General features: G+C 65.1%; 57 protein-coding genes and 2 rRNA genes (2 of these 59 running past the window's edge). 20 read left to right on the top strand and 39 right to left on the bottom strand.

Annotated elements, in window-relative coordinates; genetic code table 11:
• From epmB to F813_RS0107285, 3 genes are all read left to right on the top strand, one after another.
• Positions 1-728: the 3' portion of an EF-P beta-lysylation protein EpmB gene (gene epmB / locus F813_RS0107295; protein WP_017926057.1), read on the top strand. Its footprint begins 337 nt before the window's first position; 728 of the gene's 1,065 nt are visible here — the last part of the coding sequence; the start codon falls outside the window, past its left edge; the stop codon is at positions 726-728.
• 94 nt (positions 729-822) lie between these two features.
• Positions 823-2,661, top strand: coding sequence for a hypothetical protein (locus F813_RS0107290; protein WP_017926056.1), 1,839 nt, complete (start codon positions 823-825; stop codon positions 2,659-2,661).
• A 9-nt stretch (positions 2,662-2,670) separates the two neighbouring features.
• Entirely contained in the window at positions 2,671-4,743 is a 2,073-nt protein-coding gene (locus F813_RS0107285; RefSeq protein ID WP_017926055.1) for an EAL domain-containing protein, read from the top strand.
• A 7-nt stretch (positions 4,744-4,750) separates the two neighbouring features.
• Here the strand turns inward: F813_RS0107285 and dnaJ are convergent, their stop codons facing one another.
• The 4 genes from dnaJ to hrcA form a co-directional block, all read right to left on the bottom strand.
• The gene (gene dnaJ, locus F813_RS0107280; RefSeq protein WP_012981874.1) at positions 4,751-5,896 is read right to left on the bottom strand and encodes a molecular chaperone DnaJ; all 1,146 of its coding nucleotides are present in this window, start codon (positions 5,894-5,896) and stop codon (positions 4,751-4,753) included.
• 151 nt (positions 5,897-6,047) lie between these two features.
• Positions 6,048-7,979, bottom strand: a complete 1,932-nt coding sequence (gene dnaK / locus F813_RS0107275) for a molecular chaperone DnaK (protein WP_017926054.1) — start codon at positions 7,977-7,979, stop codon at positions 6,048-6,050.
• A gap of 140 nt (positions 7,980-8,119) precedes the next feature.
• Positions 8,120-8,701, bottom strand: a complete 582-nt coding sequence (gene grpE, locus F813_RS0107270; RefSeq protein ID WP_017926053.1) for a nucleotide exchange factor GrpE — start codon at positions 8,699-8,701, stop codon at positions 8,120-8,122.
• Between the two features lie 125 nt (positions 8,702-8,826).
• Positions 8,827-9,882: a heat-inducible transcriptional repressor HrcA gene (hrcA, locus tag F813_RS0107265; RefSeq protein ID WP_012981871.1), complete on the bottom strand. Its 1,056-nt coding sequence runs from the start codon at positions 9,880-9,882 to the stop codon at positions 8,827-8,829.
• Positions 9,883-9,994: 112 nt separating this feature from the next.
• Between hrcA and F813_RS0107260 the strand changes: the two genes are divergently transcribed.
• Together F813_RS0107260 and recN are read left to right on the top strand one after the other, a co-directional pair.
• Positions 9,995-10,873 (top strand): NAD(+) kinase, encoded by an 879-nt coding sequence (locus F813_RS0107260; RefSeq protein WP_012981870.1) that lies wholly within the window; start codon positions 9,995-9,997, stop codon positions 10,871-10,873.
• Positions 10,874-10,880: 7 nt separating this feature from the next.
• The gene (recN, locus tag F813_RS0107255; RefSeq protein WP_017926052.1) at positions 10,881-12,542 is read left to right on the top strand and encodes a DNA repair protein RecN; all 1,662 of its coding nucleotides are present in this window, start codon (positions 10,881-10,883) and stop codon (positions 12,540-12,542) included.
• 176 nt (positions 12,543-12,718) lie between these two features.
• On the opposite strand, the gene F813_RS0107250 is transcribed toward recN, so the two are convergent.
• From F813_RS0107250 to F813_RS0107240, 3 genes are read right to left on the bottom strand one after another with little or no spacing between them, the layout of a single operon-like run.
• Positions 12,719-13,201, bottom strand: coding sequence for a gamma-glutamylcyclotransferase (locus F813_RS0107250; RefSeq protein ID WP_017926051.1), 483 nt, complete (start codon positions 13,199-13,201; stop codon positions 12,719-12,721).
• A 2-nt stretch (positions 13,202-13,203) separates the two neighbouring features.
• The gene (locus tag F813_RS0107245; protein ID WP_012981866.1) at positions 13,204-13,716 is read right to left on the bottom strand and encodes a YcgN family cysteine cluster protein; all 513 of its coding nucleotides are present in this window, start codon (positions 13,714-13,716) and stop codon (positions 13,204-13,206) included.
• The gene (locus tag F813_RS0107240; RefSeq protein WP_012981865.1) at positions 13,709-14,401 is read right to left on the bottom strand and encodes a hypothetical protein; all 693 of its coding nucleotides are present in this window, start codon (positions 14,399-14,401) and stop codon (positions 13,709-13,711) included. Before F813_RS0107240 ends, F813_RS0107245 begins: the two co-directional genes overlap by 8 nt.
• 89 nt (positions 14,402-14,490) lie before the next feature.
• Between F813_RS0107240 and F813_RS0107235 the strand changes: the two genes are divergently transcribed.
• From F813_RS0107235 to F813_RS0107225, 3 genes are read left to right on the top strand one after another with little or no spacing between them, the layout of a single operon-like run.
• Positions 14,491-15,615 (top strand): hypothetical protein, encoded by a 1,125-nt coding sequence (locus F813_RS0107235; RefSeq protein WP_017926050.1) that lies wholly within the window; start codon positions 14,491-14,493, stop codon positions 15,613-15,615.
• 59 nt (positions 15,616-15,674) lie between these two features.
• Entirely contained in the window at positions 15,675-15,890 is a 216-nt protein-coding gene (locus F813_RS0107230) for a hypothetical protein (protein ID WP_012981863.1), read from the top strand.
• Between the two features lie 25 nt (positions 15,891-15,915).
• Positions 15,916-16,359: a hypothetical protein gene (locus F813_RS0107225; RefSeq protein WP_017926049.1), complete on the top strand. Its 444-nt coding sequence runs from the start codon at positions 15,916-15,918 to the stop codon at positions 16,357-16,359.
• 30 nt (positions 16,360-16,389) lie between these two features.
• Here F813_RS0107225 and F813_RS0107220 read toward each other — a convergent pair whose 3' ends face one another.
• Positions 16,390-17,061 carry a tetratricopeptide repeat protein gene (locus F813_RS0107220; protein WP_012981861.1) on the bottom strand — a complete coding sequence of 224 codons (672 nt, stop codon included), beginning with the start codon at positions 17,059-17,061 and terminating at the stop codon, positions 16,390-16,392.
• A 237-nt stretch (positions 17,062-17,298) separates the two neighbouring features.
• Here F813_RS0107220 and F813_RS0107215 point away from each other — a divergent pair, with 237 nt between their 5' ends.
• Positions 17,299-17,565, top strand: a complete 267-nt coding sequence (locus F813_RS0107215) for a hypothetical protein (RefSeq protein WP_012981860.1) — start codon at positions 17,299-17,301, stop codon at positions 17,563-17,565.
• 143 nt (positions 17,566-17,708) lie between these two features.
• On the opposite strand, the gene F813_RS0107210 is transcribed toward F813_RS0107215, so the two are convergent.
• The 21 genes from F813_RS0107210 to ffh form a co-directional block, all read right to left on the bottom strand.
• Positions 17,709-17,900, bottom strand: coding sequence for a hypothetical protein (locus F813_RS0107210; RefSeq protein WP_012981859.1), 192 nt, complete (start codon positions 17,898-17,900; stop codon positions 17,709-17,711).
• 319 nt (positions 17,901-18,219) lie between these two features.
• Positions 18,220-20,316: a TonB-dependent receptor domain-containing protein gene (locus F813_RS0107205; RefSeq protein ID WP_026148182.1), complete on the bottom strand. Its 2,097-nt coding sequence runs from the start codon at positions 20,314-20,316 to the stop codon at positions 18,220-18,222.
• 251 nt (positions 20,317-20,567) lie between these two features.
• Positions 20,568-20,774 carry a hemin uptake protein HemP gene (hemP, locus tag F813_RS0107200; RefSeq protein ID WP_026148181.1) on the bottom strand — a complete coding sequence of 69 codons (207 nt, stop codon included), beginning with the start codon at positions 20,772-20,774 and terminating at the stop codon, positions 20,568-20,570.
• Between the two features lie 48 nt (positions 20,775-20,822).
• A complete protein-coding gene (gene bfr / locus F813_RS0107195; protein WP_017926045.1) occupies positions 20,823-21,299 on the bottom strand; it encodes a bacterioferritin in 477 nt (158 codons plus the stop codon).
• A 232-nt stretch (positions 21,300-21,531) separates the two neighbouring features.
• A complete protein-coding gene (locus F813_RS0107190) occupies positions 21,532-21,966 on the bottom strand; it encodes a hypothetical protein (protein ID WP_012981855.1) in 435 nt (144 codons plus the stop codon).
• 89 nt (positions 21,967-22,055) lie between these two features.
• Positions 22,056-22,943, bottom strand: coding sequence for an energy transducer TonB (locus tag F813_RS0107185; protein ID WP_017926044.1), 888 nt, complete (start codon positions 22,941-22,943; stop codon positions 22,056-22,058).
• On the bottom strand, positions 22,943-23,365 hold the full coding sequence (locus tag F813_RS0107180) for a biopolymer transporter ExbD (RefSeq protein ID WP_012981853.1): 423 nt from the start codon (positions 23,363-23,365) through the stop codon (positions 22,943-22,945). The genes F813_RS0107185 and F813_RS0107180 overlap by 1 nt, the downstream gene beginning before the upstream one ends.
• Positions 23,362-23,760, bottom strand: a complete 399-nt coding sequence (locus tag F813_RS0107175; RefSeq protein ID WP_012981852.1) for a biopolymer transporter ExbD — start codon at positions 23,758-23,760, stop codon at positions 23,362-23,364. The genes F813_RS0107180 and F813_RS0107175 overlap by 4 nt, the downstream gene beginning before the upstream one ends.
• Entirely contained in the window at positions 23,747-24,496 is a 750-nt protein-coding gene (locus F813_RS0107170) for a MotA/TolQ/ExbB proton channel family protein (RefSeq protein ID WP_012981851.1), read from the bottom strand. Before F813_RS0107170 ends, F813_RS0107175 begins: the two co-directional genes overlap by 14 nt.
• A gap of 163 nt (positions 24,497-24,659) precedes the next feature.
• Positions 24,660-24,914: a bacterioferritin-associated ferredoxin gene (locus F813_RS14030; RefSeq protein WP_012981850.1), complete on the bottom strand. Its 255-nt coding sequence runs from the start codon at positions 24,912-24,914 to the stop codon at positions 24,660-24,662.
• A 225-nt stretch (positions 24,915-25,139) separates the two neighbouring features.
• Positions 25,140-25,622 (bottom strand): peptidylprolyl isomerase, encoded by a 483-nt coding sequence (locus F813_RS0107165; protein WP_012981849.1) that lies wholly within the window; start codon positions 25,620-25,622, stop codon positions 25,140-25,142.
• A gap of 118 nt (positions 25,623-25,740) precedes the next feature.
• Positions 25,741-27,663, bottom strand: coding sequence for a molecular chaperone HtpG (gene htpG, locus F813_RS0107160; RefSeq protein ID WP_017926043.1), 1,923 nt, complete (start codon positions 27,661-27,663; stop codon positions 25,741-25,743).
• Between the two features lie 209 nt (positions 27,664-27,872).
• Complete coding sequence (soxX, locus tag F813_RS0107155; protein WP_017926042.1) at positions 27,873-28,556, bottom strand: sulfur oxidation c-type cytochrome SoxX; 684 nt, start codon at positions 28,554-28,556, stop codon at positions 27,873-27,875.
• Positions 28,557-28,807: 251 nt separating this feature from the next.
• Positions 28,808-29,497, bottom strand: a complete 690-nt coding sequence (soxX, locus tag F813_RS0107150) for a sulfur oxidation c-type cytochrome SoxX (protein WP_017926041.1) — start codon at positions 29,495-29,497, stop codon at positions 28,808-28,810.
• A gap of 27 nt (positions 29,498-29,524) precedes the next feature.
• Positions 29,525-30,343: a sulfur oxidation c-type cytochrome SoxA gene (gene soxA, locus F813_RS0107145; RefSeq protein ID WP_017926040.1), complete on the bottom strand. Its 819-nt coding sequence runs from the start codon at positions 30,341-30,343 to the stop codon at positions 29,525-29,527.
• Positions 30,344-30,710: 367 nt separating this feature from the next.
• Positions 30,711-31,286, bottom strand: coding sequence for a methylated-DNA--[protein]-cysteine S-methyltransferase (locus tag F813_RS0107140; protein WP_017926039.1), 576 nt, complete (start codon positions 31,284-31,286; stop codon positions 30,711-30,713).
• Positions 31,286-31,651 carry a 50S ribosomal protein L19 gene (gene rplS, locus F813_RS0107135; protein ID WP_012981843.1) on the bottom strand — a complete coding sequence of 122 codons (366 nt, stop codon included), beginning with the start codon at positions 31,649-31,651 and terminating at the stop codon, positions 31,286-31,288. Before rplS ends, F813_RS0107140 begins: the two co-directional genes overlap by 1 nt.
• Positions 31,652-31,660: 9 nt before the next feature.
• Positions 31,661-32,428, bottom strand: a complete 768-nt coding sequence (gene trmD / locus F813_RS0107130; protein ID WP_017926038.1) for a tRNA (guanosine(37)-N1)-methyltransferase TrmD — start codon at positions 32,426-32,428, stop codon at positions 31,661-31,663.
• 8 nt (positions 32,429-32,436) lie between these two features.
• A complete protein-coding gene (gene rimM, locus F813_RS0107125) occupies positions 32,437-32,946 on the bottom strand; it encodes a ribosome maturation factor RimM (protein WP_017926037.1) in 510 nt (169 codons plus the stop codon).
• A 44-nt stretch (positions 32,947-32,990) separates the two neighbouring features.
• Positions 32,991-33,248 (bottom strand): 30S ribosomal protein S16, encoded by a 258-nt coding sequence (gene rpsP, locus F813_RS0107120; protein WP_012981840.1) that lies wholly within the window; start codon positions 33,246-33,248, stop codon positions 32,991-32,993.
• 103 nt (positions 33,249-33,351) lie between these two features.
• Positions 33,352-34,740 (bottom strand): signal recognition particle protein, encoded by a 1,389-nt coding sequence (ffh, locus tag F813_RS0107115; RefSeq protein WP_017926036.1) that lies wholly within the window; start codon positions 34,738-34,740, stop codon positions 33,352-33,354.
• A 156-nt stretch (positions 34,741-34,896) separates the two neighbouring features.
• On the opposite strand from ffh, the gene F813_RS0107110 reads away from it, so the two are divergent.
• From F813_RS0107110 to F813_RS0107095, 4 genes are all read left to right on the top strand, one after another.
• On the top strand, positions 34,897-35,697 hold the full coding sequence (locus F813_RS0107110; protein WP_012981838.1) for an inner membrane protein YpjD: 801 nt from the start codon (positions 34,897-34,899) through the stop codon (positions 35,695-35,697).
• Between the two features lie 105 nt (positions 35,698-35,802).
• A complete protein-coding gene (locus F813_RS0107105) occupies positions 35,803-37,089 on the top strand; it encodes an HlyC/CorC family transporter (RefSeq protein ID WP_017926035.1) in 1,287 nt (428 codons plus the stop codon).
• The gene (radA, locus tag F813_RS0107100; protein WP_012981836.1) at positions 37,089-38,435 is read left to right on the top strand and encodes a DNA repair protein RadA; all 1,347 of its coding nucleotides are present in this window, start codon (positions 37,089-37,091) and stop codon (positions 38,433-38,435) included. The genes F813_RS0107105 and radA overlap by 1 nt, the downstream gene beginning before the upstream one ends.
• A 635-nt stretch (positions 38,436-39,070) precedes the next feature.
• Entirely contained in the window at positions 39,071-40,063 is a 993-nt protein-coding gene (locus F813_RS0107095) for an IS110 family transposase (protein ID WP_017926034.1), read from the top strand.
• 484 nt (positions 40,064-40,547) lie between these two features.
• Here F813_RS0107095 and F813_RS0107090 read toward each other — a convergent pair whose 3' ends face one another.
• The 4 genes from F813_RS0107090 to F813_RS0107075 all read right to left on the bottom strand — a co-directional run bounded on the left by F813_RS0107090 (position 40,548) and on the right by F813_RS0107075 (position 43,490).
• Positions 40,548-41,153, bottom strand: coding sequence for a DUF3501 family protein (locus F813_RS0107090; RefSeq protein ID WP_012981834.1), 606 nt, complete (start codon positions 41,151-41,153; stop codon positions 40,548-40,550).
• A gap of 40 nt (positions 41,154-41,193) precedes the next feature.
• The gene (locus F813_RS0107085) at positions 41,194-41,496 is read right to left on the bottom strand and encodes an encapsulin-associated ferritin-like protein (RefSeq protein ID WP_017926033.1); all 303 of its coding nucleotides are present in this window, start codon (positions 41,494-41,496) and stop codon (positions 41,194-41,196) included.
• 65 nt (positions 41,497-41,561) lie between these two features.
• Complete coding sequence (locus tag F813_RS0107080) at positions 41,562-42,914, bottom strand: heterodisulfide reductase-related iron-sulfur binding cluster (RefSeq protein WP_012981832.1); 1,353 nt, start codon at positions 42,912-42,914, stop codon at positions 41,562-41,564.
• Positions 42,915-43,070: 156 nt separating this feature from the next.
• The gene (locus tag F813_RS0107075) at positions 43,071-43,490 is read right to left on the bottom strand and encodes a rubrerythrin family protein (RefSeq protein ID WP_012981831.1); all 420 of its coding nucleotides are present in this window, start codon (positions 43,488-43,490) and stop codon (positions 43,071-43,073) included.
• A 261-nt stretch (positions 43,491-43,751) separates the two neighbouring features.
• Between F813_RS0107075 and xseB the strand changes: the two genes are divergently transcribed.
• Genes xseB through queD form a run of 4 tightly spaced genes read left to right on the top strand, consistent with a single transcriptional unit; the run spans position 43,752 to position 47,266 of the window.
• Positions 43,752-44,024 (top strand): exodeoxyribonuclease VII small subunit, encoded by a 273-nt coding sequence (gene xseB, locus F813_RS0107070; RefSeq protein WP_012981830.1) that lies wholly within the window; start codon positions 43,752-43,754, stop codon positions 44,022-44,024.
• A 9-nt stretch (positions 44,025-44,033) separates the two neighbouring features.
• Entirely contained in the window at positions 44,034-44,927 is an 894-nt protein-coding gene (gene ispA, locus F813_RS0107065) for a (2E,6E)-farnesyl diphosphate synthase (protein WP_012981829.1), read from the top strand.
• A gap of 12 nt (positions 44,928-44,939) precedes the next feature.
• Positions 44,940-46,841: a 1-deoxy-D-xylulose-5-phosphate synthase gene (gene dxs / locus F813_RS0107060; protein WP_017926032.1), complete on the top strand. Its 1,902-nt coding sequence runs from the start codon at positions 44,940-44,942 to the stop codon at positions 46,839-46,841.
• A 41-nt stretch (positions 46,842-46,882) separates the two neighbouring features.
• The gene (gene queD, locus F813_RS0107055) at positions 46,883-47,266 is read left to right on the top strand and encodes a 6-carboxytetrahydropterin synthase QueD (RefSeq protein ID WP_012981827.1); all 384 of its coding nucleotides are present in this window, start codon (positions 46,883-46,885) and stop codon (positions 47,264-47,266) included.
• Positions 47,267-47,311: 45 nt separating this feature from the next.
• Here the strand turns inward: queD and F813_RS0107050 are convergent, their stop codons facing one another.
• From F813_RS0107050 to F813_RS0107040, 3 genes are all read right to left on the bottom strand, one after another.
• Complete coding sequence (locus tag F813_RS0107050) at positions 47,312-48,730, bottom strand: PhoH family protein (protein WP_012981826.1); 1,419 nt, start codon at positions 48,728-48,730, stop codon at positions 47,312-47,314.
• A gap of 82 nt (positions 48,731-48,812) precedes the next feature.
• Positions 48,813-49,289, bottom strand: a complete 477-nt coding sequence (locus tag F813_RS0107045; RefSeq protein ID WP_012981825.1) for a peroxiredoxin — start codon at positions 49,287-49,289, stop codon at positions 48,813-48,815.
• 47 nt (positions 49,290-49,336) lie between these two features.
• Positions 49,337-49,891 (bottom strand): glycine cleavage system protein R, encoded by a 555-nt coding sequence (locus F813_RS0107040; RefSeq protein WP_012981824.1) that lies wholly within the window; start codon positions 49,889-49,891, stop codon positions 49,337-49,339.
• A 229-nt stretch (positions 49,892-50,120) separates the two neighbouring features.
• On the opposite strand from F813_RS0107040, the gene dapA reads away from it, so the two are divergent.
• The 3 genes from dapA to F813_RS0107025 all read left to right on the top strand — a co-directional run bounded on the left by dapA (position 50,121) and on the right by F813_RS0107025 (position 53,033).
• Positions 50,121-50,999, top strand: a complete 879-nt coding sequence (gene dapA / locus F813_RS0107035; RefSeq protein WP_012981823.1) for a 4-hydroxy-tetrahydrodipicolinate synthase — start codon at positions 50,121-50,123, stop codon at positions 50,997-50,999.
• 8 nt (positions 51,000-51,007) lie between these two features.
• Complete coding sequence (bamC, locus tag F813_RS0107030; protein ID WP_017926031.1) at positions 51,008-52,174, top strand: outer membrane protein assembly factor BamC; 1,167 nt, start codon at positions 51,008-51,010, stop codon at positions 52,172-52,174.
• A 94-nt stretch (positions 52,175-52,268) separates the two neighbouring features.
• Positions 52,269-53,033, top strand: coding sequence for an MBL fold metallo-hydrolase (locus F813_RS0107025; protein WP_038060044.1), 765 nt, complete (start codon positions 52,269-52,271; stop codon positions 53,031-53,033).
• Positions 53,034-53,076: 43 nt separating this feature from the next.
• On the opposite strand, the gene F813_RS0107020 is transcribed toward F813_RS0107025, so the two are convergent.
• The 3 genes from F813_RS0107020 to F813_RS0107010 form a co-directional block, all read right to left on the bottom strand.
• Complete coding sequence (locus F813_RS0107020) at positions 53,077-53,289, bottom strand: hypothetical protein (RefSeq protein WP_026148179.1); 213 nt, start codon at positions 53,287-53,289, stop codon at positions 53,077-53,079.
• Between the two features lie 119 nt (positions 53,290-53,408).
• A 5S ribosomal RNA gene (rrf, locus tag F813_RS0107015) occupies positions 53,409-53,524 on the bottom strand.
• Positions 53,525-53,643: 119 nt separating this feature from the next.
• Positions 53,644-55,603: ribosomal RNA gene (locus F813_RS0107010) — 23S ribosomal RNA — on the bottom strand; it runs 920 nt beyond the window's last position.

The raw sequence follows: 55,603 nt of genomic DNA, 5'->3' as shown, positions 1-55,603 counted from the left end.
CCCTGGCCGCCCCGGGTCTCGTGCACAAATACCACGGTCGCGTGCTGCTGCTGACGACCGGGGCCTGTGCGGTGCACTGTCGCTACTGCTTCCGCCGCGAGTTCCCGTACGCCGAGCACAACGCATCCCAGGGCGACTGGGCGCCAGCACTTGCCTACATCCACGCCGACACCTCCATCCGCGAAGTCATCCTGAGTGGCGGTGATCCCCTGTCATTGTCGGACCGCCGCCTCGCCGACCTGGTCCGGCGCCTGGAGGCCATCCCCCACCTCGAGCGCCTGCGCATCCACACGCGGCTGCCGGTCGTCCTGCCGGAGCGCGTGGACGAACAACTCCTGAGCTGGCTGGGCAAAGGGCGCCTGCACCACACACTGGTCCTGCACGCCAACCACCCCAGGGAGTTTGCCGACCCGGCCGCCCCCGCCCTTGCGCGTTTGCACGCGCACGGCATCACACTGCTGAACCAGGCGGTACTGCTGGCCGGCATCAACGATGACCCGGACATCCTGTGCGAACTCCAGGAGGCCGGTTTTCGCCTCGGGGTCCTGCCCTACTACCTCCACCTGCTCGACCGCACGCGCGGCACCGCCCATTTCGAGGTCACGGAACACCGCGCGCTGGAGCTGCACCAGGCCCTGCATGCCCGGCTGCCCGGTTACCTGGTGCCCCGACTGGTCCGCGAGATCCCGGGCGAGCCCGGCAAGACACCCCGTTGGGCCGGCCTGTGAAGGCACACACAGAGGTCTTGATTAGCCCCCCTCTCGGGAGGTGCTACAGTGAACGGATGCCCGGCCACCAACGGTGCAACCTCCAGACCCGCTCATGACCGACACCCTGCCCAAACTGCCCACCCGCACCGCCGGCCCCGAGAGCTTCCCGCATCGCCAGCCGCGCAGCCTGCGCCAGTGGTGTCGAGCGCTCCCGTCAGCCGACCCGGAATCGTCCTTTTCCCATTTGCGTCAGGCCCTGAGAGAACTGAACAGCCTGGCTCTGGACACCGGGGTTCGTTACTCGCTGATCACCCTGCTGGAGGAGCCCCTGCTGCCCTTGCTGCAGCGGAACGGAAGGTCCCTTTCCCAGCGCACACTCCCCCTGGGGGCGCGCAGTCTGAGGCGCGCGCGGGAGCAGGCCGAGGCACTGGACAGCCTGCTCACCGCCTGGCTCCTGGTTGCCCGCGAGCACCACGGGCAGAGCGAACGCGGTGCGCGCGCGTTGCAGGCTGCCCTGGCCTTGAGCGCCGCCCAGGCCGTGCACCACTGGCGCCTGTATCAACCGCTCCCGGATAACTTCTGGCAGCGTACCTACGCCATCCTGTCATGGGCCCGCGCACAGAACCTCGCGCAGGCACAGCCGCGCGACGAGCCCCGCTACGGGCCCCTGTCCATGGCCCCGGTCGAGACCCTGGCGGCACGTCTGATGCTGCTGGGCGGCAGCGACCCCAATGCCCTGGAGGTGGGCGAGGTGGACCTGCTGGCTCGCTGGCTGGACCGTCTGCCGCTGTCCTGCGCCGAAGGGCTGTCCGCGACCCCACACCCCGACCTCCCGGTCCTCTGTGCGGCCCTCGACAGCGCCCACCCTCCGGGACTGACGCTGCGCGAGCACGCGCGGCTGCACAGCGACTGCTGTGTCGAACTCGGCCCGGTGCTCGAACAGCTGCGCGAGGCACCCCGCCGCCTGGAGCCGCACCGGCGCCCCGACGAACGCAGTCTGACCGAACGCCTGCTGCGGCTCTGGTCACAGCTGCCCACCCGCCAGCATTCGCGCGAAACCACTGAGGGCCAGCACCGCCTGTGCCTGCTGGGGATCAAACGCATCCAGCACTTCCTGTCCGAGGAACTGGAGGAGCGCAAGCGCGACACATCGCATACGCCCCTCCCCAGCGGGGTCACCCGGGACACGGATCGGGTGGGCGTTTACCACATGTCGACCGCCGCCGAGCGAGGTTCGGACTTCGCCCTGGTGGATGCCGCGAGTCCACACCAGCCACCGTCCGAGCTGCGCAAGCTCGCAGAGGGGCCGCCCGATACGGCCGCAGTCGCCTGGGAGAACGTCGGCCGCGGGCTGGAGAGTGCCCGTCCTCCGGGTGAACCCCGCACCCCGATCACCAAGCGGCACCCCCCCGAGCAATGGACCGTGGACGACATCGGCGCGGGCGGGCTACGCCTGCGGCTGGCTCAGCCCCGCCAGTCACTACTGATTGGCGACCTGGCCGCCCTGCGCCACCTCGACGACCACTACTGGACAATCGGGGTCCTGCGCTGGATCCGTTATGAAAGCGAGTTCGAGATCAGCATCGGGGTCGAATTTCTAGCCGAGCGCGGCCTTCCGGTGCAGTTGCAGGCCTTCCGCAATGGTCGCGCGGCCGGGTCGATGTACCCGGGGCTGTTTGCCTCACTGCGCAGGGATCGCGGCGGTGCGGCACTGTTCATGCCGGCCCAGGTATTCGACCACGAGAGCCGCCTCGTATGCTGGCTGGCCGGCCGCCCGCGTGTCCTGGCACTGGACAGCGAACGCACCGGTACGACACTGTTTACCGAAACCGGCTGCCGGATAACCGATCTGACGCTGGGAGAACCGCCTCCCGATGACATGGAAGCCAACGAAGCAGTGACCGAGCAGGTCCGATCCGGGCTGTCGCTCACACCGCGCGAACGCAAATAATGGACCCGCATGAGCGAAACCATCCGAATCCTCTTCGTCACGGCGAACCCGAATCTCGCCGAGCAAGTCATCAGCAGCATTCGTACGCGGGGTAGCGCGGTACGGCCGGAACAGGTCGAGACCCAGGATGACCTGATCAACGCGCTGGAGAACACTCGACACGATGTGGTGGTATTGATCGAGCCGGGTCTCGCGCTCTCGCGCGAGGTGGTCGATACCGCCCTGCGCGACAGTGGGCGCCGCATCCCGCTGGTCCTGCTGACCGAGCGTCCGGAACCCGAGCGTGTCCTGGACTACGAGGCCGGGAGCTTCGCCGTCGTGGACCACGAGCAAGTGGACCTGGCGAGTTTGATGGCCATCCGCGCGGCCGAACAACGGCGCCTGCGCCAACGCGTCCAACGTCTCGAGACCGCACTGCACGAGTCCGAGAGCCGCTGCCAGCTGTTGCTCGACAACTCGCGCGACGCGATCGCCTATGTTCACGAGGGCATGCACCTGTACGCCAACGCCTCCTGGCGCGAACGCTTCGGTATCGAGGATCCGGACGAGGTCGACGGGCTGCCACTGATGGACTTGGTCACGGCCGATAACCGCGGCGAGATGAAGGCGCTGCTGCGCCGCTTCCAGAATGGCGAGGAAGGCGATACGGCTCGCGCCCACTTCCACCTGCAGAGCATCGATGGCCTGCCATTCGAGGCCGACCTGCGCCTGTCCGCCGCAAGCGTGGAGGGCGAGGCCTGCACCCAGCTCCAGCTGGAAGCCAGCCAGGAAGACCCCGAGCTGGCAGAGCGGATCGACTTCCTCTCGCAGCGCGACCTGGTCACCGGCCTGTACAACCGCCAGCACTTTCTGTCCACGATCGAGAGCGCTCAGACGCGGGCCGAGGAGACGGAGAAACCCTTCGCCCTGCTGACCCTGGCGGTGGACCGCTTCGCGGAGATCCGCGCGAAGGTGGGGATGTCGGCCGCCGACCTGCTCCTGGCCGACATGGGCAAGCTGATCGAGGATCACTTCCCCGAACCCGCGATTGCCGCGCGCCTGGAGGGCGAGCACTTCGGCGTGCTGGCGCCAGAGACCCGTCGTCAGGAGGTCGAGGAGCGCATCCACGGCCTGATGCAGGCCGTCACCGGGCACGTCTTCGAGCTCAACCAGTCCTCAACCAACTGCACCCTGTCGGCCGGCGCGGTGATCGCCGACGAGAGCGCCCCCAGCACGGAGGATCTGCTCGACCAGGCCCACCGGGCGCTGGAGGAGGCCGTCGAGGCGGGCGGCGGCGTCCATCGGTTCTACCACCCGGCCGAGGGCGAATTGACCCAGGGTCAGGCCGACCAGCAGTGGAAGCTGCGTATCCAGGACGCCCTGGACCATGACCGCCTGGAGCTTCGCTTCCAGCCGATCGTGCATCTGCACGGCAACGACCGGCCGCGCTATTCGGTGTTCGTGCGCCTGCGCGACGCCGACGGCCACCTGCACGAACCACCCGCCTTCCTGCCTGCGGCCGAACGCACCGGCATGGCCCCGGCCGTGGATCGCTGGATCGTCAAGACCGCGCTGACCGAACTCGCCGGGTGCCTGAAGACCCAGCCCAAGACCCAGTTTTTCCTGAAGCTGGGCACCGGCTCAATGGGCGATCCGACCGTGGTCAGCTGGCTCAACGATGACCTGCACGCCCTGCGCATCCCGGCCGACAACGTCGTGGTCGAGCTCAAGGAGCCGACCGTGGTCACCAACCTGAAGCCGGCGATGAATGTATCGCGCGGCCTGGTCGAGATGCACAGCCACCTGTGCATCGACGACTTCGGCAATGGCCTGAACCCGTTCCAGCTGCTGCAGCACCTGGAGGCCGACCACATCAAGCTCGACCCGTCGTTCGTCGAGGGGCTGGCGGAGAACGAGGAAAACCAGGAGGCGATCCGCGAATATGTCGATGCGGCACACGCCAAGGGCAAGCAGGTAATCGTGCCGCACGTGGAGGATGCCAGCGTGCTGGCCGTGCTCTACGGGCTGAACGTCAACCTGGTGCAGGGGTACTTCATCCAGTCGCCCCTGTCCAAACCCACGTTCGACTTCGAGGCGACCTGACCGCCGCCTATTTCGACCAGAAGTTCAGATCCTCGAAAAAGCCCTTCACGCCATCCAGCCAGGAGTGCGCCTGCGGGCTGTGCTTGGTGCCACCTGCCTGGGTCGAGTCCTCGAACTGGCGCAGCAGCGCCTTTTGCTCCTTGGTCAGGTTGATCGGGGTCTCCACGGTCACGCGGCAGATCAGATCGCCGACACCCCCCCCGTGCACGGACTGCACACCCTTGCCACCGACGCGGAACTGCTTGCCGGTCTGGGTCTCGGCCGGCACCTTCAGCTTCACTCGGCCATCCAGGCAGGGAACCTCCAGCTCGCCGCCGAGTGCGGCGGTGGCAAACGAGATCGGGACCTCAATATGCAGGTCCGAGCCCTCGCGGCGAAACAGCTTGTGCGGCTTGACCCGCACCTGCACGTAGAGATCTCCGGGGGGCCCGCCGTTGACCCCGGCCTCGCCCTGGCCGGCCAGGCGGATGCGGTCACCGCTGTCGACCCCGGCGGGGATCTTCACATCCAGCGTGTTCTGCTCCTGCACCCGGCCGTTGCCGTTACAGGCCTTGCAGGGATTGGCGACGATCTTGCCCGAGCCCTCGCAGCGCGGGCAGGTCTGCTGCACCGAGAAGAAGCCCTGCTGGATGCGTACCTGCCCCACGCCGTTGCAGGTCGGGCAGGTCTCTGGCGAGGTCCCCGGTTCGGCACCCGAACCGTCACAGGCCTGGCAGGAGACGGTGGTCGGGATGCGGATCTTGACCTCGGTGCCGAACACGGCCTCCTCGAGGGTCAGGTCCAGGTTGTACTGCAGGTCGGAACCACGGAACGCACGCGAACCGCGCGCGCGACCACCGCCACCCCCGAAGATGTCGCCAAAGATATCCTCGAAGATATCCGAGAAATTGGAGGCCCCGGCACCACCACCAAAGCCCCCGGCCGCGCCATCGACACCGGCATGGCCGTAGCGGTCGTAGGCCGCACGCTTCTGGTCGTCACTGAGGACGTCATAGGCGGCGCGCGCCTCCTTGAACTTGGCCTCGGCCTCCTCATCCCCCGGATTGCGGTCGGGGTGGTACTTCATCGCCAGGCGGCGAAAGGCCTTCTTGATGTCGGCGGCCGAGGCGTCCTTGGAGACACCCAGCACCTCGTAGTAGTCGCGTTGTGACATGGTCAGGTCATTCCCAGCTAGCCCGAATGTTTGCGTGAACGCGGAGCGCCTTCACGCAAACGCCCGGAGAGTACCCCGGGCGCGGCGTTAAAACGACAGGGAAACGCAGGTCTCCCTGGCGGTGGGGCACCAGGCCCCACCGGATGTGGCATCAGCCCTGCTTCTTCTGGTCGTCGTCGACTTCCTCGAACTCGGCGTCCACGACGTCGTCTGCCTGCTGCTCGCCACTGGCCTGCTCGGCCCCGGCCTCGCCTGCGGCATCGGCACCCTGGGCGTAGGCCTTCTCGGCCAGCTTGCCGGAGGCCTCGGCCAGTTTCTGCGTGGCCTGCTCGATGGCTTCGGCGTCATCACCCTCCATGGCCTTCTTGACCTCGGCGACGGCCGATTCGATCGCGGAGCGTTCGTCGTCGGAGACCTGGTCACTCAGGTCCTTCAGCGATTTCTCGGCCGAGTGCACCAGGGCATCGGCCTGGTTGCGCGCGCCGACCAGCTGCTGGAACTTCTTGTCTTCCTCGGCGTGGGCCTCGGCGTCCTTGACCATCTGTTCGACTTCTTCGTCGGACAGGCCGGAGGAGGCCTTGATCACGATCTTGTTTTCCTTGCCGGTCGCCTTGTCCTTGGCCGACACATTCAGGATGCCGTTGGAGTCGATGTCAAAGGTGACCTCGATCTGCGGCACACCGCGCGGCGCGGCCGGGATGTCCTGAAGGTCGAAGCGACCCAGCGACTTGTTGGCGCTGGCCATCTCGCGCTCACCCTGCAGCACGTGCACGGTCACCGCGGTCTGGTTGTCCTCGGCGGTGGAGAACACCTGATTGGCCCGGGTCGGGATGGTGGTGTTCTTCTCGATCAGCTTGGTCATCACGCCGCCCATCGTCTCGATCCCGAGCGACAGCGGGGTCACGTCCAGCAGCAGCACGTCCTTGACGTCGCCACCCAGCACACCGGCCTGCACCGCGGCACCGACCGCGACGGCCTCATCCGGGTTCACGTCCTTGCGCGGCTCCTTGCCGAAGAACGCCTGCACCGCTTCCTGCACCTTGGGCATGCGGGTCTGGCCACCGACCAGGATCACGTCGTCCACCTCGGAGGCGGACAAGCCGGCATCCTTCAGCGCGACCTTGCACGGCTCGATGGAGCGCTTGACCAGATCGTCAACCAGGCTCTCCAGCTTGGCGCGGGTAATCTTCAGCGCCAGGTGCTTCGGCCCGGTGTTGTCGGCCGTGATGTACGGCAGGTTGACCTCGGTCTGCTGGCTGGAGGACAGCTCGATCTTGGCCTTCTCGGCGGCCTCCTTCACGCGCTGCATCGCCAGCGGGTCGCCCTTGATGTCGATGCCCTGATCCTTTTTGAACTCCTCGACCAGGTAGTCGATCAGGCGGTTGTCGAAGTCCTCGCCACCCAGGAAGGTATCGCCGTTGGTGGCCAGCACCTCGAACTGGTGCTCGCCGTCCACCTCGGCGATCTCGATGATCGAGACGTCGAAGGTACCGCCACCCAGGTCATACACGGCAATCTTGCGATCCCCGCGCTGCTTGTCCATGCCGTAGGCCAGCGCGGCTGCGGTCGGCTCGTTGATGATGCGCTTGACCTCGAGCCCGGCGATCTTGCCGGCGTCCTTGGTCGCCTGGCGCTGGGAGTCGTTGAAGTAGGCCGGGACGGTAATGACCGCCTCGGTCACGGGCTCGCCCAGGTAGTCCTCGGCGGTCTTCTTCATCTTCTGCAGCACGCGCGCCGAGATCTCCGGCGGGGCCATTTTCTTGCCCTGCACCTCGACCCAGGCATCGCCATTGTCGGCCTTCACGATCTTGTAGGAGACGAGCTTGATGTCCTTCTGCACCTCGTCTTCCTCGAACTTGCGCCCGATCAGGCGCTTGGCCGCAAAGATGGTGTTCTGCGGGTTGGTGACCGCCTGGCGCTTGGCGGACTGGCCGACCAGCACCTCGCCATCGTCACTGAACGCGACGATGGACGGGGTGGTGCGGGTGCCTTCCGCGTTTTCGATGACCTTGGCCTGGTCGCCTTCCATGACGGCGACGCAGGAGTTGGTGGTCCCGAGGTCGATACCGATGATCTTGCCCATGGCTGAATTCTCCTGATGCGAAAATTGTTGCTCGGCAGAGAAAGAGTCTCTGCCAACTTGTACGGGAATCTGGGGCCCCGGGCCGTGTTTTCAAGGGACGCCGTGTCACGCGCCCCGAAAACCCGCCCGAAGCGACCGAATCAGGCGCTCTCGTCGATATTCGGCGAGGCGGGCGCCTTGGAGACCACGACCATCGCCGGGCGCAGCACGCGGTCCTGCAGGAGGTAGCCCTTCTGCATGGTCGCCACCACGGTATTCGGCGGATTCTCCGGGTCTTCCTGCATGGACATCGCCTGATGGCGCTCCGGATCGAAACGCTCGCCGGTGGGGTCCTCGGCCTGGATACCGAACTTCTCGAAAACCCGATTCAGGTTCTTCAGGGTCAGCTCGGCGCCCTCGATGATGCGCTCGACATCCTTGGACTCGCGGGCGGCCTGCAGGCCCATCTCCAGGGAATCGCCCACCTCCAGCATCTCGGAGGCGAATTTTTCCATCGCGTACTTGTGCGCATTCTCCAGCTCGCGCTCGAAGCGCCGGCGCTGGTTTTCCAGCTCCGCCTGGGCACGCAGGGCCTGGTCGCGGCGTTCCTCGGCCAGGGCCTCGAGCTCCTGCAGGCGCGCGTCAGTATTATCGACGGCCTCGTCGCCCTCGGGCTGGGTGTGCTCCGAATCCGCGGCCTCGGATGCTTCCGCCGGTTCCTGGGGTTCACGCTGATCGGACATGTCTGCCTCGTAAGAATCGGTGAAAAGTAAAACGCATGCCGGACCCTGCGGGCGGCATACGCGAATCAATTCGGTTTAACTATCGGGACTCTGGGGGCACCCGGAGCGGTTTCAAGGGTGTCCGGCTATTTCGTGTCATGGACCGGGTCACCGAGCGCCGAGCCCAGCAAGCGCGCGGTCACGTCCACAATCGGGATCACGCGATCGTAGGACATGCGCGCGGGTCCGATCACCCCGAGCACGCCGACCACTTCCCCGTCGACACTGTAGGGGGCCGTGACCACCGAACAGTTTTCGAACCAGTCGAGCCCGGACTCGCGGCCGATGAAGATCTGTACCCGATCGCTGCGGATGCACTGATCCAGAATCCCGAGGATCTCGCGCTTCTCGTTGAAGGCCTCCAGCAACTGACGCAGGCGGTCGATGTCGGCTAGTTCCTCGTAGCTGAGCAGGTGGGTCTGCCCCGCCACCACGACGTCGTCCGGGTCTTCGCCGGCCACGGCCTTCTCGCCGAGATCAATGGCCGCCAGCATCATCGCGTCCAGGTTCTCGCGCACGTCGCGCATCTCGCGCAGCAGGGCATCGCGCACCGCGTGCAGGCTCTTGCCGGCCAGGTGCGCGTTCAGATAGTTGGCCATGCGCTGAAGCTGGTCCTGGTCGAAGTCGCGCTCCAGTTCCAGCACGCGGTTCTGCACCTCCTTGCCATCGATCACCAGGATCGCCAGGACCCGGCGTTCGCCCAGGCGCAGGAACTCGAGCTGACTGAGCGCCACGTTGCGGTGGCGCGGCAGGCGCACCATGCCGGCCATGCGCGTCACCTGCGACAACAGGTTGGAGGTCGCCCCCATCAGGTCCTGGGTGGTCGCGTTCGGGTCGAAACCCGACTGGATCGCGCGAATCTCCTCGACCGTCGGTTCGCGCACCTGCAGCAGACTGTCGACGAACAGGCGGTAGCCGCTCGCGGTCGGGATCCGCCCGGCGGAGGTATGCGGTGCCTGAATCAGACCCAGATCCTCGAGATCGGCCATCACATTGCGCACCGTGGCCGCGCTGACCTTGAGCCCGGAGGTGCGCGCGAGGGTACGCGAGCCGACCGGCTGACCGTCGCGGATATAGCTCTCGATCAGGGTCCGCAGCAGGGTACGGGCCCTGGCATCCAGATTGATCGCCGCATTTTCCATCGTTGATCAGCGCTCCATTGGGGCGAGTGACAGGCCCAAGTGTTTGCCCCAGACCAGGAGACGTCAAGAAACCGCGGATGCAGTCCCCCGCCCTTTTCCGGATAATGCCGCCATGATGCCGGAATTCAACACGATCGGGCTGGTGGGCAAGGCCAGCGACTCGCGCACGGGCCCACTGGTGGGCCGGCTGGTCGAACTGCTTCGCACGCGCGGCCGCCAGGTCCGAATGGAGGAGGACATCCCCGGCTTCGAGCGCCCGGACGATATCCCGCTGCTCCCCCTGGCTGAACTCGCCGAAGCGGCCGACCTGCTGGTTGTCATCGGCGGCGACGGTACGCTGCTGTCCACCGCACGCCGGATCGCGGATGCCGAGACGCCGGTACTCGGGATCAACCTGGGGCGTCTCGGTTTTCTGGTGGATGTCTCGCCGGAGACCGCCTGCGAGGAACTGGGCGAGGTGCTCGACGGGGCCTATGAGCTGGAACCGCGTGCGATGCTCGAGGCCGAGTTGATCCGTGACGGTGTCACCATCCACGAGGGCATCGCGCTCAACGACGTCGTGCTGCATGTGCTCAGCGTCGTGCGCATCATCGAGTTCGACACCGCGATCGACGGCATGGACATCGGCCGCCTGCGCGCCGATGGGCTGGTCGTGGCTACGCCCACCGGCTCCACCGCCTATGCCCTGTCCGCCGGCGGCCCGATTCTGACCCCGCAGCTGGATGCGATGGTCATGGTGCCGGTCTGCCCGCACAGCCTGAACCACCGCCCTCTGGTCGTCAGCGGCCGCTCCACGGTGGAGATTCGCCTGTCCAGCGGCAGCCGGTCGCCGGCTCAGATCGCACTGGATGGCCAGGAGAACATCGATTTCGCCCCCGGCGATCTGGTGCGCATTCGCCGCCGCGAGCGCAACCTGACCCTGATCCACCCGCGCGAGCACTACTTCCTGCGCGTCCTGCGCACCAAGCTGCGCTGGGGCGAGCAGCCCTGAGCCCGCCATGCTGCGACTGATCAGCATCCGCGACTTCGCGATCATCGACCAGCTGGAACTGGAGCTGGATGCGGGCCTGAGCGCCCTGACCGGCGAGACCGGCGCCGGCAAGTCCATCCTGATCGACGTGATCGGCCAGCTGCTGGGGGATCGCGCCGACGCCGGCATGGTGCGCGAGGGCGCCGAACAGGCCGACCTGTCCGCCGAGTTCGCCCTGCCCGAACAAGGCCCGGCCGCCGCCTGGCTGGCCGAACAGGAACTGGGCGGCGACGACGACGATCACGTGCTGCTGCGACGCGTACTCACCCGGCAGGGCAAGAGCCGGGCCTGGATCAACGGCCGCCCGGTCGCGGTCGGCCAGTTGCGCACGCTGGGCGAGTGGCTGGTGGACATCCACGGTCAGCACGCGCACCAGCAACTGCTGCAGCGCGACACCCAGCGCCACTGGCTGGACGGCTTTCTCGAGGGCGATCGGGTGTCCCGCGTGCGCGAGGCCCATGGCGCCTGGCGCAACGCCGCCCGCGCGCTGGAGAAGGCCCGCGAGAGCCAGGCCGACACCTCCGACCGCCTCGACCTGCTGCGCTTCCAGACCACCGAGCTGGCCGAACTGGCCCCGGTACAGGACGAATATCCGCAACTGCTGGTCGAGCAGAACCAGCTCGCTCACGGCACCGAGGTGCTCACCGCGCTGCAGACCGCCAGCCAGCAGATCGAGGACGACAGCGGGCTGGACGCGCAGCTCGGCCAAGCCCTGCACGCCCTGCAGGACGCCGCGCAGCACGACGACCGGGTCAGCCCTGCGCTCGAGCTGCTGGAATCCGCGCGCATCCAGATCATCGAGGCCGGCGACACCCTGCGCCGACTGGCCGACGGCATCGAACTGGACCCGGAGCGCCTGGCCGAACTGGACCAGCGCGTCGGCGAGTACCTGCGCCTGGCACGCAAGCACCGCGTCGACCCCGAGGCGCTCCCGGGCCTGCACGACGAACTGCAAACCGAGCGGGACGCCCTGGAGAACGGCGACCAGACCCTCGAGGCCCTGGAGGCGCGCGAGCAGGAAACCCGCGCGGCGTTCGACACCACCGCCGAGGCGCTCACTCAGGCCCGCCAGCAAGCAGCAGAACGCATCGGTCAGGCCGTCACCGACACCATGCAGGAGCTGGGCATGGCCGGCGGCCACTTCGAGATCGCGATCAAGCCCACCGACAAGCCACAGGCGCACGGTGTGGATCACATCGAATTCCGCGTCGCCGCGAACCCCGGCGCCGCCCCCCAGCCGATGGCAAAGGTCGCCTCTGGCGGCGAGCTCTCGCGTATCGGGCTCGCGCTACAGGTGCTGGCCAGCCAGCAGCAGACCGTGCCTACGCTGATCTTCGACGAGGTCGACAGTGGCATCAGCGGCGCGGTCGCCGAGGTCGTCGGGCGCAAGCTGCGCACCCTGGGCGAGCGCCATCAGGTCCTGTGCGTGACCCACCTGGCGCAGGTCGCCGCCCAGGCCCACCAGCAACTGGAGGTGCAGAAGTCGCACGGCAAGGACGGCACCCGCACCGCCATCCAGCCGCTGGACGACGAGCGCCGCGTAGAGGCCCTGGCCCGCCTGATCGGCGGCACCCAGCTCACCGAAACCACCCGCACCCACGCCCGCGAACTCCTCGCCGCTGCTGGCTAGTCCTGCACGAAGACCACAAGGCAAAACGCAGGATGCGATGAGCGCATCGCATCGCTTCAAGCGTGGAACCTATCTCAGCCCCAATGTGATGCGATTCGCTGCGCCCATCAGCATCCTACACCCCGCGCGGATCGTGGAGCGGACGCTACAGGACCACCACAGCTGAGCCAGGCGGTTCAGGGCCGTGCCGGCCAGGTGCCGTCCGCCAGATGAAGCGCGCCGGGCGGCAGGCGTGGCATCCAGTAGACCCAGAGGGCAGCCGGACCATCCTCGGTCCAGGCGGGCACCAGGGCGCGGCGATACTCCCCGCGGCCGTCCGGGCGTACACCCTCGAGGGCGTCGACGTGCGGCAGGGTCCGTGGCGGGTCGGGCAGGCGAATCCACTCGCCGTGCACAAGCCCCTGCGTCCCCTCCGGGGCTGGCTGCGTCAGACCCCGAAAGCGGTGCTGACGCCCCGCGTCACGGGCCGGGTCCTGACCGGCCTTCAGGAGAATGCTGTTGTCGGGAATCTGCACGGCGGGATAACCCACGGGCAGGTCATAGAGCTGTCCGGCAATCGTGGCGGCGCGGATCTTCAGGGCCTTCTTGCAGAACGTCCGGTGGTTGGCGAAGCCCTGCTTCAGTGTCCCGTACACGAACAGGTCGACGTAGCCCGACATCGCTACTCCTGCGGGAGCCGTACCACCGGGCGCCACAGACGCGCGGACTCCGGCACCTCGCCGGGCCAGTCGACCACGTAGTCGATCAGGGGGAGGTCCGGGGCATCACACTCGCGGATGACCCGGCCGGCCACCGAGACGCGGGCTTGCTTGACCGTCTCCGGATCGCCCGTCAGCAGCGGGTGCCAGGTGGGCAGCGGCTGGCCTTCGAAGCGCAGTCGGTAGGCGCAGGTCGGCGGCAGCCAGTGGTAGCTGGCCAGGTCTTCCAGGGTGAGCTGGATGCAGTCGGGCACGAAGTTGCGGCGATTTGCGTAGTCCGAACAGGCGCCGGTCTCGCAGTCGAGCAGGTCGCAGGCCAGCCAGGTAAAGGCCAGGTCACCCGAATCCTCGTCTTCCAGCTTGTGCAGGCAGCAGCGGCCGCAGCCGTCGCAAAGGGCCTCCCACTCGGCGTGGCTCAGCGTCTCGAGCGGGCGCTCCCAGAACGGGACCGGGGGCTCGTCTGCAGGGTCACTCATGGTCCTCGCCGAGCATGCGCCGTCCTTCATCACGCAAACGACTCACCGTCTGGGCCCAGCGCTCCTGGGTGACAAAATGCATCAGCACGCGGCCCCGGCGCGGCACCATGATGGCCAGGCCGCGGTCGGGATAAAGCCAGTAGCTGTGGTCGGAATCGACCTGCATACGTTCGGCCGGTTCGCCAAAGCGCTCCACCAGAACGTCGTGGGTCCAGCGCGCGCGGGGGATGTAGCTCATCTCGACGATCGGCACATTGCCCAGCGAACTGAGCGCCTCGTCGCTCAACCCGTAGCGCCATGCCCCGCTGGGCATGGGCCGATCGGAGGTCGTCTGGGACTCGATGCGATCAAGGTCGGCCTCGTCCAGATCCGGGCGCAGAACCAGGTTCGTCTCGAACGGGGGAATGCGCGCGTTCACGTAATAGGCCTCGACCGAACGGCTCCCGTCCGGGTCCACGAACAGGCGGATATCCGGCACCGGCAGACGGCCCATCTGGTCCGCCATGGTGGATTCACCCAGCGTAATACCCAGCACGCGGGTACGCTGCTCGTCGATCACCTGCACCTGCCAGGGCAGGTCGGTGAACTGCTGGGTACGCTGACCGCCCGGGTTGGAATAGACCCACATCGCCAGCGCCATAATCACGGCCATCGCGATCAGTCCCACGATCCAGCGTATCTGCATGCCTTGCACTCTCCGACGCGGGGCGGCCCCGGCGCGCCGGCTCTCGTATAATGCCGGCCCTCCCGCTGACCACCGGATGACAGCCCGCCATGTTCTCACGTTTGTCCGCCTGGATCACCGCCCGCTCCGTGCCTGCCGGCAGTGCCGGCCGCATCGTCGTGCTGGCCCCGAAACAGACCCTGCTGGCCGCCAGCGACTGGCTGGACGACCTGGCCGCTACCGCGGGCCCACTGACGCTCGGCGTGACCGATTCCGAGCGCGACGGAGAACTGCCCGACCCGGGTGGTGACCGGCCCACCGTGGCGCTGCTGCCGAATCTGGCCCGGGAACGGCTGGCACGCCTGCAGCCACGGGCCGTGGTCGTCATCGGCCCGGCGGGCGAACTGGGTCCGCCACTCGCCGCAATCACCGTGCCCCGCCTCTGGGTGAACGCCGAGGGCGACGCCCCGGCTGGCGTCGAGTGGACCGGGATCTTCGCCGCGCGCGCTCAGGCCTGCAAAGCGCCCGGGGCACAGGTGATCGGCGATCCGCTCGCCGGCGCCGTCGAACTGCCCGCAGCCCCGCCTCCCGACTCGGACTTCTGCGAACGCTTCCGCGAATACCACGAGAAGGGGCACCCCATCCTGCTCGCCCCCAACACGGGGCCTGGCGAAGAGGCCTTTGCGTTCGCCGCGCTGTTCGCCGTGCTGCGCCAAACCGCCGCGATCCTGCTGCTGGCGCCCGCGGATCGCGAGCGTCACGAGCCGGTGTACCGCGACGCGATCAAGTATTCGCTTCCCATCATCCGCCACAACCGCTTCATGACGTCCTTTGTCCCCCGCAAGAATCGGGTGTACTACATCGAGGACCCCGACACCCTGCATTCGGCCTATGGCTGCGCACACGTGACCCTCCCTGGCGGCACACTGGCCGCCAGCGAGACGCCGCCGGATCTCGCGCTGCCCCTGGCCTACGGCAGTGCCGTTGTTTGTGGCCCGGCGGACAATCCGGCTCAGCCGGACGCCGCTACCCGCCTGCGGCTGGCCGCCGAGCACACCGGCCTGGTGTCGCGCGGCAGCACACCGGAAGAGGTGGCCGACGAGGTCCTCGCACGCCTGGCCGAGGGCCGGACCGCACAGGATCGACGCGATGACCTGGCGCAATGGCAGCAGCGCCAGGCCAATGCCCGCTCCACCATTCGCGATGCCCTGACCGGCAGTCTCGCCAACGCATGAAGCGTCTTCCAAGTAATTGATCTATAATTGTCAAGACGTTCATTTAACGGATTCACCCGATGATCGATGGCAGCGCGTCCCTGACGGGCATCCAGAATGGGGTCACCCGCCTGCGCCAGCAGGCGCATACGGTGGCCACCGAGCCGGCCGGCGGGCGCGAAAGCACAACCGCACAGGTCGGCATGATCGCGAGCCAGAATCAGGTCGAGGCCTCGGTGAAAACCCTGCAGGCCGAAGATCGCATGATCGGCTCGCTGCTGGACGTGCGCGCCTGAGAAGGCGGATTCCGGGAGGCGCAGGATGGAAGTCCCCGTCAGTAATCCTTCAGCGGCAGTCCCGCTCGGCACGCGGCCGACGGGTTCCGATCGCCTGGGACTCGGCCAGACCTCGGCACCCGCGGAGTTTGACCGCCCGCTGAACGACCCCGAGGCCGGCGAGGCCCGCCGTCCGATCGAGGACGATGCGGAGCAGGATAGCGATCGCCGCGGTGGCGACCAGAGTGACCGCTCACTGGATTTCGGCGCGCGTTCCGAACAGGAACTGTCGAGCCGTGCGCGCATCAGCGCCGAGCAGGAGGCGGCCCGCATGCGCCGCGATGGCGACACGCCGGACGATTCAGCGATTCGTGATGGCAGTTCGCTGGGGCAGGACGGCGTCGAGGCCTTGCGCCGTCGGGTGGAACTGGCCGTGCGCCTGGCAGGCCCCACTGAGGAGCCACGGCGCGAACTTAACGTGGTGGTCTAGTCACGCCACCTTACGCACCAACCCCGCCGGTTATTGCAACCGCGTCACCGGCTGTCCCTGACTTTGCAGCCACTCGCGGGCCTTCTCGCCCGCATGCAAGCGCTCGTCGGGAGACAGCTCCCGGGCCACGCGCTCGCGATAGCGGGCGGCATTGGCCACGCCCATTTCAGCGGCAATCGCGTACCACTTGAACGCCGACACGTCCGAGCGCTCCACACCCTCACCCATCGCGAACAGCCGCCCCAGATTCGCGGCACCCCGGCCCTCGCCACCCTCGGCTGCCAGCAGGTACCACTGCGCGGCCTGCTCGGCGTCCTGGGGCAGCCCGCGGCCCTCATCGAACTTGAGTCCGAGATTGAACATCGCCTGGGCATTGCCGCGCTCGGCGGCTACGTGAAACCAGCGGGCGGCCTCGTTGGCATCGGGGGCGACGCCATCGCCCTGTTCGTAGAGGACCGCGAGATTGAAGGCGGCATCCGGAAAGCCGGCCTCCGCGGCTCGGCGGTACCAGCGGGCGGCTGCTTCCGGATTGCGCGGCTGATATTGCCCCTCGTCGGCCAGTACACCCAGGTTGTAGGCGCAGCGGGCATCGCCAGCAGCGGCACCGGCACGCCAGCCATCGATCGCGGCCTCGATATCGCCGCGCCCCCAGGCCTTGCGGGCCTGTTCCACGAGGTTTTCCAGTTCTGGAGTATCAGCCATCGTTATGTCTTGCGAACCCGATATTGTCCGGGACCCTCCGGGTAGTAGTGAGTTCACTTTAACGCCCCCCCATGCGGAGGGCGATTTGGCACACAGTCTTTCGTGACGGCCGGCACAGCCGGGGACGCTCCGAAAAATTCGGTCGAACTCATGAAAACGGCGATTGTCCCCTGACCGGAAAGCAGAGTGTTTTCACACACGACTCATCCAAGCCTTCGAGCAACAAGGAGAGCCATCATGAAACGATCCACTGGAATTCTGGCAACGCTTGCGATCGCCCCGTTTGCCCTGATCCTGGCCGGCTGCGGCAATGGCGACATGGACATGGAAGAATTCGAGCAGCAGCAGATGGAGCAGCAGGAACAGGGCGGGGGTGAACCGATGCAACCGCCGGCCGATGAGGGCATGCAACAGCAGCAGCCCCCGCAGGAAGGCGGCCAGATGCCGGATGAAGAGGGCAGCATGGAACCGCCCGCGGACGGGGGTGGTGAACAGGACTTCTAGTCCTGCTGCACGCCTGAAGCGTACGAAGGGAGGGGCCTGTCCCCTCCTTTTTTGTGCCCGGCCGACTGCCCCGGACACAAAATCAAAAAGGGCAGCGACAACGGCCGCTGCCCTCCTGGATCAGAAAACCTGACAACTGGCAATCAGTTGTCGAAGGTGTCTTCCATCTCTTCGCCCGCATCTTCCATCGTATCGCCGGCATCATCCATGGCGTCATCAATGTCTTCGCCCGCCTCTTCGGCCGGGCCCTGGTTGTCACAGCCGGCGAGGCTGGCACCGCCCAGCGCCAGCATCAGCGCCAGGAAGAAAATCGTCAGTCGAGACTTGTTGAGCATCGGTTCGCTCCTTTACCGGAAAATGGATCCTTCTCGTAGATAGTCCAATCGGCGACCTCTGTCGAGGACCGCCGCTTGCTGGACTCGGGCGTTGGGACCGTCCACAACACCGAACGATCACTGCAATCCACGCATCGACCCTGGTTTTGTGAAGTCTGTCGCGGCGCTCGGACCGAAGCTTCAATCCATGCTTCCAGGCTCAAGGCCGGCAATAGGGGCGCAGACGACCTCGTCCTTATTGCGTCTGGATCCAAGGCCCGACCGGCCAACCCGCCGGGATCTATCCGAGCCGAGCCGCCCCGTTCTCGGCGGCCGCAGCTCAGAACCGGTGTTTCAAACCGACGGAAATCGTACGGGGTTGGTTCGGCCGGGCTCCGTAGGGCGAACGTGCCACGATGCGTTGCTCATCGAAAACGTTGCTGGCCCGCAGGAAGATGTCGGTCTGGCTGGATAGTGCATAACGGCTTGTCAGATCAACCGTCATCAAAGAATCCGTCTCGTCAAAGGACGATCCACTGCGATTGCAACCAACCGAGCTACAGGACGAATCGGTGTAGTTCAGCACCGCATAGTGATCCCAGCCACTGGGATGCTCCAGGCCCGCGCGCAGGTTGAGTTGATGGCGCGGGATATCCTGCAGGTGATCGCCCTTCTCCAGACCCTGTGCCGGGTTGTCGCGACTGATGCGCGCCCGGGTATAGGTATAGGCGGCCGACACCGGCACTTGAAAACGTCCCATGGCAAATTGCGTCCCGGCCTGGAGTTCAAGCCCGGAGATCTCCGCTTCACCGGTGGTGAACGTGCCGGAAGTGGAGCCATCCGAGCAGGGCGAGCCTACCGAACAATCCTCTCTCTGGTCGGTAAAGTCGCTATGGAAACCAATCGCCTCGACAAAAAGGTTATTGGTTCGATAACGCCCTCCAAGCTCCCAGTTGATGCTGGTCTCGGGTTGCTCACCGTCGCTCGATCCACCACCCAGAGGCGAGAAACCGCGATGAACCCCCGCCAGTAGCTGCCAATTGTCGTTGACATCGAACGTCATGGAAGCCCCGGGCAACCATTCGCTGTAGGCGTTCGAGCGCCGGTCTTCCACGGTGTTCCGACCCGGGTCGGCATATTGGACACGGGACGTCCTCACATCCTCGTAGCGCATCGCGAGATTCAGTCGCAGGCGGTTCGTCACTCGCCATTCATCGGTGATCCAGAGGCTCCAGGCCTTGGCATCCTCGAGACGGTTATTGCTACCAGTCGGTTCGACGCGACTCTGGCGTACCAACGAACCATTAACCTGGTCATAGAGTTCGTCTGGCTGGAACCGATCCATTTCGTCTTCGTGATAACGCACTCCCGTACGAATCCAGTGATCACCCAAAGCCAGGTCAAACTCGGTTTGCACTCCCTGGGAGACGTACTCTCGATTGTTGTTGCGATAGGTCAACTCGCCACCCGAGGTATCTTCCGTTCCCTGAAGGATCCGATAGGCACGTTCATCGCCCTCGTTGGCATCCGCCACCAGATCGCCGCTCAACTTGAACCAATTGCGAGCGGTATCGTTACGGTAGACCGTCGAAGTCTGGCGCACGTGGGGCGACCAGTCGAATTCATGCGTAAGGCTGGCACCCTGATGCTCGACATCCATCTGATCAATCTCGGACAGCCCGTAACGGCGATTCGGCGCACGGGAGAAGTCGCCATCGGTCAAGCCAAGGTAGGTCTCGTTGGAAACCTCCTCGGAATGCTGTGCCTTGATCTCGACGCTCTGACGGTCCCCGTCCCACCGAAGCTTCGCGACATAATCCTCGACTCGGAAACCACTGTCCCGGTTACTGCGGTCGATATCCTTGAACCCATCGTTACGGCGCTGGACCGTTTCGACCATGTAGCTCCAATCCCCCACGCGGTCGCCCCAGGTCCCGTGTACGTCCAGCCCTCCACGCTCACCGACGACGGTCTCGATACTGCCTTGACGCTCGGTCGGGATCGGAGTCGACAGCAGATTGACCACCCCGCCGGTTGTTTGCGGCCCATGCCGTAGCAGCGGCGCACCCTTGAGAATTTCAATGGAGTGGATACGTTTGGTGGTCGGAAAATAGTACGCCGCCGGGTTGGAGTATGGCGCTGGCGCCATCAACACCCCGTCCTCCATGATGGTGACCTTGCTGCTGCGGCCCGGGGGCGCGGCCCGGACCCCAATGTTCGGCCTTAGCCCATAACCCTCTTCTTCACGCACATACATGCCCGGGACGGTCTTAAGAGCCTGATGGATATCGGTCGTGCCATCCAGTTCCAACTGTTCGGGTTCCACAACGGCACCCGAACCAGCCAGATCCCGGGCATGCACAGAGTCACCAATGATCTGCACGGGTGCCAAGTGCGTTGGCTCCGCATCCTGGGCCTGGGCCACCGGGACTCCCATAACCCCCAGAACCGCAAGCGTGACAGCGTGGCGGCGCCAGTCCCTACGATTGCGGGTGTATGGGGTGGTCAGAAGTCCCACCTGACGGCATTTCGTCTTTCGAGCCATGAGTTTTCTCCCTCTATTCGGACAGCAGACGTCGTGCCACGGGCGACAAACGTCCGTAGCAGTCGTGATTTAAGGCTGGCTGAGGGAGAAGGTCCCTTGGCTGGCGGGGCCGTATCGGTCGAGACGGCGGTGTAAAGCTCGTTTTACTTGTTCAGAATCAACTTCTTGCTGGAAGTCACCCGAAGGGTGTAACACTGCCCTTCGTGGCGGATAAACAGGCGGTCGGCATCACGCAGCAATTCACTCGAGGCAACCTCTCTCGGCGTACCGAGAGAGTGATCATGCGTCCTCGGGCTCACTGGAGATGCGTCAGTGGATTCCGGGATACGCCTGCCTTCGCTGGAACTCATGATTGCCTCCCCGACCGCCCTGAAGCGCGGTCGAACTTGTTGAAACGGTTACGACGCGGAGCTCGCCTGGCTCTGCTCGTAGTTCTGCAAACCGATGCGATCGATGAGCTGCAACTGGGTCTCCAGCCAGTCGATATGGCTTTCTTCACTGTCCAGGATCTTCTGCAGCAGATCTCGCGTCACAAAATCCCGCACCTGTTCGCAATGGGCAATCGCGTCGCGGTAGACAGGGGTACCCGCGTGCTCGAGGGCCAGATCCGCTTCCAGAATCTCGCGGGTGTTCTCGCCAATACTCAGCGTGCCTAGGTCCTGCAGGTTGGGCAGCCCTTCGAGAAACAGGATGCGGTTGATCAGCTCGTCCGCGTGTTTCATCTCGTCGATCGATTCTTCATATTCGGCCGCGGCCAGTTTCTCCAGCCCCCAGTCCTTGAACATGCGGGAATGGAGGAAATACTGGTTTATCGCGGTCAACTCGCCCTTGAGGGCCTGGTTGAGGTAACGAATTACATCCTTATCGCCTTGCATCAGAACTCTCCTGAGAAGATATTTTGGGGTTGGTCGGGTCAAACGCCGGATTGATTAAAGAGACCCCGGGACCGCCAGGGTCCGTCCCCACTATCCCGCCCGGCTTCGCCCGGATGCAAGGCACCCTCAACGCGTCGATACAATATCGGTAATGCGAACGATTTGCAACACCATTATCTATATTTGCAGCGAAACCGGCTGGACAGGCCACGGTAATCTCCTGGCACCTGCCTCAACGAATCAGGGGCACATCCGCCAGACTTTCGATCTCCAGCCGATCGACGCAGCCCTCTATCGCGCCCTCGGGGCCTTCGCAGGCGGCGATCTCGTTGATCAGGATTCGCCCGATGCCGTCGCAGTCCGTGTCCGGCATCCGGAAGGCCCGCACGGAAGTGCTCCCCTCCCGCAGCGGTGCCAGTTCGACTGCGGTGCGGCGCTGAATAACCCCCTCCTTGTCGAAAACCACCATATCCAGCTGGAATGATTCCAGCGCTTCACCCAGGGCATTTTCCAGTACCAGATGGGCACGACAGTCATCACCGTCGGCTTCCAGCTTGTTAAGTTGGACACTGATCTCGGGGTCCGCTTCGGCTGCCGCGTTTCCCGAAAGGCCGAATACGAAAAGGCCCGCGATCAGTATCCGGATGCTCCTGCCTGGTAAATGCATGGGTAAGTCCTCGTTTTCAACTGGGTCTGCCGCCAAGGTCCGGGTCATCGGTCCTCATGCCGGTGTCCGTGACGGTGCTCCACTCCTGGTCAGCGAATGGAAAACGTTACGGGAACCACGATCTCGAACTCGTCTCGATCGATCGCGCTCGGCGCCGGAAACGGATCGGCGCGCTCGACCATCTCCTCGACCGCCCGATCCAGGATCCGGCTGCCGGATCCCTCCTCGATCCGATAGTCGACGACGTTGCCATCTCCATCGAGCCGCAACCAGACCGATGCCGTGCCCTCTTCTCTGCGGCGCTGGGCCTGGCGCGGATAGCGTTTGTGTTGCTCCACCCAAGCCTGCAGTTCCGCAAGATAATCGGGATCCACACCCGGCTCACCACCACCTTCGGCATCAGCGTCCGCAGGAGTGGCACCGGCACCCGGAGTACCGGCTTCCTCGTCGCCAGGGTCGTCCTCGACCGCTTCGGCGTCCTCATCCGTCGGGGAGGCATCCGCGGCCTCCACAGAGTCCGCATCGGAGTCTGGCTCTGGCTCTGGCTCTGGCTCTGGCTCTGGCTCTGGCTCTGGCTCTGGCTCTGGCTCTGGCTCGGGCTCTGGCTCGGGCTCGGGCTCGGGTTCGGGTTCGGGTTCGGGTTCGGGTTCGGGTTCGGGTTCGGGTTCGGGTTCGACAACCTCGGCCTCTTCGACGGGCTGACGTTCCGGTTCCGCAGGTTCCGCGTCGACCGCTTCGACAGGCTCCGCCTCCACGGGCTCGTCGTCTACAGGCTCGGCCTCCGTAGTCTCGGCCGGCTCTGCCTGCTGGGCATGAGGAGCACCACCAGCGGCCGCCATGGAGATTTCCAGCCCGCCCACTCCGGCATCCTCGGCGCCCGCCGGCGGCTCGCGCAGCAGGAAGGCCATCGCCACCAGCAGGTGCAACGCGACCGCCAGCACGATGGCCACCATCCAGTGTCGAAACGTCGGCTGCATCAGACTTCCGGTACTGTCAGCAGATCAATGCGCTCGATCCCCGCCTCGCGCAGGCGTTCAAGCACCCCGACGACCTCGACGGCTTCCGCCCGTCCATCCGACTTCACACGGACCCGGGCCGCATCTCCGTGACGCTCGACGTGTTCGCGTACCAGGCCCGCCATTTCGTCAAGATCGACTTCATCCTGATTAACCGCCAGCCGGCCCTCGGTCCCGATGATCACCATGAACTCGTCCGGCCCGGGCTGGCCATCCACGGCCGACTCCACCGGTTCGACCTCGAACGGATCGATCGCGCTCAACTGGCCAGCCACCATAAAGAAGATCAACAACAGGAAAACAATGTTGATCAGCGGCAGGATGCTCTCGTCGTCGTTGCGCGGGCGATGGGCAACCTGAAAGTGGCGACGCTGTCCGATCATGGCTGTGCCTGCCGGATTACCGAAAGATTGCGCGCCCCAACATCTGCGAGTCCCTCCAGCACGTTGACGGTGTCCTGCATGCTGACCCCCGGGGCCGGCATCACCAGGACCCGCGTGTCCGCTTCTTCGCGCACGCGCGCGCTGATACGGTCGTGCAGGTCGCCCTCCGACAGCATCTCTCCCGCCAGCCGCAGCCCGTCCGACCGGATCTCGACCAGCATGGCGCCTTCCATCGAGCCGGCCCCACCGGCCTCGGCCGGCGCCTCGAGTTGCACCGCGCGCCACTCAAGGAAGCTCGAGGCGAGCATGAAGAACACGAGCAGGATGAAGACGACATCGATCAGCGGAGTGAGGCTGATCAGATTGCGTCGGCGCGGGCGGCTAGTGTCCAGCATCGGCCGTTCGGGGCAGAGCGCCCCCAGGCGAGTTTGCCTCGTCAGCCTCGCAAGGCCTCGGTTGGACCGGGCTCTCGGCGGTCAGGGGTACGGCCGCGTACTGCCCCCCGGTGAACAGGCGGGTCACGGCATCATCCATGCGGTGCGCGACCCGCTCCACCCGCGTCTCCAGCCAGTTGAGTGCCGCCACGACCGGGATCGCGACCGCCAGCCCGACGGCGGTCGTCAGCAGGGCCTCCCAGATACCACCGGACAGGACCGCCGGGTCCACCTGACTTCCGGCCTCTTCCATCGCTCGGAAGGCGCGGATCATCCCCATCACGGTACCCAGCAGGCCCAGCAAAGGCGCCAGCGCGCCGATCACTTCGAGTGGCCGCAGCCCCTGACGCAGGGACTGGATGGTCGCGTTACCGTAGCGCACGACCTCCTCCCGCACGATGGACTCCGACGCGCCGGCCTGCAGGCCCCGGATGCCCCGCGCCACCGCCCGCGCGGCGGGATTGGGGGTGGCCTCGGCACACTGGATCGCACCCTGGATATCCCCGCGGTGGAAGCGGTTCAGCGCTTCATCCGCCGGACGCACATCGGTGACCCTCATGCGCCACAACTGCCACAGCTTGACCAGCACAAAGGCCAGTGCGACCACCGAGGCCCCCAGCAGGATCAGGACGACGGGCCCACCCGCGTCGAGAAAGCCGGCCAAGCGCTCCGATGGAATCCATTGATCGAAATTCATCGCTAAGCTCCGAGCGTTCTGAAAATGCACACCGCCCCATGCAAGCAACGCCTGGCAACGGACGTAGCACGATGGCCCATGGCAGGCGACGGTATGGGCAAAAAATGGGCGCGGCGGACCCGCCACCGCGCCCCACTACAATACGATAAAGCGAATGATGGACTTACATGGCCACGGCGGGGTCGGGTCGCCCGACAGGCTCCGGGGGCGTCCGCGCTCCCGACACCTGCAGCACATTCACGGCGGTATCACGGGAGCACCCCTTCAGCAGGCAATTGGCTCGACGAGCGCACTTGCCACATTCGGAACTCACACCCAGTCGATCACGAAGATCCCGCATACGCAGGCCTTCCTGGCTGGAGTCGATCAATTCCCGGATATCGCGCTCGCGAACCGATTTGCAGATACAGACGATCATCACCTTCCTCGACCTACCTGACTGTCGAGGCAGACGATACGATGACTGAGAATGGTTTTCAACACCATTAGCGATTGGAAGGGTTTCGCATGCTGGAGGAGTGCACCGCACTGCCACCCCGCGCACCCAGACGAAAAAAGCCCCGCATTCGCGGGGCCTCAATAAAGCGCTTGGCAGGCCAGGAAACGCGATGTATGCGCGTCCTTCGAGGCCCTGGCAACAAACTCAGTGCTGGTGACCGCCGACGCCGTGGGCGTGGCCGTGCTCCAGCTCCTCGGCGGAGGCCTCGCGCACTTCGACAACTTCGACGTCGAAGTTGAGGTTTTCGCCGGCCAGCGGGTGATTGCCGTCCACGGTCGCGGTGTCGCCCTCGACCTTGGTCACGGTCACGGTCAGCGGACCATTCTGAGTCTCGGCCTGGAACTGCATGCCCGGCTGCACGGAATCCACGCCCTGGAAGGCCTCCAGCGGGATCTCCTGCACCATGGCGTCGATTTTCTCGCCGTAACCCTCGGCGGGGGCGACCTTGGCCTGAACCTTGTCACCGGCGGCCTTGCCCTCGAGCTCGCGCTCGAGCCCCGGGACCAGCTGACCGTTCCCGTGCAGATAGGCCAGCGGCTCGCGGCCCTCGGAGCTGTCGATGGTCTCGCCAGCGTCGTTGGTCAGGGTGTAGTGGATGGACACCACGGCGTTTTGTGCAACTTGCATGGGCTTGGCCCTCTCGATATATGAGCCGCATAGGGTAACGCGCGTACCCCCGCGACGTCAGGTCCACCCGCTTCCGGGACGGATTCCAGGGAGGGGCGGACCCTTCCCGGCTTGGCCGTCAGGCCTTTTGCAGCAGCAGGCGGTTCAGGCGCGAGACGAAGCCGGAGGGGTCTTCAAGCTGTCCCCCTTCGGCCAGCAGTGACTGGTCAAACAGCAGCGATGCCAGATCGTCGAAGTCGTCCCCTTCGGCGGTGCGCAGACGCTCGACCAGCGGGTGCTTCGGATTGATCTCGAGCACCGGCTTGCTGGAGAAAGTCTCCTGACCAGCCTGCTTGAGCAGCTCCTGCAGATACAGCGCCATCTCGTGCTCGCCGAGCACGATACAGGCCGGGGAATCCACCAGACGCTTCGAGGGTCGCACGGAGTCGACCCGCTCGCCCAGCGCAGCCTGGATGCGCTCCGGCAGATCGCCCAGGTCCTCGTCGGCCTTCGCGCTGTCGTCCGCGGCATCCTTTTTCGCCGCGTCTTCGCCAATGATCTTGTCCAGGTCGAGGTCGCCCTTGGCGACATTCTTGATCGGCTTGCCGTCGAACTCGCGCAGGTGCGACAGCAGCCATTCGTCGACCCGGTCGGACAGCAGCAGCACCTCGATACCATGCTTGCGGAAGATCTCCAGGTGCGGGCTGTTGCGCGCCGCGCTGGCGTTGTCCGCGGTAATCACGTAGACCGCGTCCTGCCCGTCTTTCATCCGGCCGATGTAGTCGGCCAACGAGACGTTCTGGGTGTCATCACTGTTATGTGTGCTGGCGAAGCGCAGCAGGCCCGCGATCTGTTCGCGGTTCGCGTAGTCCTCGCCCGGGCCCTCCTTCAGCACGCGACCGAAGTTCTGCCAGATGTCGGCGTATTTCTCCGGCTCGTTCTTCGCAATGTTCTCCAGCAGGCCGAGGATCTTCTTCACCGAGCCGGAACGGATGGAATCCACCAGACGGTTGTCCTGCAGGATCTCGCGCGAGACGTTCAGCGGCAGATCGGCCGAGTCCACCACCCCGCGCACGAAACGCAGGTAGTTGGGCAGCAGCTTCTCGGCGTCGTCCATGATGAACACGCGCTTCACGTAGAGCTTGACGCCGTGGCGCGCGTCGCGGTCCCACAGGTCGAACGGGGCGCGCTTCGGGATGTAGAACAGCGTGGTGTACTCCTGGCGCCCCTCGACATGGTTGTGGGTCCAGGCGGCCGGATCCTCGAAGTCGTGCGCGACGTGCTTGTAGAACTCACGGTATTCGTCGTCGCTGATCTCGCTCTTCGGCCGGGTCCACAGCGCGCTGGCACGGTTGACGGTCTCCCACTCGTCGGTGGGCTTGCCGTCGTCATCCATCTTGCGCATGCGGATCGGGAACGCCACGTGGTCGGAATAGCGGCTGATGATGTGACGCAGACGGAACAGCTCGAGGAACTCGTCGGCGTCCTCTTTCAGCGTCAGCGTGATCTCGGTACCCGCCTCGGGGCACTCGCAGTCGCTCAGGCTGTACTCGCCGTCGCCGCGCGACTCCCAGCGGGTGCCGCTGGCCTCGGGCGTCCCCGCTCGACGGGTCTCGAGGCGGACGTGGTCGGCCACGATGAACGAGGAATAGAACCCGACGCCGAACTGGCCGATCAGCTGCGAGTCCTTTTTCTGGTCTCCGGTCAACTTCTCGAGGAAGGCCTTCGTGCCGGAACGCGCGATGGTGCCGATGTGCTCGATGACCTCGTCGCGCGACATGCCGATGCCGTTGTCGCGCACGGTGACAGTCCGCGCCTCCTTGTCCACCTCGACATCGATCGCCAGTTCGGCCGGCTGCGGAATCACGTCGGGCTGGGCTAGCGCCTCGAAGCGCAGCTTGTCGCAGGCGTCGGCACCGTTGGAGATCAGTTCGCGCAGAAAGATTTCGCGGTTGGAATACAGCGAATGGATCATCAGCTGAAGCAGCTGGCTGACCTCGGTCTCGAAGCGGCGGGTCTCGGTATGGCCCTCGGCGGCCGATGCGGTCTGCGTGTCCGTCATGATCCTGTACGTTCCTCTCGTGCGCTTGGATGGGTTCTACAGCACGCACCTTGGGGACGCCGTTCGCGTTTTCAAGCCCACAGGTCCCGCAAGACGTCCTGCATCCGGGGGCAACGCCCAACCCCCAAAACAAAAAAGCCACCGCGAGCAGCCCGCGGTGGCTCAAGGGGGCAGGTCCTCTCAGGCCCGCCCGCGACCGTGTGAACGGTTTACTGATTCACCGGCGAATCGGGATCCAGCAGGTAGGCCATCACGTGGCTGATCTGCTCCTCGGTCAGGAAATTGCGCCCGAATCGCGGCATGTAGGTGCAGGGGAAGTACTGGTGCGGGTTACTCACGACCTCATGGACATAGTTCAGTACTGACTCGTCGGTACCGCGCTCGCGACCGTAGTTCGCAAGACTTGGCCCGATCGTCCCGTAGGTGGTTTCCGCCGGGTCCATCTGGTGACAGGCGTAGCAGTTCCCACCCGGCTCACGGGTACCGTGGTCATCATTGTTGTGCCCGACACGATAGCCATAGCCGGAACGGGCCAGCTCAGCGCCGCGACGCCAGTCGCCCAGTTCCACACCGCCATCGGGGCGCTCGTACGCCGCGCGCGCGGCCGCGACGACCTGGCCTGCGGTTTCGCTGTCCGGGGATCCTTCGAGCGAGCACAGCGCCTGGATCTCGTCCTGCTGCATCCGTTCCCGGCCCGTACCCCCTTCCTGAACCTCCTGGTCCATGCGGTAGCTGTTGGTCTCGAGCACCAGGTGCTCGGCCAGTTCCTCGGGGCTCATCTGGGTGATATCGACCTCGCGATCCGAGGCGTCCTGAAAGAACTGGTCGCAACCCGCCAGCGCCGCCGATGCCGAAATCACCACCGCGGCAGTCAGAATTTTTTTATTGAACATCCCTGAGCCTCCCCTCACGTCCGTCACGACCGATGGCTTTCGTAGCCCATGCCGCATCAGTCCTGCGGCCCATCGGTTCCCCTGTTCAGCCCATCTGTGCGGCCCGGCGGACACGCTCGTAAAAGAGCCGTGCAAACACCCAACCGCAGAAACTTGTAAGGAAGCGGGTTGCCGCGCCTGGCGCGACAACCCGTTCTATTGCCTTGCTGCACCGGCCCCGATGGGGCCGAGCAGCTGTCGTGCAAGACGACTTACCGGTTGTTAACCGGGGACTCCGGATCGAGCAGGTAGGCCATGATGTGGCTGATCTGCTCTTCAGTCAGCAGCCCCTGGAATCGCGGCATCTGCGTGCAGGGGAAATACTGGTGCGGGTTGGAGATCACCTGATGCACATACTGACGGATCTCCTGGCTGTCGCCGCGCTGCGCACCGTAGTTTTCGAGGTTCGGGCCGATGGTGCCCTGGACCGAAACGCTCGAATCCATCACGTGGCAGTTGTAGCAGTTGCCGCCCGCCTCGCGGGTACCGTGGTCATCGGTATTGTGGCCGATACGGTAGCCGTAGCCGGAATCCGCCAGAACGGCACCCTGGCGCCAGTCACCCAGCTCGATGTCGCCTTCCGGTGCTTCGTATTGCTCACGCGCCAGAGCCACGACCTGGCCGGCGGTCTCGCCGTCCAGATCATTACGGGTGGAGTCGAACGAGCAGGCCTTCTGAATGTCGTCCTGGGTCATCCGGTCGCGCCAGCCACCGCCTTCCTGCATTTCCTGATCGCGCCAGCTGTTGGTCTCGAAGATGAGATGCTCAGCCAACTCCTCGGCGCTCATGGCCGTGATATCCACGTCATCCGCCTTGTTGCCGTCGGCGACGGCACAGCCGGCGGCCAGGGCGACGGATGCAAATGCGGCCACACCGGCCGCAACAGTGTTTTTATTAAACATACTTGATGTCTCCTATTGCGTCCGTAGTTACCGCTTCAGGTCGGGCAGGATGGCCGGTTCGCCACGCGCCGCGTCATTCCAGAAGGAGATCAGCGCGGTGTTCACCGGGGTATCCGGCAGGATACCGGCATGACGCATCTGCCATACGCAACCACGGATACGGTGGTTCTGGCTGCGGACGTTGTCTTGCCCCGCGCGGTGGGCCGGCCAGGAAACCGCCTTGGTCCACTCCTGCGAGTTACGCATTTCCGGCAGCACGGACGCACGGATCTGCTTGCCCGAATCGCCATGGCAAGCCGCGCAGTTGAAGTCCATCGCGCCGCCACGGCGGAAGAAGAGCTTCTCGCCCGCGTCACGCATCGCCTGCTCTTCCGGGTGGTCCAGCGGCGGATTCCAGGCATAGCCGGACGACTGGTGCGCGATATAAGTCGTCAGACGCATGATGTCCGAGCCGGAACCATGACGCTGGGAGACAGCGGAATCGTCGCTGGTAAAGCCCTGGATTTCCTTCATGCAGTGCACGAGGCGCTGCTCGAAGTCCATGACCTTGCCGACGTCGTCGAAGTACCGCGGCAGTTCGACGTAGGCACCTTCCAGCACGCCCTCGCCCTTGCCGAAGTCGCAGCTTTCGAGCGATGCGTTATTCGGGCCGCGCTCTTCGTGGAACAGGCGCTCGCCGTCATCCAGCAGCCACAGGGCGGGGTTGTCCGGCATCATCATGATGTTCATTTCACTCTGATGCAGGTACTTCGAGTCGGGCTGCGCCTCGAGCAGCATCTGCAGGACGTCGTTCGGATCCTGCCATTCATCCGCTTGGGCCGCGGTACCCGCAACCCCGACCGCCATTGCTACGGGCAACGCAAGCAATGCTTTCTTGAACATGGAAACCTCCATCACACGGTTTTTTCGATACGGTCCGTGACCGGAGCGGCCCGGACCTGTGTAGCAGAGTGCTGAACCGGGGTCCGTGCTGTCAACACAAAAAGCTATATTAGCTTTTTCTAACAGTCTGTTTTTCAAGGATTCTCGGAGCCCAGCACCGTCTGGCAGACGCAGCATGCGCGAATTCTATTCCGCCGGGTGATGGAATTTTCGAGGGTGTCGGCTCGTCGGCACGAGCCCGGCCAGACGGGGTGTCTGGCAAGCCATTGAACAAGGAAGGAAACCGCGCCACGCACGACGGGCACGCTGCCAGCAACTGGAGTGGAAAGCGCTAGCCGAGCTGGAGCACACCTTCGTGAACAAGCAGGGCGCGCTTCACGTCGGCCAACGGGCCATCCTGGTCGCCCGCGTAGCCACCAATGTCGCGCGTACCGCGGTGACGCGCGGACACCACGCGATGACAGGGGATGAACAACGGCCAGGGGTTGGTGCGGCAGGCCTGCCCCACGGCACGCGGGGCCGAGCCGATCTGTGAGGCAATTTGCGCATAGGTCCGCACCTCGCCAACGGGGATGGCCGAAAGTGCGGCCCAGACCCGGCGGGCGTGCTCCGTCCCCGGCGGTACCGCTGGCGTCGCCCGCCATTTGGTCGGATCGCGGGCGTAGTCTGCAGGGTCGAAGGCAGGAGGGGACCGGTCAGCGGTCGGGATATCCCGCAGCGGGGACAAATCGAGTGGATCGTCGGGGCACTGCCAGCCGCAGGCCAGCAGATCCCCCTGCCCGGACTCCAGCCACACAAAAGCCAGCGCGACTCCCGGCAGGAGACAGCGCTGGCTTCGCATGGCCGATTCAGCCGACAACGGAAAACCGGGCGGACGCGAGCGGGGCTGCGCGGCCACCCCGGCCATCAGGCGCCGTTCCGGTTCGCCTTGATGTCTTCCTTGATGCGCGCGGCCTTGCCGGTACGATCGCGCAGGAAGTAGAGCTTGGAGCGACGGACCTTGCCGCGGCGCTTCACCTTGATCTCGGCAATCTGCGGGCTGTGCGTCTGAAAGGTCCGCTCCACGCCGTTGCCGTAGGAGACCTTGCGCAGGGTGAACGCCGAGTTGAGGCCACGGCTGCGCTTGCCGATCACCACACCCTCGAAGGCCTGCAGGCGCTCACGCTCGCCTTCGCGCACCTTCACCTGCACCACCAGGGTGTCGCCCGGACCAAAGTCCGGTACGTCGGACTTCATCTGTTCGGCTTCCAGTTCCTGAATCACGCTGTTCATCGTTCGACCTCAATCATCGCTTTCGGTGTGCGGACCGCCCTTCCGTCGTTCCACACGGTATTCGTCCAACAGGGCCAGATCCTCGGCCCCGAATTCTTCGCGCGCCAGCACGTCCGGCCGCCGTTCCCACGTGCGCCCCAGCGCCTCGCGCCGCCGCCAGCGCCGGATCGCTCCATGGTCGCCACCCAGCAGCACCTGCGGTACCGCACGCCCCGCCACAACCTCTGGCCGCGTGTAGTGCGGGCAGTCGAGCAGGCCCTCGCTGAACGAGTCCTGCCCGGCGGAATCCGCGTGCCCGAGCACACCCGGGAGCAGGCGCGCACAGGCATCGATAACTACCATCGCGCCCAGCTCGCCACCGGACAGGACATAGTCGCCCAGCGACCATTCCTCGTCGACCTGCGCCTCGATAAAGCGCTCGTCGATGCCCTCGTAGCGGCCGCACACAAGTGCCACCCGCGGCTTTCTGACCAGCTCCCGCAACATCGCCTGCCGGATCGGCCGCCCCTGCGGGGTCAGGGCGATCACGTGCAGGGGCGCCGTCGCGTCGGCTCGCGCCGCCTCCAGCGCGGACGCCAGCGGCCCATACTGCATGACCATGCCGGGACCGCCACCATAGGGGCGGTCATCCACCGCCTGGTGGAAACCGGCCCCCCAGTCACGCGGGTTCCAGGTCTCCAGTGCGAGCCGTCCCTGTTGCACCGCCCGCCCGGTCACCCCGGACTCGCCCACCGCCGTTACCAGTTCCGGAAACAGCGTGACGATATCGAAGCGCATCGTCCGCCTCAGAATTCCGGATCCCAGTCGACCCGCAACCGCCGGGCCTCCAGGTCCACATCCAGGATGTACTGGCCCCGCACCCAGGGAATCAGCCGTTCGCGATCGCCGCGCACGACCAGCACATCGTTGGCGCCCGTCTCCATGAACCCGGAGATGCGCCCCAGCGCGGTCCCGTCCTGGTGCTCGACCTCCATACCCAGCAGGTCGGCCCAGTAGTACTCGCCGTCCTCGGCGGGCGGGAGCCAGTCGCGCTCGATCGCCAGCTCGGCGCCCATCAGGCCGTAGGCCGCCTCGCGATCGGCGGTCTCGGCAAACTTCATTACGACGCCGGGCCCGTGGGCCCGGCCCGCTTCGACCTCCGCCAGCCGCCAGTCAGCGCCGGAACGCAGCCACAGACGGGGGAAGTCGGCAATCGCGGCGCGTGGCTCGGTCTCGGAAAAGATCCGGACCCAGCCCTTCACGCCGTACACCCCGGAGACGCGTCCGACGCGGATGCGTTCACCCGCCTCGTTCATCACCGGAGTTCGGTCTACTACGCGTAATCAGCGAGCCGACGGCCTCAGGCCGCGGCTTGCTGCTTGCGGTAGCCCTTGACCAGGTGGTTCACGCGCTCGGACATGCCGGCGCCGTGGCCCAGCCAGTAGTCCACGCGTTCCAGGTCAATGCGCAGCGGCTCTTCCTGACCGCGGGCGACCGGGTTGAAGAAGCCGATCTGTTCCTTGTAGCCGCTGTCCCGACGCTTGCGCGAATCGGTGACGACGATCGAGTAGAACGGGCGCTTTTTGGCGCCGCGGCGAAGCAGGCGAATCGTAACCATATGTTCTGTTGAACCCCGTTTGAGTCCGTTTTCTCGAGAAAACGCGCGATTATAACGAATCCCGCCGCCAGCACAAGGTGCCGAGGCCGGTAGCGTCCTCCGGCTAGCGGAACGGCATGCCCCCACCGGGGCCACCCATTCCACCCATGCCGCCCAATTTTCCACCCAGGGCGCGCATCATCTTCGATGCGCCACCCTTGGAGAATTTTTTCATCGCCTTGCTCATCTGCGCGTGCTGCTTGAGCAGGCGGTTCACATCCTGGATCTGGGTGCCGGACCCGGCGGCAATCCGGCGCTTGCGCGAACCCTTGATGATGTCCGGGTGGCGACGCTCGTGCTCGGTCATCGACGAAATCACCGCCATCATGCGACCGATCTCCTTGTCGTTGGCCTGGTTCTTCACCGCGTCCGGCAGCTTGCCGCCGCCGGGCAGCTTTTCCAGCATCGAGCTGATCCCGCCCATCTTCTGCATCTGACCGAGCTGTTCGCGCAGGTCGTTCAGGTCAAAGCCGCGCCCCTTCTTCAGCTTGCGCGTGAGCTTGGCGGCCTTGTCCTGGTCGACCTGGCGGCTGGCCTCCTCGACCAGCGACAGGACATCGCCCTTGCCCAGGATGCGCGAGGCGATACGCTCGGGGTGGAACGGCTCCAGCGCATCCGGGCGCTCGCCCATGCCGATGAACTTGATCGGCACCCCTGTGATCTGGCGCACCGACAGCGCAGCGCCGCCGCGGGCGTCACCGTCAGCCTTGGTGAGCACCACCCCCGTCAGCGGCAGGGCCTCGCCAAAAGCGCGCGCGGTGTTCGCCGCGTCCTGGCCGGTCATGGAGTCGACCACAAACAGGGTCTCGATCGGGTCGATCGCCTGATGCAGGGCCTTCACCTCGGCCATCATGTCTTCGTCGACATGCAGCCGCCCGGCGGTATCCACCAGCAGCACCTCGGTACCATCGCGGCGCGCCCGGGCAACGGCCTCGCTCGCGATCGCCTCGGGCTTCTGGCTGGTATCGCTGGGATAGAACGTGACCTCGACCTGCCCGGCCAGGGTCTCCAGCTGCTGGATCGCCGCCGGCCGATAGACGTCGCAGCTGACCACCGCGACCTTCTTCTTCTCGCGCTCGCGCAACAGGCGCGCGAGCTTGCCGATACTGGTGGTCTTGCCCGCGCCCTGCAGACCGGCCACCAGCACCACGGCCGGCGGCTGGACCGCCAGATTCAGCGCGGCGTTCTCCCCGCCCATCGTCGCAATCAGCTCGTCATGGACGACCTTGATCAGGGCCTGCCCCGGGGTCAGGCTCCCGATGACCTCCTGGCCCAGCGCCTTTTCCTTGACGTCCTTGACGAACTCGCGCACCACCGGCAGGGCCACATCGGCCTCCAGCAGTGCCATGCGCACCTCGCGCAGGGCGTCCTGAATATTGTCCTCGGTGAGCCGCGCCTGGCCTTTCAGGCGCTTCATGGTCTCCTGGAGGCGGCTGGAAAGGCCGTCGAACATCGTCTGTCCTCGTCTCGCTCGTTCTGGCCCGGCCCGTGCCGGGAAAGACCGTACAGTATAGCGGCCTCGCCACCCGGCCTGCACGGCCCCAGTCGTGTTCCGGGATTGCCGCCCCGAATGTGCATTCAGGATCGGGAGCGGGGATAATCGCCGCCCATGACCACCGTTGCCGGATTGCTTGCCGTAGCGCTGTATCTCGCCACCACGGGATACCTGATCGTCGCCACCCGCACCCAGCCCCTGGCCGCCGGGCAGCCCCGCGCGCCCCTGGTGCTCTGGCTGGCGGCCCTGATCGTGCACCTGGCGGCACTGATCCCGCTGGTCGTAACCGAGGCCGGGCTGAACCTGTGCCTGGGCAATGCCCTGTCCGCGTCGCTGTGGCTGGTGGCTGCGCTGTTGTGGCTGACCGCCCTGCGCCACCCGCTGGCCGTACTGGGCGTGATGATCCTGCCGCTGACTGCGCTGGCCGCCCTTGGCGCACTGCTGTGCGAAGACGGTACCCGCTACGCAACCTCGGCCGGGATCGACGTGCATATCCTGTTCTCGGCGCTCGGATGGGCCTTCCTCGCGCTGTCCACGGCCCAAGCCGCAGTCATGGCTGCCCAGCACCGCGCACTGCACAACCATCACACCTCGGGGATCGTGCGCTACCTGCCGCCGCTGTTCTCGATGGAGGTCTGGTTGTTCCGCATGATCTTCATCGGCTGGCTGTTCCTTGGGCTCAGCCTGCTCTCCGGCCTGATCTTCGTCGACGACCTGTTCGCCCAGCATCTGGTACACAAGACCATCCTGTCGCTGCTGGCCTGGGTGATCTTCTCCATCCTGCTGCTCGGACGCTGGCGCCTGGGCTGGCGCGGGACGCGCGCCCTTGCATGGACTACTGGCGGCTTCGTGGTGCTGGTGCTGGCCTACTTTGGCTCCAAGCTGGTGCTGGAAGTCATCCTCGGGCGTGTCTGATGGCACTCCCGGCCGGCCGGCTTGACACCCCGGCGGCGCTTGCCTGAAATGACCCAGACGCCCTTCACGGGGCGACCACCCCATCCCTGACCCGCAGGCCGCCCCTTGCAAGAGATCCCGCTCTCCTTTCTTTTCGGCGCCCTGATCGTTCTGTTCCTGCTGTCGGCGTTTTTCTCCGGTTCGGAGACCGCGCTGATGGCACTGAACCGCTACCGCATGCGCCACCGCGCGCAGACTGGACACCGGGGCGCTGCACTCGCCGCCCGGCTGCTGGAGCGGCCGGACCGCCTGATTGGCCTGATCCTGCTGGGCAACAATTTCGTCAATATCCTGATCGCGCAAATCGCCACCTTTATCGGCTGGCGACTATTCGGCGATACCGGCGTGGCCATTGCTACCGGCGTTCTTACGCTCACCCTGCTGATCTTCGCCGAGACAGCCCCCAAGACCCTCGCGGCCCTGCACAGCGAACGTGTCGCCTACCCGGCGGCCTGGGTCTATACCGGCCTGCTGAAGGTGATGTGGCCGGTGGTCTGGATGATCAACGTGATGGCCAATGGCGTATTGCGCCTGTTCGGGGTGCACATGAAGCCTGGCCAGCGCTCGGCCCTGAACACCGACGAGCTGCGCAGCGTGGTCTCCGAGGCTGGCTCGCTGATCCCGGCGAACCACCAGCGCATGCTGCTGAACCTGCTGGACCTGGAACGCACCACGGTCGAGGACATCATGATCCCGCGCAACGAGATCGTGGTGCTGGACCTGAACGAGCCCTGGAACGAGGTCGTCGAGCAGCTGGTCCATGGCAGCTTCACCCGCCTGCCGGTGGTCGAGGGCGAACTGGACCATATCGTCGGCTTCCTGCACCGACGCGACGTGATCCCGCTGATCGAGCGCGATGACTTCGATGCCGACGACCTGCGCCAGATCCTGACCCCGCCCTACTTCATCCCCGAGGGCACGGCGCTGAACCGCCAGCTGATCAACTTCCAGCAGCAGAAAAAGCGGATCGGCCTGGTGGTGGACGAGTACGGCGACATCGAGGGACTGATCACGCTGGAAGACTTGCTGGAGGAGATTGTCGGAGAGTTCACCACCGACTCCCCGGCCATGAGCGACGACGTGCTGCGCCAGGAGGACGGCTCGGCGATGGTCGATGGCGGCATCCACCTGCGCGAGCTCAACCGCTCGCTGGGCCTGGAGCTCCCGGTGGATGGCCCCAAGACCCTCAGCGGACTGATCGTGGAATACCTTGAGAGCATTCCCGAGGCGCCAGTAAGCGTGCGCATCAATGACGTGGTGATGGACATCGTGCAGATCAAGAACAACACCATCCGCACGGTGCGCGTGGTCGCCCCTGATCTACCGACAAGCCCGGACAACAAGGAAGCCTGATGGCGAAGGCGAAGACCCAGTACGTCTGCCGGGAATGCGGCGCGGTGAGCCCCAAGTGGGCCGGCCAGTGCGGCGACTGCGGCGCCTGGAACACCCTGGAGGAGGCCGTACCGGCCACCCAGGCCGGCCCACGTGGCGGCTACGCCGGCGAGGTCGCCGGCATCACCCGGCTGGGCGAAGTGGAGGCCGGCGAGGTCCCGCGCACCGGCACCGGCTTGTCGGAACTGGACCGTGCCCTGGGCGGCGGGCTGGTACACGGATCGGTCGTGCTGCTGGGCGGCGATCCGGGGATCGGCAAGTCCACCCTGCTGCTGCAGACCCTGGCCATGCTGCCGGTCGGCGACACGCTCTATGTGACCGGCGAGGAATCCGCCCAGCAGATCAGCATGCGCGCGCGCCGCCTCGGGCTCGAGGTCGACGGACTGCGCCTTTTGACCGAGACGCAGGTGGAAAACGTGATCGCCACCTGCGAACGCGAACGCCCGCGCGTGCTGGTGATCGACTCCATCCAGACGCTCTATACCGCCGCGCTGCAGTCCGCGCCCGGCTCGGTCGGCCAGGTGCGCGAGAGCGCCGCGGCACTCGTACGCCTGGCCAAACAGCGTGGCATCACCGTGATCCTGGTCGGCCATGTGACCAAGGACGGCCAGCTCGCCGGCCCGCGCGTGCTGGAGCACATGGTCGATACCGTGCTCTATTTCGAGGGCGACCCGGACGGGCGCTACCGCATGCTGCGCGCGGTGAAGAACCGCTTTGGCGCGGTCAACGAGCTGGGCGTGTTCGCCATGCTGGAGAACGGCCTGAAGGCAGTCTCCAACCCCTCCGCGATCTTCCTCTCGCGCCACCAGGGCCCGGTGCCCGGCAGCGTGGTAATGGTCACCCGCGAGGGCACCCGACCACTGCTGGTGGAGGTACAGGCCCTGGTCTCCGAGAGCCATGCCCCGCAGCCACGGCGCATCACCGTCGGCCTGGAACAGAACCGCCTGACCATGCTGCTGGCCGTCCTGCACCGCCACGGGGGCGTGGCCCTGTTCGACCAGGACGTTTTCATTAACGTGGTCGGCGGCGTGCGCGTCACCGAGACGGCCGCCGACCTGCCGATGCTGGCCGCCGCCCTGTCGAGCTTTCGCGACCGGCCGCTGCCGCAGGAGATGCTGGCCTTTGGCGAGGTCGGGCTGGCCGGCGAGATCCGGCCTGTGCCGAACGGCGAGGAGCGCCTGCGCGAGGCGGCCAAGCACGGCTATACCCGGGCGATCGCGCCGGCGGCCAACGCGCCACGCAAGCCCATCAAGGGCATGGAAGTGGTCGCGGTCTCCCGCCTCTCCGAAGTCCTCGACGCCCTGTAGCGCCTGGCCCCGCCGCCTCTTCTGGCTAGGCTCGGTTCGTCATCTGGTGTTTACGATGGCTTCGTCCGGCCGCCTGCCTGCGCTGTCTCGCCAGCGCGCCGCGCCAGTTCTTAATCAAAAACGGGCTTCTTTGCTCGTGCAAAGAAGTACCCAAGAAACACGCCCGGGATTCGCCCGGGAACCTTGCTCCGGCCGCGCCAGGCCGGCGGCGCTGAAACTCGCTGCGCCTTCGGCTTCGCTCAGACAGTTAGCGTCCCCGTTACTATTTTGAATCGTCCGGCCTGTCACACCCTCCACAAAGGGCTCATATCGGGAGGGTAGGTCAAAACCGACGGTGTCCCCGTACCTGTCCTAAGCCCCGAGCTGTAGGGTGCGTTGAGCGCAGCGAAACGCACCACTCCGACGCCGGGGCAACCCAGATGCGATTCGCTGCGCTCATCCGCATCCTTGTGTCTTGCGGTTCACGGATCGCTACCATGGACCGCACCGGGCTCGGGGTAACCCGATCGCATCCTGAGGTCACGAACCTGTGCCGTAGATGGGCCCCCGAGTCCTTTTTCATCTCGAAGTTTGAACGGTATCCAAGCCCCCCGTAAGGGACGGGTGAGGCTGTACGGACAAGGCGAGAGGACGAGATGGCCCATATCGGCATTGATGTCAGCAAGAACAAGCTCGACTGCATGTGGGTCCGGGATCTGGAGGCGGGCAAGGTCAAGCCGAAGGTATTCCCGAACCGCCAGGACCAGTATCCGGAGTTGCTGCGCTGGCTGCAGCGCAACACGGGTGAAGCGCCCGAGACGCTTCAGGTGTATCTGGAAGCCACCGGCATCTATCACGAACCGCTGGCCTACTGGCTGCATGAGCAGGGGGTTCGGGTCCATGTGCTGAACCCGGCCCAAGTGCGCTTCCACGCCCAGGGCATGGGGGTGCGCAACAAGACCGACCGCAAGGACAGCATGATGCTGGCGCGTTACGGCATCGAGCGCGCGCCACGGCGCTGGCAGCCCGAGCCGCCCGAGGTGCGGGAGCTCAAGCGCCTGCTCAGCCGGCTGGAAGCCCTTGAGGAGGACATCCGGCGCGAGGAGAATCGCCTGGAGAAGGCGCAGTTCAGCGAGGACACCCTCGCCCAGGCGTCGATCGACAACGTGCTGCAAGCCCTGCGCGAGGAACACCGTCGGCTACAGCAGCAGATCGATGATCACTTCGACGCGCATGATCATCTCAAGCGGGATCGGGCCTTGCTGGAGAGCATCCCCGGCATCGGCCGCGTGCTGTCGGCCTCGATGACCGCAGCGCTGCGCAGCCGCGCGTTCACGAGCGCTCGACAAGCGGCGGCGTTCCATGGGCTGGTACCGGTCCTGCAGGAGTCCGGGACCTCGGTCCAGCGACCCCCGCGGCTGGCGAAGGCCGGCTCGGGGCGGCTGCGCAAAACGCTCTACATGGCCGCTGTGGTGGCCACCCGCTACAACCCGGACGTGCGGCGCCAGTACCACCGCCTCCTGAGGCGGGGCAAAGCCAAGATGGCCGCCATCGGGGCGGCCATGCGCAAGCTCCTGCACATCGCCTTCGGCGTCCTCAAGTCGCAAACCCCGTATCAACCCCGAAATGACACGCCTTGCACCTCATAGGGCAAGACGGTATCTACGACGGGTTCTGGCGCCCACTGGCAGGCGCGGCACGCCAGGGCCGAAGGCCGCGCGTGCCCAGGATGTTGGAACACCTTGCCTCCAGCCATTCGCACAAACGTCAGGACCGCCGTTGTCTTGACCTTCATCCCCCGTATGAAGCCCCTTGCGGAAGGGTCCTCGGGGCGGAAGAGAGGCGCTGACTGTCTGAGCGGAGCCGAAGGCGCAGCGAGTTTCAGCGCCGCCGGCCCGAGGACCCTGGAGCAAGGTTCCCGGGCGGAATCCGGGTGCCCTTCTTTGGGTACTTTCTTGGGCAAGCAAGAAAGTACCTCGCGGCGCGCTCGCGAGTGAGCGCTTGGCAGGCGGCCGGACGAAGCCATCGTAAACACCAGACGACGAACCAGGCCCAGCCTGAACAGCCGCGGCAAAAGCCGGAAACGAAAAAGGCGCCCGGAGGCGCCTTTGGTGAAGCGGTCAAAAGGCCGCGTCAGTTGACGGCGTCGAGGTCGGACGCGAGGGATTCGCGCGTGCCCTCTGAGACGGCGTCCAGCCGGTGGCTGTAGTTCTCGTGCTCCACCCCCATGGCGATGGCTGCACCGGATTTCACGGCGGAGACCATCTCCGGGGTCAGCTCGAAGCGCAGGAAGTGCACCGACGAGGTCTTGTCGTCAGTCTCGCGGTCCAGATCCTCGTTCGCGATCGGGTAGACCTTGTCATGGCCCTCGACCTGCACGTAGGTCTTGCGCTCGATCCCGATCAGCTTGGACAGCTGGACCTTGCGCTCGTCCACGTCCGGATACTCGACCATCATGGTCGCCTTCCAGTTGGAGCCGTCCGGGATCAGCGGGTTGTAGGCGTCCAGCTCGTCCTGGATGCCCTCGGCGTCAAAAATCTTCTCGACCCGCAGCATCTCCTGGATCTGGTACTGCATGGTCTTGCGATCCTCGAAGTGCAGGGTCACGGCCGGGCCCACCTGCACCACGCGATTGCGCTTGTGCTGCATGACCTCGTTGCGGAACTGGGGCCGCAGCTCGTGGTACTTCTCCAGCGAATACAGGTCTTCTCGACTCAGCTTGTCCACACTTGCCTCCATCTCGCTACCTCCGTCACGCCGGACTGGTCCGCAGGACCCCTCAGTGGTCGTGGTGTCCCATCTTCGTGTAGTCCTTGTCGGACCAGAGGTTGTCTTTCAGTTCATGGTCGAACACCGGGTTATGGCGACGGATCCACTCCAGCACCATCGCCGCATGTTCGATCTCCTCGTCGCGGTTGTGCGCGAGGATCGCCTTGAGTTCCTCGTTCTTGCAGGCATCGATGCGCTGCTGGTACCAGTCCACCGCCTCGAGCTCTTCCATCAGCGAGACGATGGCGCGATGCATCTCGCGCGACTCGTCGCTCAGTTCCTCGACGGGTTCGTGGTAGCTGTCACTGGCCATTTCGTGTCTCCATCCGTGGCGCCTCGGCGGGCGCGCATCGTGTTGCTAGTAGCCGATGCCCGGCGCTACAGGCCGTAGGCCTGGCGCAGCAGGGTCAGCGGGTGTTCGGGCGCCTTGTCCTCGCCCTTGCCCTGCAGCCCGTTCTCGATCATGTGCCCGGCCATCGGGCAGTCACTCGAGTAGTGATCGGACTCGGCCTTCTGCACCCGGTTCACCACCGGGCGGCAGATCTTGGCCGCGGTCTCGTAGAACTCGCTCTTAACACCATAGGTGCCATCGTGCCCGGAGCAGCGTTCGATCACGTCGATCTCGGTATCCGGCACGAGCTTCAGCAGGTCACGGGTCTTCAGGCCCATGTTCTGGACCCGCAGGTGACAGGCCGCGTGGTAGGCGATCTTGCCGAGCTTCTCGGGGAAATCGGTCTTCAGCTTGCCTTCCTTGTGGCGCTCCATCAGGTATTCGAACGGGTCGAAGATACGATCGCGCACGGCGGCGACATCGGGCTCGTCCGGGAACATCAGCGGCAATTCCTGCTTGTACATCAGCACGCAGGAGGGGACCGGCGCGACAATGTCATAGCCCTGATCGATCATGCGCTTCATCGCCGGGATGTTCGCATCCTTCGCGGACTCGACCGCCTTCAGGTCGCCCAGTTCGAGCTTGGGCATGCCGCAGCACTGCTCTTTCTCGACCAGGGTGACCTCGATGCCGTTATGCTCGAAGACCTTGACTAGGTCCTCGACCAGGTGCGGCTCGTTGTAGTTGCCGTAGCAGGTAGCGTAGAGGGCGACCTTGCCCTGGGTGGCACCGGCCGGCTCGGGGTTGCTAACCCCCTTGGCAACCTTCGCCATGCGCGAACGACCCTTGCTCGAGTGGTATTCGGGGACCGGGGCATCCGGGTGCACGCCCATAGTCTTGTCCAGCACCTTCCGCATTGCGCCGTTCTTGTTCGCGGCGTTGACTACGCCGGCGACCACCGGGATGCCCGCCAGCTTGCCGACGGTATCGGTGCTGGACATGAACTTGTGCGCGGCCTTCGCTCCCTCTTTCTGGAAACGCACGGCTTTGGCCCGCAGCATCAGGTGCGGGAAGTCGACGTTCCATTCGTGCGGGGGCACGTAGGGGCACTTGGTCAGGTAGCACAGATCACACAGGTAGCAGTGATCGACCACCTTCCAGTAGTCCTTCCTGTCGACCCCGTCGACCTCCATGGTCTCGGATTCGTCGACCAGGTCGAACAGCGTGGGGAACGAATTGCAGAGGCTGACGCAACGCCGGCAGCCGTGACAGATGTCGTAGACCCGCTCCAGCTCGGCGAACAACGATTCCTCGTTGTAGAACTCGGGATTCTTCCAGTCCAGCGGATGGCGGGTCGGGGCTTCCAGACTTCCTTCACGTTGGTGCGTCGGCGCAGACATGCATCCCTCCGGTATCCGTATCAGTGACGATGCTTCGAGGGAAACACGGAACAACGTGCGAACGCAGCCGCAGGGCTGACTTCACAGGCTGTTCCGTACCTCCCGGAAAACGGGGCCGGAGTACCGGCCCCGCATGCTTCCGTTACTACCGGACGATCAGTCGTCCAGCTGGTCCAGGGCCTTCTGGAAGCGGTTGGCGTGGGAACGCTCCGCCTTGGCCAGGGTCTCGAACCAGTCGGCGACTTCGTCGAAGCCTTCGTCGCGGGCGGTCTTGGCCATACCCGGGTACATATCGGTGTACTCATGGGTCTCGCCGGCAACGGCGGTCTTCAGGTTCGCGGCGGTGGAGCCGAACTCCAGACCAGTGGCCGGGTCGCCGCAGCTCTCGAGGTACTCAAGGTGACCGTGGGCGTGGCCGGTTTCGCCTTCGGCGGTGGAACGGAACACGGTCGCGACGTCGTTGTAGCCTTCCACGTCCGCCTTGGAAGCGAAGTACAGGTAACGACGGTTGGCCATCGATTCGCCGGCAAAGGCCTCCTTGAGGGCTTCTTCGGTCTTGCTACCTTTCAGTTCCATGGGTCTCTCCTCTTGCTGGTTAAGATCTGCACACCGATGCGACCGCTGCGCAGACCGGACATTTAGACTGTGTCTAAACCACTTCGAAACTCTAGTCAGCACCCGGTCGCATGTCAACCGATTGCCCCGGTGACCGTGGGGGCACGGTCACGAAACTCAAGCCCCCGGTATCCCGGCTTCTTTCCTCGCCGCGGCGGATCGGATACTTTCTCACCTTTTGGCCCCCGCGATCCAATAAGAACCCAAACGTAATCCGACACCATGACCGACACATCCACCGACAGCCCTGCCGAGTTCGAAGCCAGCCTGGAGGCCCTGGAGGCCCTGGTGGCGCGGATGGAGTCCGGCGAACTGGGCCTGGAACAGTCGCTGGAGGAATTCCAGCGCGGCATGGAGCTGGTCGGCCTCTGCCAGAAGGCGCTGGACGACGCCCAGGCACGCATTGAAAAACTCGCCAGCGCGCCAGCGGAGCAGGGCACGGTGTCCGGGAGCGCCGCCGGCACCCCGACCGACCCCGACGACGTCCCGTTCTAGGATCCTGCCTTGGCCACCCCTGACCCATCCGAGGCGCTGAAAGCCTATCAGCGTCGTATCGAGACCGTACTCGACCAGCGCCTGGCGGCCGACTCTGCCCCGGACCCGCGGCTCATCGAGGCCATGCGCTATGCCACCCTCTCCGGCGGCAAGCGCCTGCGACCGGTACTGGTATACGCGGCCGGGGCCACCTGCGGCGCCCCCGATGACGTGCTTGATGCGATGGCGGCGGCCGTGGAGATGGTCCATGTCTATTCGCTGATCCACGACGACCTTCCGGCGATGGACAACGACGACCTGCGCCGTGGCCGGCCCACCTGCCACCGTGCGTTCGACGAGGCCACCGCCATCCTCGCCGGGGATGCACTACAGGCTTGCGCCTTCGAGATCATGACCGCCGGCGTGCGCGCCCTGCCCGGGACAGCCGCTCTGGATGCCCTGGCCGAGCTCGCGCATGCAGCGGGCCTGCACGGCATGGCCGGCGGTCAGGCCATCGACCTTGGCGCCTGCGGCAAGCCAATCGATCTGGCGGAACTGGAGCGCATGCACCGGCTCAAGACCGGTGCCCTGATCCGGGTCTCGGTGCGCCTGGGCGCCATCGCCGGCGGCGTTCCGGGGGACGCCCTTGGCCACCTGACCCGCTACGCCGAATGCATTGGCCTGGCCTTCCAGATCCGCGATGACGTGCTCGACGTGGAGGGTGACCCGGAGGTGCTCGGCAAGGCCTGCGGCGCGGATGCCCGACTGGACAAGGCCACCTTTCCCTCGCTGCAGGGCCTGGAGGCTTCGCGCGAGCGCGCGGTGGCCCTGGTCGACGAAGCGCTGGCCGAGCTGCAACCCTTTGGCCAGGAGGCGGACTTGCTTCGCTTCCTCGCGCGGTACATCGTCGACCGCATGAACTGATACGGCCTGCCCATGACCCCCACGCCCCTGCTGGATGCAATCGAATGGCCCGCCGACCTGCGGGCACACCCGGCCTCGGAACTGCCCGGCCTGGCCGGCGAGCTGCGCCAGTTCCTGATCGAGAGCGTCTCGCGCACGGGCGGGCACCTGGCCGCCAACCTGGGCACGGTGGAGCTCGCGATCGCGCTGCACTACGCGTTCAACACCCCGGATGATCGCATTGTGTGGGATGTCGGCCACCAGGCCTACGCGCACAAGATCCTGACCGGGCGGCGGGCCGGCATGGCCAGTCTGCGCCAGTACGGCGGACTGGCCGGGTTCCCCAAGCGTGCGGAGAGCGAATACGACGCCTTCGGGGCCGGGCATTCCAGCACCTCGATCAGCGCGGCCGCCGGGATGGCCCTGGCGGCCAAGCACGCCGGACTGGACCGCCGCCATGTCGCGGTGATCGGCGACGGGGCGATGACCGCCGGCATGGCCTTCGAGGCGCTCAACCATATCGGCGATCTTGACTGCAATCTGCTGGTCATCCTGAACGACAACGACATGTCGATCTCGCCCAACGTCGGCGCGATGAACCAGTACTTCACTCGCCTGCTGTCCGGACGCATCTACAGCTCGGTGCGCGAGGGCTCCAAGCGCATGCTGGAGTTCGTCCCGCCGGTGAAGGCCTTTGCCGAGCGCGCCGAGGAACACATGAAGGGCATGCTGGTACCTGGCACGCTGTTCGAGGAGCTGGGTTTTCGCTATTTCGGCCCCGTGGATGGGCACGACGTAAACGGCCTGGTATCGATCCTGAAGAACCTGCGCGGCGGCCACGGCCCACAGCTGCTGCATGTGGTTACGCGCAAGGGACAGGGCTACGCCCCGGCCGAGGAAGATCCCTGCCGCTACCACGGGGTCTCCAAGTTCGAGCCGGAAAACGGCCTGAAGCCCTCGGGCCCGAAGGCACCGACCTATACCGACATCTTCAGCCAGTGGCTTTGCGATCAGGCCGCGGCCGACGAGCGCCTGCTGGGCATTACCCCGGCGATGCGCGAGGGTTCCGGCCTGGTCGCCTTCTCCGAGCAGTTCCCCGAGCGCTACTTCGATGTCGGAATCGCCGAGCAGCACGCGGTCACGCTGGCCGCCGGCATGGCCTGCGAGGGACAGAAGCCCGTGGTCGCGATCTACTCGACCTTCCTGCAGCGGGCGATGGACCAGGTGATCCACGACGTCGCCCTGCAGAACCTCCCGGTACTGTTCGCGGTGGACCGCGCGGGAATCGTTGGCGCTGATGGCCCGACCCATGCCGGCACCTTCGATACCGCGCTGCTGCGCAGTGTCCCCAATATGCTGCTGATGGCCCCGGCCAGCGAGCGCGAGTGCCGCCAGATGCTGTCCACTGGCTACGCCTACGAGGGCCCGGCGGCGGTGCGCTATCCGCGCGGGGGCGGCCCCGGCGTCCTGCCGGAAGGGGGCAGCGAGGATTTGGAGACCCTGCCGATCGGACGCGCCGAGGTCGTACGCGAGGGCCGGGGTCTGGCGATCCTCAGCTTCGGCGCGCTGCTGGAGACCGCCCTGGCCGCCGGCGAAGCGCTGGATGCGACCGTGGTGAGCATGCGCTTTATCAAGCCACTCGACACCGAACTGCTGGCGCGGCTGGCCTCCAGCCACGAACGCTTCGTGGCGCTCGAGGATCATGCCCGAGCCGGTGGCGCCGGCAGCGCGGTGCTGGAATGGCTCTCCGCCGAGGGCCTGACCCTGCCCTGCCAGGTACTGGGCATCCCGGACGTCTTCACCGAACACGGCTCGCGCGAACAGATCCTGGCCGACTGCGGCCTCGACACCGAGGGCGTGCTGGCCGCGATTCGCCACGCATCCGGGCAGGAGAATTGCGCGGAAGACAACGGCCGGCTAGGCTTCGCGGGCTGACACAACCCCGGCCGGCGACGGCCGCTCGCCCGGAAAAGATCATGAGTGCCCGCTACACCCTTCGTGTCCTGACCGACTTTGCCTCCGCGCATACCCTGCGCGACTACCCGGGGCAGTGCGCGAACATGCACGGACACAACTGGAAGGTAGAGGCCGAAGTCCAGGCCGAGACCCTGGACGACGCCGGCATGGCGGTGGACTTCAAGGTGGTCAAGACCGCCGCGCGCGAGATCGCCGGGCAACTGGACCACCGCTATCTGAACGACGTCCCGCCGTTCGACACGGTCAACCCGACCGCCGAGAACATCGCGCAGTGGTTCTTCCGTCAGATGTCCGAACGCCTGAACCGCCCGGGCCTGCGCATGCACGCGCTGACCCTGTGGGAGACCGACCGCGCCTGCGTACGCTACAGCGAGGACGGCTAGCCCCTCCTCTTGCGCCCCGCAACGACGGGGCGCATCCGACAACCCCTACAGGTGATTCGAGGCGTAGTCCGCCAGCCGCGAGCGCTCGCCGCGGGTGAGCGTGATGTGGCCGCTGTGGGTCCAGTTGCGGAAGCGGTCCACCACGTAGGTCAGGCCGGACGAGGTCTCGGTCAGGTACGGGGTGTCGATCTGCGCGATGTTGCCCAGCGCCACCACCTTGGTGCCCGGCCCGGCGCGGGTGACCAGGGTCTTCATCTGCTTGGAGGTCAGGTTCTGCGCCTCGTCGAGGATGATGTATCGGTTGAGGAAGGTGCGCCCGCGCATGAAATTCAGCGAGCGGATCTTGATGCGGCTGGTCAGCACGTCGTTCGTGGCCGCCCGCCCCCAGTCGCCCGCACCCTCGGACTTGGCGAGCACCTCGAGGTTGTCCATCAGTGCGCCCATCCAGGGGGTCATCTTTTCCTCCTCGGTCCCGGGCAGGAAGCCGATATCCTCGCCCACCGGGACCGTGACCCGGGTCATTATGATCTCCTTGTAGGTGTTGTCCTCCAGCGTCTGCGCGAGCCCCGCGGCCAGCGCCAGCAGGGTCTTGCCGGTGCCGGCAGCCCCCAGCAGGGAGACGAAATCCACCTCCGGGTCCATCAGCAGGTTCAGGGCGTAGTTCTGCTCGCGGTTGCGGGCATTGATACCCCAGACGCTGTGGCGCGGGGTCATGTAGTCGTCCACCAGCTCGATCACCGCGGACTCGTTCGGCTGATCGATCTCCAGCACGATCGCGGACAGCGGGTTCTCCCCCTCGCGGTACACGAACTGGTTGGGCTGCCACTCGCTGACCAGGGGTCCGGTGACCCGGTAGTAGGTCCGGCCGGACTCCTGCCAGGAGTCCATCTTGGCCCCGTGGGTCTCCCAGAAGTCCGCCGGCAGCTCGGTCATGCCGGAGAACAGCAGACTGACGTCGTCCAGGACCTGGTCGTTGTAGTAGTCCTCCGCGTGCAGGCCGATCACCGCCGCCTTGATGCGCAGGTTGATGTCCTTGGAGACCAGCGTGACCGGGAGATCCGACCACTCCGTCTTGAGTGCCTGGGCGGTGGCCAGGATGTCGTTGTCCGGCGTCGAGCCGGGCAGCGAGTCCGGCAGGCGCGAGGTCAGATTGCGGGTCTGAAAAAACAGCCGCCCGGAGGGTGCAAGCGTCGACTCGCTGAGCGATTCGGCCTGTAGCGGCAACCCGGCGGCGATCTGCTCGTGGGTCGCGCCACTCATCAACTCGTCGATAAAGCGCGAGACCTGGCGCACGTTGCGCGCGACCTCGGAGACCCCCTTCTTGCCGCGGTCGAGCTCCTCGAGCACGACCATGGGCAGGAAGATGTCGTGTTCCTTGAAGCGGAACAGCGCGGTGGGATCGTGCATCAGGACATTGGTGTCCAGGACAAACAGGCGTTTCGGGTCCTCCGGTGTTTCGCTCATGGCGCCTCCGCGGCCGGGGTGAGTCGAAAACAAATGGGTCGAACGTCTACTGCCAGTGCTCTCGAAGAATTCGCGCGGCGCCTCACTGGCCGGCCATCTCGCGCACCGCGGCCAGGACCTCGTCCACATGCCCCGGCACCTTGACCTTGCGCCATTCCCGGCGCAGCACGCCCTGCTCGTCGATCAGGAAAGTGGAGCGTTCGATACCGCGCACCTGCTTGCCGTACATGTTCTTCATCTTGATTACGTCAAACGCCTCGCACAACTGCTCGTCGGCGTCGCTCAGCAGGTCGAACGGCAACTCCTGTTTGGTGCGGAAGTTCTCGTGGCTTTTCACGCTGTCGCGCGAAACCCCGAGGATGACGGCGCCGGCGGCGTCGAACGCGGCCTTGTTGGCGGCAAAATCGCGGCTTTCGTTGGTGCAGCCCGGGGTGCTGTCCTTCGGGTAGAAATAGAGCACCACGACCTTGCCGCGAAAATCACCCGGGCCCAGGGTCTGCTCGCCGGTGGCGGGCACGCGCAGGTCTTCGGGAACGGTCTGGTCAATGGCGATCGTCATCAGCTGTCACTCCGTGTCGAGGTTGGGCCGGACAGCCCCGGATCGGATCAGGCCTTGATCGGATCCAGCACCCCGTCCAGGTTCAGTTCGTCGCAAAAATCCATGAATTCGCCGCGCAGGCTGGCCAGGTGCTGTCCCGCCGGGATGTCCACCACCATGTTGGCGGCGAACATGCGCGCCCCCGTGTGCTGAGCGGTATAGACGCGCGTCTGCACATCGCGCAGGTTCACGCCACGGCTGGTGAAGAAATCGGCCAGGGCATTGACCAGCCCCGGGGCGTCCAGCGCGACCACGTCCACCGCATAGGCCATCGCGGGCTGGCTGGACTCATCCAGCGGCCCACGGCGCACAGTGATCGCGAGATCCAGCTCGGCCTCCAGCCGTTCCAGGCGGGATTCCAGCGTGGCGAGGGTCTTCCAGTTGCCGCTGGCGCTCAGCGCCATGCAGCAATAGCCGTCCAGGGTCGTAATGCGGCTGGACTCCAGGTTGCAGCCTGTATCGACGATTACCCGCGTGACGCCGGCCACCAGGCCAGGCTGATCGGGTCCGATCAGGTTCAGGATCAGATGGGTGTGCGAGCCGGCCCCGACGACCTCAGCCATGCCGGCCCCTGGAGCGCAGAGCGCCGCCGAACGGCCAAAGGCCTGAGGCAATGCTGGACGGGTTGGATGCATCTGCGGGCATGATGGCTGGGAACATACCACCTCGCCCTGGTGGCGCCAACGGTCGGGGTGGCATGGAAGGGTCATCCAGACGGGGGCTTCGCGCGGCTTCTTGAACGCCTTGTCGCGCGCCCGTTAGACTGCACCATTACCGTCGCTGGAGGAGTCGATGTTTCAAGGCAGCATGGTCGCACTGGCGACCCCGATGCACGCGGACGGCAGTCTTGACTGGCCGGCGCTTGATCGGCTCCTCGAATTCCACATCGAGGCCGGAACCGACGCCATCGTAGCGGTCGGTACTACCGGCGAATCCGCCACCCTCGATTTCGACGAACACTGCGAAGCGATTGCCCATACGGTCAAGACCGTGGGCGGTCGCCTGCCGGTCATCGCCGGCACCGGCGCGAACTCCACGCGCGAGGCGATCGCCCTCACGCGCTGCGCCCGCGAGGCCGGCGCTGATGCCTGCCTGCTGGTATCCCCGTACTACAACAAGCCCACACAGGAGGGCTTGTATCTGCACCACAAGGCCATCGCCGAGGCCGTGGATATCCCGCAGATCCTCTATAACGTCCCGGGACGCACGGCCGTCGACATGCTCCCCGAGACGGTCGAACGCCTGGCCGACATCCCCAACATCGTCGGGCTCAAGGAGGCAACGGGCAATAACGAGCGCACCGCGGAGCTTGTCCAGCGCGTGGGGGGGCGATTGGACCTGTTCAGTGGCGAAGACGCCAATGGTCTCGCGTTCATGCTGGCCGGAGGGCAGGGCGTCATCTCGGTGACGGCCAATGTCGCGCCGGCACTGATGTCTCGCATGTGCCGAGCCGTGCGCGAGGGCCACGCGGACGAAGCGCGCGAGATCAATCGCCAGCTCGACGGCCTGCATTCGGCCCTCTTTCTCGAAGCGAATCCCATCCCGGTAAAATGGGCCTTGCAGCGCATGGGGATGATAGAGGAAGGTATCCGCCTGCCTCTGACACCCCTTTCCGAACCGTTCCATGCACCGGTACTGGACGCGATGCGCCAAGCCGGCATTGAGGTCTGACTCCGATCATGAAAGTGCCTTTCAAGCCCTATCACGCCGCCACGCGCGCCACCCTCGCGATCGCCACGGGGCTCGCCGTCGCCGGGTGCGGAACCTGGGGCGGTGACCGTCAAACCGGCCCGGAATACGAGATGAGCCGGCAGATGGAGGACCTCGAAGTCCCGCCGGATCTGATTGCCCCCGACACCGAACGCGCCTACCGCCTGCCCGATGACCCGGGCGGCCGCATCAGCGCCCGCGACATGCAGCAAGACACGGCCCAGCGCCAGCAGCAGCCCGCACAGGCCCAGCCCGGCACCCCAGCCAGCACCGTCCAGGTACTCCCGGAGTCCGCCGAAGTCCAGCTCATGCGCGACGGTGGCACGCGCTGGCTCCAGGTCGACGGCGACCCCGGCGAGATCTGGGACCGACTGGTCGCCTTCTGGGACAGCCAGAACCTCCGGCTGGAACGTAACGAACCCCAGGTCGGCGTGATCCAGACCGAGTGGGCCGAGGACCGGGCCGGCATCCCGTTGCGCGGCACGCAGAACATCTTCGCGCGTGCCCTGGGCAACGTATACGACGCCAATACCCGGGACCAGTACCGGATGCGCGTCGAGCGCGTCAACGGGCAGTCGGAAATCTACATCACCCACCGCGGCGCCGAAGAACAGGCCGAGGGCCAGTCCTGGCGCTGGGCCATGCGCCCATCGGACCCGGAACTCGAAGCCGAGATGCTTAACCGCTTGCTCGTGTTCCTCACGACCGGCGATCCAGGTGAAGGGGGCGCACGCGTTGCCGAGACCCTCGTCGACCGTCCGACCGAACTGCAGATGACGGAACATGATGGCTCGCCCGCCCTGCTGCTGGGTGGCGAATATGAACGCGTCTGGCGCCAGCTGGGGACCTTCCTGGACCGTGCCGGATTGCTGGTGGACGAACAGGACCGCCAGGCCGGCATCTACGAGGTCACCTACCGGCCAGACATGACCGGCGAGCGCGACGAGCCCGGTTTCTTCGGCCGCATCTTCGGCCGCGGAGGAGACCGTCGCGAAAACGAGCGCTACCAGATTCGCCTGCAGGAACGCGGCGATGGCGACCTCTTGATCGAGGCACGCGACCTCGAGGGCGACCGCCTGAGCGATCGCGACGCCGAGTTCGTGCTGGAGCGCATTCAGACTCAGATGCAGCGCTAGGACCGCAGCCCGGGGACCCCGCCAAGCGCGCGACCGACATCATCGCGGGCGACCCCTGACGGGCCGCGCGGCAACCACACCTTCGGAGCAGTCCGTGATCCGATTCTGTTCACTTGGCAGCGGGAGTGGCGGGAACGCCCTCGTGGTCGAGATCGGCTCGACCCGCCTGCTGGTGGACTGCGGCTTTTCGGTCCAGGAACTCGAACGGCGCCTCGCCCTGCAGGGGCTGACCGCGTCCGATCTCGATGGCGTCTTCGTGACGCACGAGCACGGCGACCACTTGGGCTCCGCTCCGGCCCTCTCGCGCCGCTACGGCCTGCGGGTCTACGCCTCCGCCGGCACCCGACTGGCAGCCCGCGACAACGGCTTCGCCCATTTCGAAGAGATCCAGCCTGACGTCACAGTCGAGGTCGATGACGCCCGCGTCACTCCCTATACAGTTCCCCACGACGCACGGGAACCCACCCAATTCGTGTTTTCGGATGGAGCGTCGCGCCTCGTCCTGATGACCGATGCAGGCCATATCACGCGGCACATGATCGATATCGCCTCAGGGGCGCAGGGTCTGCTCCTGGAATGCAACCACTGCCCGGAGCTGCTTGCAGCGGGGCGTTACCCACCCAGACTAAAGCGCCGCATTGGGGACGGCTACGGACATCTACCCAACCACGCCGCGACCCATCTCCTACAGCGGGCTGATACCAGCAAGCTGGAACACCTGATCGGCATGCACCTTTCGAACGACAACAACCGTCCCGAACTCGCTGCACAGGCCCTGTCCGACGGGGTGAGCACCACTCGCGACGATATCACCATCGCCGACCAGGACTCCGGCTTCGGCTGGCGCTGTATTCAGTAGCTGGTACCCTGCCCCGGACCGTCCTACGGACGGCACCCGCACTCTACCGGCGCGACTCGCGCAGAAAGTAGATCCCGCCCGCAATAAAGGCCAGACCGATAATGGTCGCGATCGGCCCCCCGAATCCCGCTCCCTCTCGTGGCGCGATTGGCGTAAACGCCACCTCCCCTCCCAGGACCGCGTAGGCACCAATCCCGATCAGCACCAGCCCGACCGCCACCAATCCGCGATCTGTTCGTTTGTTGCCTCGAGCCATGACGCATACATCCTTCTTCTGTTCGCAAGGGCGGCCACACCCGCACTCACCATGCTCCCTCCGACCAGACCCATCAAAAAAGCCCGGCCCCCATATTGGGAACCGGGCTTCGGATAAATGCCTGGCGGTGACCTACTCTCACATGGGGAGGCCCCACACTACCATCGGCGCAGAGCAGTTTCACTTCCGAGTTCGGGATGGGATCGGGTGGTTCCTACTCGCTATTGCCGCCAGACAAACTGGCCAGATAATGCAGCGCAAGCGCTACGCTATCTGAATTCGGAATGCATTCTAGGTGATGTGTACAACAGTGATGTGTCAGACGAGACCAACCATCAACACCTTGGGTGTTATATGGTCAAGCCGCACGGGCAATTAGTACTGGTTAGCTGCACGCGTTACCGCGCTTCCACACCCAGCCTATCAACGTTGTAGTCTTCAACGGCCCTTTAGGGACCTCGAGGGTCCAGGGAGATCTCATCTTCAGGTGGGTTTCCCGCTTAGATGCTTTCAGCGGTTATCCCTTCCGCACATAGCTACCCGGCAATGCCACTGGCGTGACAACCGGAACACCAGAGGTGCGTCCATCCCGGTCCTCTCGTACTAAGGACAGATCCTGTCAAATCTCCGACGCCCACGGCAGATAGGGACCGAACTGTCTCACGACGTTCTAAACCCAGCTCGCGTACCACTTTAAATGGCGAACAGCCATACCCTTGGGACCTGCTTCAGCCCCAGGATGTGATGAGCCGACATCGAGGTGCCAAACACTGCCGTCGATATGGACTCTTGGGCAGTATCAGCCTGTTATCCCCGGAGTACCTTTTATCCGTTGAGCGATGGCCCTTCCATACAGAACCACCGGATCACTAAGACCTGCTTTCGCACCTGCTCGACGTGTCTGTCTCGCAGTTAAGCACCCTTTTGCCTTTGCACTCGTCGCGCGATTTCCGACCGCGCTGAGGGTACCTTCGCACTCCTCCGTTACTCTTTGGGAGGAGACCGCCCCAGTCAAACTACCCACCACACACGGTCCCCGACCTGGATAACAGGCCTGGGTTAGAACTCCAAAATTGCCAGGGTGGTATTTCAAGGTTGGCTCCACTGAGACTGGCGTCCCAGCTTCAAAGCCTCCCACCTATCCTACACAAACAAGTTCAAAGTTCAGTGTGAAGCTGTAGTAAAGGTTCACGGGGTCTTTCCGTCTAGCCGCGGGTACACAGCATCTTCACTGCGATTTCAATTTCACTGAGTCTCGGGTGGAGACAGCGCCGCCATCGTTACGCCATTCGTGCAGGTCGGAACTTACCCGACAAGGAATTTCGCTACCTTAGGACCGTTATAGTTACGGCCGCCGTTTACCGGGGCTTCGATCAAGGGCTTCGCCGAAGCTAACCCCATCAATTAACCTTCCGGCACCGGGCAGGCGTCACACCCTATACGTCCTCTTTCGAGTTTGCAGAGTGCTGTGTTTTTAATAAACAGTCGCAGCGGCCTGGTCTCTGCGACCTCGACCAGCTCAGGGAGCAAGTCCCATCACCAGCCAAGGCGTACCTTCTCCCGAAGTTACGGTACCATTTTGCCTAGTTCCTTCACCCGAGTTCTCTCAAGCGCCTTGGGATTCTCACCCTGCCCACCTGTGTCGGTTTGGGGTACGGTCCCGCGTTAACTGAAGCTTAGAGGATTTTCCTGGAAGCAGGGCATTGGTCACTTCGCTCCCGTAGGAGCTCGTCATCGTACCTCAGGATTGTGCCCCCGGATTTGCCTAAGGGCACTCCCTACATACTTAAACCGGACACCAACAGCCGGATGACCTAGCCTTCTCCGTCCCCCCATCGCATTAACGCGAGGTACAGGAATATTAACCTGTTTCCCATCGACTACGCATTTCTGCCTCGCCTTAGGGGCCGACTAACCCTGCGCCGATTAACGTTGCGCAGGAAACCTTGGGCTTTCGGCGGATGGGTTTTTCACCCATCTTATCGTTACTCATGTCAGCATTCGCACTTCTGATACCTCCAGCATGCCTCTCGACACACCTTCACAGGCTTACAGAACGCTCCTCTACCACTTGCAAAGCAAGTCCGCAGCTTCGGTACATGGCTTAAGCCCCGTTAAATCTTCCGCGCAGGCCGACTCGACCAGTGAGCTATTACGCTTTCTTTAAAGGATGGCTGCTTCTAAGCCAACCTCCTGGCTGTCTCTGCCTTCCCACATCGTTTCCCACTGAGCCATGATTTTGGGACCTTAGCTGGCGGTCTGGGTTGTTTCCCTTTCCACGACGGACGTTAGCACCCGCCGTGTGTCTCCCATG

Source organism: Thioalkalivibrio sp. HL-Eb18 (genome assembly GCF_000364985.1).
Taxonomy (GTDB): Bacteria; Pseudomonadota; Gammaproteobacteria; order Ectothiorhodospirales; family Ectothiorhodospiraceae; genus Thioalkalivibrio.
Note: the sequence above shows the minus strand (reverse complement) of the source record. Positions and strands in the feature narration are given on the sequence as shown.

Coding starts and splice junctions, on each gene's coding strand:
- F813_RS0107290 (WP_017926056.1), top strand. CDS start 823: ATGACCGACACCCTGCCCAAACTGCCCACCCGCACCGCCGGCCCCGAG.
- F813_RS0107285 (WP_017926055.1), top strand. CDS start 2,671: ATGAGCGAAACCATCCGAATCCTCTTCGTCACGGCGAACCCGAATCTC.
- dnaJ (WP_012981874.1), bottom strand. CDS start 5,896: ATGTCACAACGCGACTACTACGAGGTGCTGGGTGTCTCCAAGGACGCC.
- dnaK (WP_017926054.1), bottom strand. CDS start 7,979: ATGGGCAAGATCATCGGTATCGACCTCGGGACCACCAACTCCTGCGTC.
- grpE (WP_017926053.1), bottom strand. CDS start 8,701: ATGTCCGATCAGCGTGAACCCCAGGAACCGGCGGAAGCATCCGAGGCC.
- hrcA (WP_012981871.1), bottom strand. CDS start 9,882: ATGGAAAATGCGGCGATCAATCTGGATGCCAGGGCCCGTACCCTGCTG.
- F813_RS0107260 (WP_012981870.1), top strand. CDS start 9,995: ATGATGCCGGAATTCAACACGATCGGGCTGGTGGGCAAGGCCAGCGAC.
- recN (WP_017926052.1), top strand. CDS start 10,881: ATGCTGCGACTGATCAGCATCCGCGACTTCGCGATCATCGACCAGCTG.
- F813_RS0107250 (WP_017926051.1), bottom strand. CDS start 13,201: ATGTCGGGCTACGTCGACCTGTTCGTGTACGGGACACTGAAGCAGGGC.
- F813_RS0107245 (WP_012981866.1), bottom strand. CDS start 13,716: ATGAGTGACCCTGCAGACGAGCCCCCGGTCCCGTTCTGGGAGCGCCCG.
- F813_RS0107240 (WP_012981865.1), bottom strand. CDS start 14,401: ATGCAGATACGCTGGATCGTGGGACTGATCGCGATGGCCGTGATTATG.
- F813_RS0107235 (WP_017926050.1), top strand. CDS start 14,491: ATGTTCTCACGTTTGTCCGCCTGGATCACCGCCCGCTCCGTGCCTGCC.
- F813_RS0107230 (WP_012981863.1), top strand. CDS start 15,675: ATGATCGATGGCAGCGCGTCCCTGACGGGCATCCAGAATGGGGTCACC.
- F813_RS0107225 (WP_017926049.1), top strand. CDS start 15,916: ATGGAAGTCCCCGTCAGTAATCCTTCAGCGGCAGTCCCGCTCGGCACG.
- F813_RS0107220 (WP_012981861.1), bottom strand. CDS start 17,061: ATGGCTGATACTCCAGAACTGGAAAACCTCGTGGAACAGGCCCGCAAG.
- F813_RS0107215 (WP_012981860.1), top strand. CDS start 17,299: ATGAAACGATCCACTGGAATTCTGGCAACGCTTGCGATCGCCCCGTTT.
- F813_RS0107210 (WP_012981859.1), bottom strand. CDS start 17,900: ATGCTCAACAAGTCTCGACTGACGATTTTCTTCCTGGCGCTGATGCTG.
- F813_RS0107205 (WP_026148182.1), bottom strand. CDS start 20,316: ATGGGAGTCCCGGTGGCCCAGGCCCAGGATGCGGAGCCAACGCACTTG.
- hemP (WP_026148181.1), bottom strand. CDS start 20,774: ATGAGTTCCAGCGAAGGCAGGCGTATCCCGGAATCCACTGACGCATCT.
- bfr (WP_017926045.1), bottom strand. CDS start 21,299: ATGCAAGGCGATAAGGATGTAATTCGTTACCTCAACCAGGCCCTCAAG.
- F813_RS0107190 (WP_012981855.1), bottom strand. CDS start 21,966: ATGCATTTACCAGGCAGGAGCATCCGGATACTGATCGCGGGCCTTTTC.
- F813_RS0107185 (WP_017926044.1), bottom strand. CDS start 22,943: ATGCAGCCGACGTTTCGACACTGGATGGTGGCCATCGTGCTGGCGGTC.
- F813_RS0107180 (WP_012981853.1), bottom strand. CDS start 23,365: ATGATCGGACAGCGTCGCCACTTTCAGGTTGCCCATCGCCCGCGCAAC.
- F813_RS0107175 (WP_012981852.1), bottom strand. CDS start 23,760: ATGCTGGACACTAGCCGCCCGCGCCGACGCAATCTGATCAGCCTCACT.
- F813_RS0107170 (WP_012981851.1), bottom strand. CDS start 24,496: ATGAATTTCGATCAATGGATTCCATCGGAGCGCTTGGCCGGCTTTCTC.
- F813_RS14030 (WP_012981850.1), bottom strand. CDS start 24,914: ATGATCGTCTGTATCTGCAAATCGGTTCGCGAGCGCGATATCCGGGAA.
- F813_RS0107165 (WP_012981849.1), bottom strand. CDS start 25,622: ATGCAAGTTGCACAAAACGCCGTGGTGTCCATCCACTACACCCTGACC.
- htpG (WP_017926043.1), bottom strand. CDS start 27,663: ATGACGGACACGCAGACCGCATCGGCCGCCGAGGGCCATACCGAGACC.
- soxX (WP_017926042.1), bottom strand. CDS start 28,556: ATGTTCAATAAAAAAATTCTGACTGCCGCGGTGGTGATTTCGGCATCG.
- soxX (WP_017926041.1), bottom strand. CDS start 29,497: ATGTTTAATAAAAACACTGTTGCGGCCGGTGTGGCCGCATTTGCATCC.
- soxA (WP_017926040.1), bottom strand. CDS start 30,343: ATGGCGGTCGGGGTTGCGGGTACCGCGGCCCAAGCGGATGAATGGCAG.
- F813_RS0107140 (WP_017926039.1), bottom strand. CDS start 31,286: ATGGCCGGGGTGGCCGCGCAGCCCCGCTCGCGTCCGCCCGGTTTTCCG.
- rplS (WP_012981843.1), bottom strand. CDS start 31,651: ATGAACAGCGTGATTCAGGAACTGGAAGCCGAACAGATGAAGTCCGAC.
- trmD (WP_017926038.1), bottom strand. CDS start 32,428: ATGCGCTTCGATATCGTCACGCTGTTTCCGGAACTGGTAACGGCGGTG.
- rimM (WP_017926037.1), bottom strand. CDS start 32,946: ATGAACGAGGCGGGTGAACGCATCCGCGTCGGACGCGTCTCCGGGGTG.
- rpsP (WP_012981840.1), bottom strand. CDS start 33,248: ATGGTTACGATTCGCCTGCTTCGCCGCGGCGCCAAAAAGCGCCCGTTC.
- ffh (WP_017926036.1), bottom strand. CDS start 34,740: ATGTTCGACGGCCTTTCCAGCCGCCTCCAGGAGACCATGAAGCGCCTG.
- F813_RS0107110 (WP_012981838.1), top strand. CDS start 34,897: ATGACCACCGTTGCCGGATTGCTTGCCGTAGCGCTGTATCTCGCCACC.
- radA (WP_012981836.1), top strand. CDS start 37,089: ATGGCGAAGGCGAAGACCCAGTACGTCTGCCGGGAATGCGGCGCGGTG.
- F813_RS0107095 (WP_017926034.1), top strand. CDS start 39,071: ATGGCCCATATCGGCATTGATGTCAGCAAGAACAAGCTCGACTGCATG.
- F813_RS0107090 (WP_012981834.1), bottom strand. CDS start 41,153: ATGGAGGCAAGTGTGGACAAGCTGAGTCGAGAAGACCTGTATTCGCTG.
- F813_RS0107085 (WP_017926033.1), bottom strand. CDS start 41,496: ATGGCCAGTGACAGCTACCACGAACCCGTCGAGGAACTGAGCGACGAG.
- F813_RS0107080 (WP_012981832.1), bottom strand. CDS start 42,914: ATGTCTGCGCCGACGCACCAACGTGAAGGAAGTCTGGAAGCCCCGACC.
- F813_RS0107075 (WP_012981831.1), bottom strand. CDS start 43,490: ATGGAACTGAAAGGTAGCAAGACCGAAGAAGCCCTCAAGGAGGCCTTT.
- xseB (WP_012981830.1), top strand. CDS start 43,752: ATGACCGACACATCCACCGACAGCCCTGCCGAGTTCGAAGCCAGCCTG.
- dxs (WP_017926032.1), top strand. CDS start 44,940: ATGACCCCCACGCCCCTGCTGGATGCAATCGAATGGCCCGCCGACCTG.
- queD (WP_012981827.1), top strand. CDS start 46,883: ATGAGTGCCCGCTACACCCTTCGTGTCCTGACCGACTTTGCCTCCGCG.
- F813_RS0107050 (WP_012981826.1), bottom strand. CDS start 48,730: ATGAGCGAAACACCGGAGGACCCGAAACGCCTGTTTGTCCTGGACACC.
- F813_RS0107045 (WP_012981825.1), bottom strand. CDS start 49,289: ATGACGATCGCCATTGACCAGACCGTTCCCGAAGACCTGCGCGTGCCC.
- F813_RS0107040 (WP_012981824.1), bottom strand. CDS start 49,891: ATGGCTGAGGTCGTCGGGGCCGGCTCGCACACCCATCTGATCCTGAAC.
- dapA (WP_012981823.1), top strand. CDS start 50,121: ATGTTTCAAGGCAGCATGGTCGCACTGGCGACCCCGATGCACGCGGAC.
- bamC (WP_017926031.1), top strand. CDS start 51,008: ATGAAAGTGCCTTTCAAGCCCTATCACGCCGCCACGCGCGCCACCCTC.
- F813_RS0107020 (WP_026148179.1), bottom strand. CDS start 53,289: ATGGCTCGAGGCAACAAACGAACAGATCGCGGATTGGTGGCGGTCGGG.